Source organism: Cupriavidus sp. H39, assembly GCF_050271075.1.
Classification (GTDB): domain Bacteria; phylum Pseudomonadota; class Gammaproteobacteria; order Burkholderiales; family Burkholderiaceae; genus Cupriavidus; species Cupriavidus necator_B.
In genome coordinates, this window is record NZ_CP189846.1 from 1 (window position 1) to 56,529 (window position 56,529).

49 protein-coding genes and 2 pseudogenes (1 of these 51 only partly in view) are annotated in these 56,529 nt (G+C 64.3%); 15 read left to right on the top strand and 36 right to left on the bottom strand.

Annotated elements, in window-relative coordinates; translation table 11 throughout:
* Positions 1-100: 100 nt before the first annotated feature.
* From ACOCMH_RS00475 to ACOCMH_RS00485, 3 genes are read right to left on the bottom strand one after another with little or no spacing between them, the layout of a single operon-like run.
* On the bottom strand, positions 101-949 hold the full coding sequence (locus ACOCMH_RS00475; protein ID WP_427307244.1) for an SDR family oxidoreductase: 849 nt from the start codon (positions 947-949) through the stop codon (positions 101-103).
* 51 nt (positions 950-1,000) lie between these two features.
* Positions 1,001-1,762 (bottom strand): SDR family NAD(P)-dependent oxidoreductase, encoded by a 762-nt coding sequence (locus ACOCMH_RS00480; protein ID WP_427307245.1) that lies wholly within the window; start codon positions 1,760-1,762, stop codon positions 1,001-1,003.
* A gap of 55 nt (positions 1,763-1,817) precedes the next feature.
* Positions 1,818-2,558 (bottom strand): SDR family oxidoreductase, encoded by a 741-nt coding sequence (locus ACOCMH_RS00485; RefSeq protein WP_427307246.1) that lies wholly within the window; start codon positions 2,556-2,558, stop codon positions 1,818-1,820.
* Between the two features lie 250 nt (positions 2,559-2,808).
* Here ACOCMH_RS00485 and ACOCMH_RS00490 point away from each other — a divergent pair, with 250 nt between their 5' ends.
* Positions 2,809-3,735, top strand: a complete 927-nt coding sequence (locus ACOCMH_RS00490; protein WP_427307247.1) for an AraC family transcriptional regulator — start codon at positions 2,809-2,811, stop codon at positions 3,733-3,735.
* Between the two features lie 8 nt (positions 3,736-3,743).
* Here ACOCMH_RS00490 and ACOCMH_RS00495 read toward each other — a convergent pair whose 3' ends face one another.
* The 3 genes from ACOCMH_RS00495 to ACOCMH_RS00505 are packed head-to-tail and all read right to left on the bottom strand — an operon-like array spanning position 3,744 to position 5,564.
* On the bottom strand, positions 3,744-4,670 hold the full coding sequence (locus tag ACOCMH_RS00495) for an NADP-dependent oxidoreductase (protein ID WP_427307248.1): 927 nt from the start codon (positions 4,668-4,670) through the stop codon (positions 3,744-3,746).
* Positions 4,670-5,098: a nuclear transport factor 2 family protein gene (locus ACOCMH_RS00500; protein WP_427307249.1), complete on the bottom strand. Its 429-nt coding sequence runs from the start codon at positions 5,096-5,098 to the stop codon at positions 4,670-4,672. Before ACOCMH_RS00500 ends, ACOCMH_RS00495 begins: the two co-directional genes overlap by 1 nt.
* Positions 5,099-5,123: 25 nt before the next feature.
* Positions 5,124-5,564, bottom strand: a complete 441-nt coding sequence (locus tag ACOCMH_RS00505; protein ID WP_427307250.1) for a DoxX family protein — start codon at positions 5,562-5,564, stop codon at positions 5,124-5,126.
* 96 nt (positions 5,565-5,660) lie between these two features.
* Here ACOCMH_RS00505 and ACOCMH_RS00510 point away from each other — a divergent pair, with 96 nt between their 5' ends.
* The gene (locus ACOCMH_RS00510; RefSeq protein ID WP_427307251.1) at positions 5,661-6,572 is read left to right on the top strand and encodes a LysR family transcriptional regulator; all 912 of its coding nucleotides are present in this window, start codon (positions 5,661-5,663) and stop codon (positions 6,570-6,572) included.
* A 397-nt stretch (positions 6,573-6,969) separates the two neighbouring features.
* On the opposite strand, the gene ACOCMH_RS00515 is transcribed toward ACOCMH_RS00510, so the two are convergent.
* Positions 6,970-7,311 carry a winged helix-turn-helix transcriptional regulator gene (locus tag ACOCMH_RS00515; RefSeq protein WP_018312229.1) on the bottom strand — a complete coding sequence of 114 codons (342 nt, stop codon included), beginning with the start codon at positions 7,309-7,311 and terminating at the stop codon, positions 6,970-6,972.
* Positions 7,312-7,405: 94 nt separating this feature from the next.
* On the opposite strand from ACOCMH_RS00515, the gene ACOCMH_RS00520 reads away from it, so the two are divergent.
* Positions 7,406-7,732 carry a nuclear transport factor 2 family protein gene (locus ACOCMH_RS00520; protein ID WP_018312230.1) on the top strand — a complete coding sequence of 109 codons (327 nt, stop codon included), beginning with the start codon at positions 7,406-7,408 and terminating at the stop codon, positions 7,730-7,732.
* Positions 7,732-8,511 carry an SDR family oxidoreductase gene (locus tag ACOCMH_RS00525; protein ID WP_427307252.1) on the top strand — a complete coding sequence of 260 codons (780 nt, stop codon included), beginning with the start codon at positions 7,732-7,734 and terminating at the stop codon, positions 8,509-8,511. Before ACOCMH_RS00520 ends, ACOCMH_RS00525 begins: the two co-directional genes overlap by 1 nt.
* 578 nt (positions 8,512-9,089) lie before the next feature.
* Here ACOCMH_RS00525 and ACOCMH_RS00530 read toward each other — a convergent pair.
* The 3 genes and pseudogenes from ACOCMH_RS00530 to ACOCMH_RS00540 form a co-directional block, all read right to left on the bottom strand.
* Positions 9,090-9,410, bottom strand: coding sequence for a high-potential iron-sulfur protein (locus ACOCMH_RS00530; RefSeq protein WP_427307253.1), 321 nt, complete (start codon positions 9,408-9,410; stop codon positions 9,090-9,092).
* Between the two features lie 151 nt (positions 9,411-9,561).
* Positions 9,562-9,702: pseudogene (locus ACOCMH_RS00535) on the bottom strand (alkene reductase); the annotation flags it as partial.
* Positions 9,703-9,779: 77 nt separating this feature from the next.
* Positions 9,780-10,541: an NADPH-dependent F420 reductase gene (locus ACOCMH_RS00540; RefSeq protein WP_427307254.1), complete on the bottom strand. Its 762-nt coding sequence runs from the start codon at positions 10,539-10,541 to the stop codon at positions 9,780-9,782.
* Between the two features lie 214 nt (positions 10,542-10,755).
* Here ACOCMH_RS00540 and ACOCMH_RS00545 point away from each other — a divergent pair, with 214 nt between their 5' ends.
* Together ACOCMH_RS00545 and ACOCMH_RS00550 are read left to right on the top strand one after the other, a co-directional pair.
* Entirely contained in the window at positions 10,756-13,065 is a 2,310-nt protein-coding gene (locus tag ACOCMH_RS00545) for a TonB-dependent receptor (protein WP_427307255.1), read from the top strand.
* A 38-nt stretch (positions 13,066-13,103) separates the two neighbouring features.
* The gene (locus ACOCMH_RS00550; protein ID WP_427307256.1) at positions 13,104-14,165 is read left to right on the top strand and encodes a beta-propeller fold lactonase family protein; all 1,062 of its coding nucleotides are present in this window, start codon (positions 13,104-13,106) and stop codon (positions 14,163-14,165) included.
* Positions 14,166-14,176: 11 nt separating this feature from the next.
* Here the strand turns inward: ACOCMH_RS00550 and ACOCMH_RS00555 are convergent, their stop codons facing one another.
* Positions 14,177-14,857, bottom strand: a complete 681-nt coding sequence (locus tag ACOCMH_RS00555) for an ankyrin repeat domain-containing protein (protein WP_427307257.1) — start codon at positions 14,855-14,857, stop codon at positions 14,177-14,179.
* Positions 14,858-15,209: 352 nt separating this feature from the next.
* Between ACOCMH_RS00555 and ACOCMH_RS00560 the strand changes: the two genes are divergently transcribed.
* From ACOCMH_RS00560 to ACOCMH_RS00570, 3 genes and pseudogenes are all read left to right on the top strand, one after another.
* Positions 15,210-16,940: a pyrroloquinoline quinone-dependent dehydrogenase gene (locus ACOCMH_RS00560; RefSeq protein WP_427307258.1), complete on the top strand. Its 1,731-nt coding sequence runs from the start codon at positions 15,210-15,212 to the stop codon at positions 16,938-16,940.
* A gap of 22 nt (positions 16,941-16,962) precedes the next feature.
* Positions 16,963-17,577, top strand: a complete 615-nt coding sequence (locus tag ACOCMH_RS00565; protein WP_427308451.1) for a c-type cytochrome — start codon at positions 16,963-16,965, stop codon at positions 17,575-17,577.
* A gap of 225 nt (positions 17,578-17,802) precedes the next feature.
* Positions 17,803-18,847, top strand: a pseudogene (locus ACOCMH_RS00570) (virginiamycin B lyase family protein).
* A gap of 607 nt (positions 18,848-19,454) precedes the next feature.
* Here ACOCMH_RS00570 and ACOCMH_RS00575 read toward each other — a convergent pair.
* From ACOCMH_RS00575 to ACOCMH_RS00605, 7 genes are all read right to left on the bottom strand, one after another.
* Positions 19,455-20,603, bottom strand: coding sequence for a branched-chain amino acid ABC transporter substrate-binding protein (locus ACOCMH_RS00575; protein ID WP_427307259.1), 1,149 nt, complete (start codon positions 20,601-20,603; stop codon positions 19,455-19,457).
* Between the two features lie 108 nt (positions 20,604-20,711).
* Positions 20,712-20,906, bottom strand: coding sequence for a hypothetical protein (locus ACOCMH_RS00580; protein WP_427307260.1), 195 nt, complete (start codon positions 20,904-20,906; stop codon positions 20,712-20,714).
* 104 nt (positions 20,907-21,010) lie between these two features.
* Positions 21,011-21,901 (bottom strand): HpcH/HpaI aldolase/citrate lyase family protein, encoded by an 891-nt coding sequence (locus tag ACOCMH_RS00585; RefSeq protein WP_427307261.1) that lies wholly within the window; start codon positions 21,899-21,901, stop codon positions 21,011-21,013.
* Between the two features lie 182 nt (positions 21,902-22,083).
* The gene (gcvT, locus tag ACOCMH_RS00590) at positions 22,084-23,235 is read right to left on the bottom strand and encodes a glycine cleavage system aminomethyltransferase GcvT (RefSeq protein WP_427307262.1); all 1,152 of its coding nucleotides are present in this window, start codon (positions 23,233-23,235) and stop codon (positions 22,084-22,086) included.
* Between the two features lie 110 nt (positions 23,236-23,345).
* Positions 23,346-24,296: a GlxA family transcriptional regulator gene (locus tag ACOCMH_RS00595; RefSeq protein ID WP_427308452.1), complete on the bottom strand. Its 951-nt coding sequence runs from the start codon at positions 24,294-24,296 to the stop codon at positions 23,346-23,348.
* Positions 24,297-24,372: 76 nt separating this feature from the next.
* Complete coding sequence (choW, locus tag ACOCMH_RS00600) at positions 24,373-25,269, bottom strand: choline ABC transporter permease subunit (RefSeq protein WP_427307263.1); 897 nt, start codon at positions 25,267-25,269, stop codon at positions 24,373-24,375.
* Positions 25,262-26,419, bottom strand: coding sequence for a quaternary amine ABC transporter ATP-binding protein (locus tag ACOCMH_RS00605; protein WP_427307264.1), 1,158 nt, complete (start codon positions 26,417-26,419; stop codon positions 25,262-25,264). The genes choW and ACOCMH_RS00605 overlap by 8 nt, the downstream gene beginning before the upstream one ends.
* A 476-nt stretch (positions 26,420-26,895) precedes the next feature.
* Here ACOCMH_RS00605 and purU point away from each other — a divergent pair, with 476 nt between their 5' ends.
* Positions 26,896-27,768: a formyltetrahydrofolate deformylase gene (gene purU / locus ACOCMH_RS00610; RefSeq protein WP_427307265.1), complete on the top strand. Its 873-nt coding sequence runs from the start codon at positions 26,896-26,898 to the stop codon at positions 27,766-27,768.
* Positions 27,769-27,844: 76 nt separating this feature from the next.
* On the opposite strand, the gene ACOCMH_RS00615 is transcribed toward purU, so the two are convergent.
* The 10 genes from ACOCMH_RS00615 to ACOCMH_RS00660 form a co-directional block, all read right to left on the bottom strand.
* Positions 27,845-28,708 (bottom strand): glycine betaine ABC transporter substrate-binding protein, encoded by an 864-nt coding sequence (locus tag ACOCMH_RS00615; RefSeq protein WP_306854120.1) that lies wholly within the window; start codon positions 28,706-28,708, stop codon positions 27,845-27,847.
* A 106-nt stretch (positions 28,709-28,814) separates the two neighbouring features.
* Positions 28,815-29,969, bottom strand: a complete 1,155-nt coding sequence (locus ACOCMH_RS00620) for an FAD-binding oxidoreductase (protein ID WP_427308454.1) — start codon at positions 29,967-29,969, stop codon at positions 28,815-28,817.
* A gap of 27 nt (positions 29,970-29,996) precedes the next feature.
* Positions 29,997-31,238, bottom strand: coding sequence for an aromatic ring-hydroxylating oxygenase subunit alpha (locus tag ACOCMH_RS00625; RefSeq protein ID WP_427307266.1), 1,242 nt, complete (start codon positions 31,236-31,238; stop codon positions 29,997-29,999).
* Positions 31,239-31,291: 53 nt separating this feature from the next.
* Positions 31,292-32,077, bottom strand: coding sequence for an electron transfer flavoprotein subunit beta/FixA family protein (locus ACOCMH_RS00630; RefSeq protein ID WP_427307267.1), 786 nt, complete (start codon positions 32,075-32,077; stop codon positions 31,292-31,294).
* Positions 32,074-33,243 carry an electron transfer flavoprotein subunit alpha/FixB family protein gene (locus ACOCMH_RS00635; protein ID WP_427307268.1) on the bottom strand — a complete coding sequence of 390 codons (1,170 nt, stop codon included), beginning with the start codon at positions 33,241-33,243 and terminating at the stop codon, positions 32,074-32,076. Before ACOCMH_RS00635 ends, ACOCMH_RS00630 begins: the two co-directional genes overlap by 4 nt.
* A gap of 4 nt (positions 33,244-33,247) precedes the next feature.
* Entirely contained in the window at positions 33,248-35,173 is a 1,926-nt protein-coding gene (locus ACOCMH_RS00640) for a (Fe-S)-binding protein (protein WP_427307269.1), read from the bottom strand.
* A gap of 2 nt (positions 35,174-35,175) precedes the next feature.
* Positions 35,176-37,239, bottom strand: a complete 2,064-nt coding sequence (locus ACOCMH_RS00645; protein WP_427307270.1) for an FAD-dependent oxidoreductase — start codon at positions 37,237-37,239, stop codon at positions 35,176-35,178.
* 61 nt (positions 37,240-37,300) lie between these two features.
* A complete protein-coding gene (locus tag ACOCMH_RS00650) occupies positions 37,301-37,840 on the bottom strand; it encodes a DUF5943 domain-containing protein (protein ID WP_427307271.1) in 540 nt (179 codons plus the stop codon).
* 129 nt (positions 37,841-37,969) lie between these two features.
* A complete protein-coding gene (locus tag ACOCMH_RS00655) occupies positions 37,970-38,941 on the bottom strand; it encodes a dipeptidase (protein WP_171515056.1) in 972 nt (323 codons plus the stop codon).
* A gap of 28 nt (positions 38,942-38,969) precedes the next feature.
* Entirely contained in the window at positions 38,970-40,244 is a 1,275-nt protein-coding gene (locus ACOCMH_RS00660; protein WP_427307272.1) for a serine hydroxymethyltransferase, read from the bottom strand.
* Positions 40,245-40,654: 410 nt separating this feature from the next.
* On the opposite strand from ACOCMH_RS00660, the gene ACOCMH_RS00665 reads away from it, so the two are divergent.
* Positions 40,655-41,671, top strand: a complete 1,017-nt coding sequence (locus ACOCMH_RS00665; protein ID WP_171515054.1) for a GlxA family transcriptional regulator — start codon at positions 40,655-40,657, stop codon at positions 41,669-41,671.
* 84 nt (positions 41,672-41,755) lie between these two features.
* On the opposite strand, the gene fdhA is transcribed toward ACOCMH_RS00665, so the two are convergent.
* Positions 41,756-42,952: a formaldehyde dehydrogenase, glutathione-independent gene (gene fdhA, locus ACOCMH_RS00670; RefSeq protein WP_427307273.1), complete on the bottom strand. Its 1,197-nt coding sequence runs from the start codon at positions 42,950-42,952 to the stop codon at positions 41,756-41,758.
* A gap of 348 nt (positions 42,953-43,300) precedes the next feature.
* Between fdhA and ACOCMH_RS00675 the strand changes: the two genes are divergently transcribed.
* Positions 43,301-44,731, top strand: a complete 1,431-nt coding sequence (locus ACOCMH_RS00675; RefSeq protein ID WP_427307274.1) for an MFS transporter — start codon at positions 43,301-43,303, stop codon at positions 44,729-44,731.
* A 93-nt stretch (positions 44,732-44,824) separates the two neighbouring features.
* On the opposite strand, the gene ACOCMH_RS00680 is transcribed toward ACOCMH_RS00675, so the two are convergent.
* From ACOCMH_RS00680 to ACOCMH_RS00710, 7 genes are all read right to left on the bottom strand, one after another.
* A complete protein-coding gene (locus tag ACOCMH_RS00680; RefSeq protein WP_427307275.1) occupies positions 44,825-45,976 on the bottom strand; it encodes a porin in 1,152 nt (383 codons plus the stop codon).
* Positions 45,977-46,131: 155 nt separating this feature from the next.
* Positions 46,132-46,578, bottom strand: a complete 447-nt coding sequence (locus tag ACOCMH_RS00685; protein ID WP_427307276.1) for a dihydroneopterin aldolase — start codon at positions 46,576-46,578, stop codon at positions 46,132-46,134.
* Positions 46,575-47,228, bottom strand: a complete 654-nt coding sequence (locus ACOCMH_RS00690; protein WP_427307277.1) for a sarcosine oxidase subunit gamma — start codon at positions 47,226-47,228, stop codon at positions 46,575-46,577. The genes ACOCMH_RS00685 and ACOCMH_RS00690 overlap by 4 nt, the downstream gene beginning before the upstream one ends.
* On the bottom strand, positions 47,218-50,229 hold the full coding sequence (locus tag ACOCMH_RS00695; RefSeq protein WP_427307278.1) for a sarcosine oxidase subunit alpha family protein: 3,012 nt from the start codon (positions 50,227-50,229) through the stop codon (positions 47,218-47,220). The genes ACOCMH_RS00690 and ACOCMH_RS00695 overlap by 11 nt, the downstream gene beginning before the upstream one ends.
* Positions 50,226-50,522 (bottom strand): sarcosine oxidase subunit delta, encoded by a 297-nt coding sequence (locus tag ACOCMH_RS00700; RefSeq protein ID WP_427307279.1) that lies wholly within the window; start codon positions 50,520-50,522, stop codon positions 50,226-50,228. The genes ACOCMH_RS00695 and ACOCMH_RS00700 overlap by 4 nt, the downstream gene beginning before the upstream one ends.
* Before the next feature lie 19 nt (positions 50,523-50,541).
* Complete coding sequence (locus ACOCMH_RS00705) at positions 50,542-51,786, bottom strand: sarcosine oxidase subunit beta family protein (RefSeq protein ID WP_427307280.1); 1,245 nt, start codon at positions 51,784-51,786, stop codon at positions 50,542-50,544.
* 14 nt (positions 51,787-51,800) lie between these two features.
* Complete coding sequence (locus ACOCMH_RS00710; RefSeq protein ID WP_427307281.1) at positions 51,801-53,189, bottom strand: L-serine ammonia-lyase; 1,389 nt, start codon at positions 53,187-53,189, stop codon at positions 51,801-51,803.
* 339 nt (positions 53,190-53,528) lie between these two features.
* Between ACOCMH_RS00710 and ACOCMH_RS00715 the strand changes: the two genes are divergently transcribed.
* From ACOCMH_RS00715 to ACOCMH_RS00725, 3 genes are all read left to right on the top strand, one after another.
* The gene (locus tag ACOCMH_RS00715) at positions 53,529-54,614 is read left to right on the top strand and encodes a GlxA family transcriptional regulator (protein WP_427307282.1); all 1,086 of its coding nucleotides are present in this window, start codon (positions 53,529-53,531) and stop codon (positions 54,612-54,614) included.
* Positions 54,615-54,790: 176 nt separating this feature from the next.
* Positions 54,791-55,897 (top strand): S-(hydroxymethyl)glutathione dehydrogenase/class III alcohol dehydrogenase, encoded by a 1,107-nt coding sequence (locus tag ACOCMH_RS00720; RefSeq protein ID WP_427307283.1) that lies wholly within the window; start codon positions 54,791-54,793, stop codon positions 55,895-55,897.
* A 342-nt stretch (positions 55,898-56,239) separates the two neighbouring features.
* A protein-coding gene (locus ACOCMH_RS00725) for an AAA family ATPase (protein ID WP_427307284.1) crosses the window boundary here: on the top strand, positions 56,240-56,529 show its 5' end (the start). Its footprint extends 3,163 nt past the window's final position; the window shows 290 of its 3,453 coding nt (coding positions 1-290); its start codon is at positions 56,240-56,242; its stop codon lies off the right edge, out of view.

Here is a 56,529-nt window from a genome sequence, read left to right on the forward strand (position 1 = left end):
GCCCTTCGTTCGTATGGCCCATCTCGGTGATAGCGGACATGTGACGGACCCAAGCCACGGAGAATGTCCCGGCCAAGCCGGGACATGCATTGGCCTTCGATCAGTCCACGAAATCGGTGGCTTCGGACGCGCCCCGCCAGGCATCGAGATCCTTTGCGACAGCGCTTGCCTTGGCGGCCGCGAGTTCATTGGCGATCTTGCCTGCAAACAGATGCAGCGGGGCCGATTCAACAGTCGCGGCCTGGATGATCAGCAGTGCGAGCTTGTCCGGGTCCCCAGCCTGGTGGCCATGCAGGGTGTCGAGATGCAGGTCCAGCGAAGCCTTGGCCTCGGAGTAGTCGTCGATCTGCCGTCTGGCCACCGCCAGCGCACCATTCGACAGGAAATCGGTGCGCACCGGTCCGGGATAGACCACTGTCGCGCGAATGCCCAGTTCGGCGACTTCCGCCGCAAGGGATTCCGTCAGGCCAGACAGCGCGAACTTGCTCGCCACATAGCTGCCCCATCCCGGATAGCCCCCCTGGTAGCCGACGATGGACGAGATATTGAAGACGTGTCCGCTGCGCTGGCGGCGAAGCTGCGGCAGCGCATGACGCAGGACAGCCATCGGCGCAAAGAAGTTGACCTCGAAATTCCGACGAAGCTCGTCGTCCGACAATGCCTCGACGGTCCCTTGCTGGGCGTAGCCGGCGTTGTTCACGACCACGTCGAGAACGCCGAACCATTGCACGGTCTTCTCGATGGCCTCGTGGACGCTGCGGTCACTGGTCAGGTCGACCCCGAGCGGTAGAAATCGCTCGGAGGCCGCACCGAATTCCTCCGTTAACGAGGCGGCTGTGCGGGAGGTGGCCGCCACCCGGTGGCCTTGCTCCAGCAGGTGTGTCACGAGTTTTTGGCCGACGCCCTTCGATGCGCCGGTGATGAACCAGGTACGGGATGCTTGCTTCACGGTAAGAACTCCTTGAGTGATGAAACGTTTGGCTTCGGACAGTATGTTTCTTCAGGGCAAGGCCACGCTCATGCCCCCGTCGGCCATGACCACGGCTCCGACGATGAAGCTGGCCTTCTCCGATGCGAGGAAGGCGATCACCTCGGCTATTTCCTTCGGCTGGGCTGCGCGGCGAATGGGTGCCTTCTTGCCATGCTCGGCAAGAAATGCCTGGCCATCGGCATGGATGTGATTGGTGATGTTGGTAATGACATCGCCAGAGCCCACCGCATTGACGCGAATGCCATGTTCGATGGCTTCCAGCGACAGCGCGCGAGTCAACTGCGCAAGCGCACCCTTCGACGCCGCATAGGCCGCGATCAGCGGAAATGCCTGATAGCAGGCGTAGGAACCCACGTTGACGATGGCGCCGGTCTTTGCCGGCATCATCGCGCGCATGGCTTCCCGGGAAAACAGGAACGCGCCCGTGGCATTGACGGCCTGGATGCCGTTCCAGTCATCGAGCGACATTTCCACCAGGGGCTTGTTGATGATGATCGCTGCGTTGTTGACCAGGATGTCGAGCTTGCCGAACCGGTCGATCGCGGTGGCCACCGCCTGCACCGCGCTTTCCTCGCGCGCCACATCGGCGACGATGGGAACGATGCCGGGACGCGCAAGGGCTTCCACGTTGCTGCTGCGCCCGACGGCAATGACGTTCGCGCCTTGAGCATGGAGCAGTTCCGTCGTGGCCAGGCCGATGCCACTGGCTGCACCGGTAACGATGGCGACCTTGCCTGCAAAGGCGCCGCCCGCTGTGTGAGTGGATGTCATGGTGTTCTCCTTGATTCGCTTGGGTAATGCGTCGTGCGTAGTGCGTACCGGTTCGTCAGAACGGGCTGGCGGTGGGGCGCACGACGATCTCGCTCACGTCGACGTCGGCAGGCTGCTCCACTGCGTAGGCAATGGCACGCGCGATGGCGTCGGGCGTGATGGCGATGCGGCGGAATTCCTTCATGGCCGTCCGCGCGGTGTCGTCAGAGATCGAGTCGGCGAGCTCGGATTCCACGACGCCGGGGCAGATCACCGTCACACGGACGTTGTCGGTTTCCTGGCGCAGTCCGTCAGAAATCGCGCGCACGGCGAACTTGGTGGCGCAGTAGACGGCGGCAGTCGGCGACACGGATAGTCCGCCGATCGAGGAAATATTGATGACCTGACCGTGTCCCTGCGCTTCCATCGTTGGCAACACCGCGGCAATGCCGTGCAGTACGCCACGGATGTTCACGTCGATCATCCGGTTCCACTCGCCTACCTTCAGGGCATTGAGCGGCGAAAGCGGCATCACGCCTGCGTTGTTGATCAGCACGTCGATGCGGCCGAAGGCGTCGAGCGCGAAGCGGGCAAATGACGCCACGTCGTCTGCGGAGGTCACGTCGAGTTCGCGATAACGAACGATGCCGCCGGACGCTTCGATCGATTGCGTCAGTTCCGCGAGCCGGTCGGTACGGCGCGCGCCAATCACAAGGCGGTGGCCTTGCGCGGCGAGCAAACGGGCCGCACCCTCGCCGATGCCGCTGCTGGCGCCGGTGATCAGAATGACTTTCGACTGTTCGGTTGTGTTTGCCATATTGCATACTCCTATCGTTGGTTCGGGTCTGGCCGGTAAACTCCGCGCTTGACGTGGTACGTTTTCGGCAGGTTGTCTGCCATCAATGAAGCGATATGGTTCGTCAGCCGGTGAGTGAATGTTAGGGATGGCCGGCCTTCCGGCGAATACACGGACCGATGCCGTCATTGCCTATTCCTATCAAGTACGCTAGAGCCGGGCGCGAGGGGAGACTAGAATGGCGCCTATAGCGAACACACAGGAGAACGTGATGTCGAAGGTCCGCTCCCCCGCTTCCGTCAAGATGGTCAGCCTTATCGAGAAATTGGCGCCTAACGAGGGCTACACGCAGTCGACGCTCGATAGCGTTCGGCTGATGCGTTCAGATCGGCCCCTTGGGCGCACGCCAGTGCTGTACGAGCCGAGCATCGTGATCGTCTGCCAGGGCTGCAAGCTGGGCTTTCTGGGTAATGAGGTCTATGTCTACGACGCGCAGCACTATCTCGTGCTGTCTGTGCCGCTGCCGTTTTCGACGGAAACCCAGGCGTCGCCGGAGGAGCCGATGCTTGCGGTCTCCATCCGCCTGGACCTCCTCGAACTCAGCGACCTGATCACGCAGATCGGTGCGGCGGGAGATCTTTCCGACGGGCCGCCGAATGGCATGGTGTCTACACGGCTTGACGAGACTCTGGCCGGCGCAACAGTCCGGCTGCTGGAGGCATTGACGGTGCCAATGGATGCGCAAATCCTGGGACCGAGCCTTGTGCGGGAGATCTGCTATCGGGTACTGACGGGCGCGCAGGGCGGCGCGATGCGTGCCGCACTAGTCCACCACGGACGGTTTGGCCGCGTCGCGAAAGCGCTGAAGCGCATCCACGCCGACTATGCAGCGCCGCTCAATGTGACGCGTCTTGCCGAGGAAGCGGGCATGAGCGTGCCGGCATTTCACGCGAACTTCCGCACGGTGACGCAGACTTCGCCAATCCAGTACATCAAATCGACCCGTCTCCACCAGGCGCGCCTGATGATGATCCGCGACGGCGTCACTGCCGCGGCGGCAGCAGGACGCGTCGGCTACGAAAGCCCCTCACAGTTCAGCCGGGAGTTCAAGCGCCTTTTTGGAAGAACGCCGGTTGAGGAGGCACGCGACATGCGCGAGTCTTTCACCCTTTCGCCGGCGGTCCGCTTTGGTGCCTAGGGCAAGGTCTACTTGATCACGTCTAGAACAACCTTGCCTCTCACGTGGCCGCTCATGCTGTGGCCAAGGGCATGGCCCGCGTCTGACAGAGGAAAGACCGAATCGATGTGGGTGCGCAGGTCGCCCGCTGCATGGAGCGCAGCCAATTTCTCAAGCAGCGGGCCATCGCTACGGGTCGCAAAATGTCTGCCGTTGGCCTGCGCGCCTTGGGCGCGTGCGGAATCAGGTCTGGCAACGGTCGAGACCAGCGTGCCACCGGATTTGAGCACAGACCATGACCGGTCCTGGGTTTCTCCGCCGATCAGGTCCAAAACCAGGTCGACACGTGAAACACGCTTGGAGAAATCCTCGGCACGGTAGTCAATGAAGGCGTCGGCGCCAAGGCTCTGGACATAGTCCCGATTTCTCGCCGAGCCGGTGCCGATCACGCGCGCACCGGCCAGCTTGGCGAGCTGCACGGCCGCACTGCCTACACCGCCTGCCGCACCGTGAATCAGGACGGCTTGGCCGGCTCGCAATGCCCCATGTTCCTGTAACGCCTGCCAGGCCGTCAGCGACGCCGCGGGAATCGCGGCGGCCTCGGCAAAACTTACGGACTCTGGCTTGCGTGCCAGCCGGGACGCTTCCACCACAGCGCGGGTGGCAAAGGCCCCGACGATGCCAATGAAGCCCATCACTTTGTCCCCCGGCTCAAGCGTAGTGACATGGCGTCCTACGGCGATGACGGTGCCAGCAGCATCCACGCCTGGCGTAAATGGCAGTGGCAGTGGAATGAATGCCTGCATGGCGCCACTGACAATTTTCCAGTCGATGGGATTCACTGACGCCGCGGCAACATCGATCAGTACTTCGTTGTCGCCAGGCACGGGGTCGTCCACCTCGGCGACAGTCAGACCGTCAGGGCTGCCATAGGCAGCGACTCGGATCGCTTTCATTAGATGCTCCTGGAAGAGACGCCCACCACGGGGGCATCGAGGGCGAGGGCGGCCTGGACCGGATCAAAATACTCCCGCAGATGCACGATGCGGTCGTCATGGGCGGTCAGGAACACGACGTACTCCTGGCGATAGATGCGGCCGGTCGCAGCAATGAGGCCCTCGGCGTGTACCCGTGCGATCGCATGCCGGGGGTCATCCGTCGCTGTCACGACGGCATCGAAAAAGCGGAAGTTCTTCACGGCTGCCGCGAACCAGCTCGCGTGCCGCAGCACGGATTCGCGACCTTCGAGTTTCAGCGGATGGCCCAGACTGGGGGCGTATGGCAATTCCCAAACGATGTTCTCGGCAATCAGTCCCTGCCATTGCTGGGGCTCGTCCACCAGCCATTGGAGGTGTTGCTGCATGAGCGTTGTTGCGATGGTCATGATGTGGTCTCCAGTCATCCAATCATCAGGCGACGACGCGGGCGGCTGCTGCGCGACGGTTGTCAATGCTGAAGGCGCCCGGTCCAAAAGCCACTACCTGCAAGAGGCCACCGGCCATTGCCAGGTTCTTAAGGAAATGGAACATCTGGTTCTGGTCAGCGAGTGCGTGATGGAAGATCAGTGCGGTCACGACAGCGTAGGCAGCAAGCAGTAGCGCTGCCAGACGCGTCTTGTAGCCAACGGCCAGGAGCGTGGCGCCCGCCAGTTCCAGCACCAATGCGCCAGTCAGTCCGAGCGCAGGCGCCGGTAGACCGAGCGATGCGATATAGGACATCGTTGCGCCGGGGGCCAGAAGCTTGCCAATACCGCTGATGAAGAAGATGGCTGCAATGAGCGTGCGGCCAGCGGCCGGAACTACCGGGTTTGCAGCGAGCGAGACATTGAGGTTCGAGTTCATGGTGATCATCCTTTCAAGTGAGAGTGGGTAGACCGAAGAGTAGAGACTTGACACATATCCAGGAAGCCTATATTTCTAGATGTAATCCATCTAAACCATAGATACATGCTCGACGCCGTCTCGCTGGACCAGCTTCGCACCTTCATCGCCGCTGCCGACGAGGGCAGTTTCTCCGCAGCAGGCCGTAAGCTGCGCCGCGCGCAGTCCGTGATCAGCCATACGCTGGCCAATCTGGAGGGCCAGATTGGCGTACAGCTCTTTGATCGCGTGGGACGTTATCCGCGGCTGACGGATGAAGGGACGGCCTTGCTTGCGCAGGCGCGCCTCGTGGTAAGCGGCATGGACGGCTTCAAGGCAAAGGCCCGCGCCATATCCGACGGACTTGAACCCGAGCTGTCCGTCGTGGTGGACGTGATGTATCCAATGGCGTCATTGACCGACGCCGTGGGCGCGTTCCGGGAAGCGTTTCCGCACACACCATTGAGGCTTTACGTCGAGGCGCTTGGCGCCGTCATGCAGCCTGTACTCGCGCAGGCATGCCGGATCGGCATCAGCGGCTCGATGCCATCGGTCCCGGAGCTTCTCGATGCCGAGAAGCTGCTGGATGTTTCCATGATCACGGTCACCGCGCCGTCACACCCGCTGGCATCAAAGAAGGGGGTCATCCGGCCGGCCGAGCTCAAGGCGCATGTGCAATTGGTGCTGACCGACCGCACAACCCTCACGGAGGGCAAGACTTTCGGCGTCTTCTCCCCACAGATATGGCGGCTTGCCGATCTCGGCGCCAAACATGCATTCCTACGCGCCGGATTCGGATGGGGCCATATGCCGGTAGCGATGGTGCAGGATGACTTGGATGCCGAGAAGCTGGTGCCCTTGCGGCTTGAAGCCTTCCAGCCGTACACGCCTCCAATCGCCATGTTCGCGGTTTATCGAAAGGACACGCCGCCGGGACCCGCCGGTCGCTGGTTTCTCAAACGGCTTAAGGGCGCCCGTGATATCGAATCGATGGGGTAACGGAGGTAAGCGTCTCAATATCATCCATGTTCGGTCAGAGACAATAGCGAGTCGATAGACCGATATGGGTCGGAAGCGGAAATCCGTGGTCGCTGCAGGGCTGGCGACCGACGATCGCCCGCCTTCGGCCAATTGCGGTCATTGATCGTGTCGTGTTCCAGGACTCTTTTGACTCCATCAACAGACGCTCAAAGCGGTCGAAGGGCCGTTGGCCCGCGCAATAGCTATAGTGCGATAGCTCACGCGGGGCTCTTCCTTAGGCACACGGCTGTAGTTGGGCAGACTCGCATGGTCGCCGTGTTCGAGAGATGAAGCCATTGTTGCGACCGCGGAGAGTCTGATCCGGCCGGCTTGCTCGGCCAATCAACGGAGATTACCTAGGGCAATCTACTCGGCATCAGACAGCTTTTAGCAACTCGTTGCGCTGCTCCGCCCATTTGAGAAGAGCGTCCAAAGCGGGACAGAGTGCTTGTCCCCAATCAGTCAACCGGTATTCCACCTTGGGCGGCACCTGGGCATAGAGCTTTCTTGCCACGATCCCGTCCGCCTCCAACTGGCGTAGCTGCTGCGCGAGCATCTTTTGCGAAATACCAGGGATGAGCTTCTCCAGATCAGAGAAACGCTGCACCTTGCCATCGAAAAGGTGGAACAGGATGACCAGCTTCCAGCGCCCTTCCAGCAATTTAAGCACTGCTTCGACACCAACTGCGGCCGTGTCGGGGGTGTATTCCTTTCCCATAGGTAGGTAACTTACTTTTCCGTGCGTTCTTGTTCAATAGTAAGTTTATAGCGAAAATTCCTGTATCGACACTTTGCCATCAGAGGCTCCTTGCATGGACATTTCACTACCCGATGCGGTCTCCACTTTTTTTCAGGTGAGCAATGGTGCCGCGCCTTCATCGCTGCGACGTGCTTTTTCCGAAAAGGCCGTTGTCCACGATGAAGGCCAGACGTATCAGGGACACGAAGCAATCGAAACCTGGCTGGCGGAAGCGCAGCGTAAGTATGCCTATAGCGTAGAGCCGTTGACGTTCGTGCAAGACGACGCCCGCGTCACTGTCGTGGCTCAATATGCTGGCAACTTCCCCGGAGGTCTCGCCGACCTGAAACATGTATTCCGGCTCACGGACCACAAGATTGAATTTCTAGAGATTCACTGATGACCACGAACCGCGAACTCACGGGCAAGCGTGTGCTGGTCACGGCTGGCACGAAGGGCGTTGGCCGCGCCGTCGTCGAACGGCTCGGCGAACTCGGCGCGCGCATTCTGACGACGGCTCGTGCCAAGCCGGACTTCATTCCCGACGCCATGTTCGTCGAAGCCGACCTCACTACGCCGGAGGGTTGCGCCACCGTAGCACAGGCCGTCGAAAACCGGCTGGGTGGCGTGGACGCCATCATCCATGTCCTGGGCGGATCGTCAGCCCCGGCAGGCGGTTTTGCCGCGCTGGATGAAACCGAATGGCAGAAAGAGCTGAACCTCAATCTGTTTCCGGCCGTACGACTGGATCGGGCGTTGTTGCCGAAGATGATTGAGCAACGTGCAGGCGTCATCATCCACGTCACGTCCATCCAGAATCGTTTTCCCTTGCCGGAATCGACCACGGCTTATGCTGCCGCCAAGGCTGCACTGTCCACGTACAGCAAGAGTCTGTCGAAGGAAATCACGCCTAAGGGCGTGCGCGTCGTGCGCGTGTCGCCGGGCTGGGTGGAAACCGAAGCGGCAGTTGCGCTGGCAGAACGGCTTGCCAGCCAGGCCGGTACGGATTACGAAGGCGGCAAGCAGATCATCATGGATGCGCTGGGTGGCATCCCGCTCGGGCGGCCGTGCAAGCCGGCGGAAGTCGCCGACCTGATCGCCTTTTTGATCTCGCCGCGTGCGGCGGCGATCAGCGGGGCAGAGTACGTGATCGACGGTGGAACCATTCCCACCGCGTAAGACTGATCCATCTGGACACCGACACGATTCTGCAGTACTCATCGCCCGGGCACCCTGTGCGTCCTGGTGTACCGCCGCTGGGTTGGGGCGTGCGCCCCGCGCCGCGGGAGCCGCTGCCATCCGGCTTTGACCCCTGACGCCTTTGGCCCGCGCGGGCCTGCGCGCTCCGCTTGCCGATGATGAAGCTGCGAGGGCGAGTCGTAAGGCTGTCGGTTTCCATCGCCGTTTTAAGGCGGTGATGGCGTCGAGCCCGTTGCAATATAAGAAGCGAATCCGATTGTTGCACGCGATCGCTGCTGGTTCGTAGTCACGACGGTGCGACGTCGATTGTCTTCAGCGACCCAGTTCAGCATAGATTAGGCTCGCCTGTTCGGTCTGCCATCCTCAAGTGACCTTGCGAAGGCCATCCAAAAACTTCGGGGCGCATACTCACCGCACAAACCAATGCCGCGGGACGGTCTGTGCCATAGCATCGAGGGTTCACAATTTCGGGAGAAGGAAGGCTGTTGACAGGCGCCGAAAAATCTCCCTCACGTATCGCTTTCCGTTTTGTAGCCGATCCAGTGCAGCGCGCGATGTCAGCCCTGCTCCCAGGCGCTGCACCACCCCTTCGCCGCGACATCCTTGCCGCCGAACAGTGCGCAACCGCCGGCGGCGCTGCCCTCGTCACCCTGGTAAAGCTGGCAGTTGGCGCAGGTCTGCGATGGCTTGTGGGCCGGGTATTTCCGCGGATCGACCCTGGATGAGTCGGCCATGTAGCCGACCTTGAGCGCCTGCGGCTCCTGCTCGCCCAGCATGGCGGCGGCGCGGGCCGGCCGGCTGCCGAGGGTCGCTGCGGCAGCGATGCTGCCAGTCAGCGCAAGCGGGAGATAGCCAAGGAACTGTCGTCTGCAAGGCATGGCTGGTGCTCCTCTGTTGGGGGACGGTGCGCGGCTTATGCCTGCCGCAGGAGACAGAGCTTACTGCGGGTCGTCCGCAAGAGGCAATGACGGCGCCGGAAGGACGGCGCGCAAGCATTGGTGGCGCTGGTGCGCGGGCCACAACCGCTGCTCAGGCGAGCGTGGGGTAATCGATATAACCTTCGGCGCCGGGAAGGTAGAAGGTTGCCGGCTGCGACGCGTTGAGCGGCGCATCCGGTTGCAGGCGGCGCGGCAGGTCCGGGTTGCCGATGAAGAGCTGGCCGAAGGCCACTAACTTTCCGCTTTGCTGGAGTGCGCGAAGCGGCACTAGTCTGCCCAAGTGAGGAGCAGTCTTATCGGTTTGCCGCGCTATTGCCGACTCATCTTGCTGCGGAATTCCTCGGCAGTGCCAATCTGCCGGAACAGCGGCCCGCCCGGCGCGAACTTGTCCGCGCTGGCCAGCGGCCCCACAACCACCGGCTCAAACCCCGCATCGCGCACCAGTTGCGCCGCCACCTGCAGCGCCGCCTGGTCGTCGCCGGCGATCGGCACGGCAATCAGGCCGCCCGGCCGGTGATGCTGACTGGCAAAGTTGGTCGCTCCCATGAAGTTGAACGCGCGCACCACGCGCGCGCCGGGCAGGTATTTCGCCGTGGTGATGCCAATGCCGTTGCGCTGGGCTTCATCGGCAATCGCGCCGTCGCGCTGGGCAATGGCATTGGTGGCATCCAGCACGATCTTGCCTGACCACGCCCCGGCATTCTCCTGGCCGAGTTGCGGCAATGCGCCATAAGGGGTGGCGAGGAACAGCACATCGGCAAAGGAGATTGCCTGCGCGACCGTGCCAGCCTGCGCCAGCGGGCCGAGGCCGTCGACCAGCGGCTTGAGCGCTTCAGGATGCCGCGAAGAGAACAGGACCGGGTGCCCGGCCTTGACCCAAAGCCCGCCGACGGTCCCGCCAATGCGTCCGGAGCCGATCACGCCAATGCGCGCCGGGCCCGCGTTCCCGCCAGCGGCCGTTCCCTGAGCGCACGCGGTCAACGGCGGAAGGCTCAGCGTCAGGATGGCTAGTGTCCCTGCTCTCAGCATGCGGCGGCGTTCGGGATCCATGACAACTGCCGGCTTTTGCATCGCGCGCTCCCAGGAAGACTGCTTGACCCCGCGGCCGGTGCGCAAGGACGCCTGCTGCACACGGGCCGCCAAGAAACTCTAGGCGAAAAAATGGCTTGCCGGGCAATCGCGCTTGGCACCGCCTGCGCGCTGGATTAGATTAGGTAGCATTGGCGCCACTCCAGGAAGTCTCCATCACAGCCGCCCTGTGCGAGGCGGCGCCAGAGGGGAAGCCATGGCCGATGCCCGACGCCGCACCTGCCCGTCCCTGCCTGCGCCGGGCATGGTCGCCGTTACCCTGGCGGCGGCCACGCCTGTCGCAGCGCAGCAGGCGAGCCCCGATCCGGGTATCCAGGCCGACCAGGTCCACAACCTCCAAGAGGTCACCGTCGTGGCCCCGACGCCCTTGCCCGGCTTCACCATCGAGCGCCAGGCTTTCCCCGCCAATGTCCAGACTGCCACCGATGGCGACCTGGAACGTGCGAAGTCCACCAACCTGCCGTCCTTCCTGGCGGAGCACATGAACGGGATCGTGGTCAATGACGCGCAGGGCAATCCGTTCGCGCAGGACATCCTTTACCGCGGCTACCGGCTCTCACCCACGCTCGGTTCCACACAGGGGCTGTCACTGTACCTTGACGGCGTGCGCCAGAACGCGGCGCTGGGCGATATCATCAACTGGGCCGGCATTCCTGAGGCCGCTCTCAGCACGGTGACGCTGGTGCCCGGCAGCAACCCGCTCTACGGGCTCAACACGCTGGGCGGCGCACTAGCGCTTGTCACCAAGTCCGGCGAAACGCATCCGGGCGTGGAGGCCGACCTCAGCATCGGCAGCTACGGCCGGGCGCGGCTCGATGTCAGCGCGGGCAAGTCGCTCGGCGATGGCTGGCACGCCTACTTTGCCGGCACCGGCTGGCGCGAGGACGGCTGGCGCGACCGCTCCGGCAGCGATCTCGGCAACCTGTTCTTCAAGCTGGGCCGCTCGACCAGCGCCACCCAATGGAGCATGAGCCTGCTCGGCAGCAACAGCCGGCTGTCAGGCAACGGCCTGACGCCAGACAGCATCTACGGCAGCGACCGCCGCGCGATTTACACCGCGCCCGATGTCACGCGCGTGAAATCGCTGCAGCTGACGCTCAACGGTGCGCATCAGTTCAATGCTCAGAACCAGCTGCAGCTCACGGCCTACGTGCGCCGCACGCGCTTGCACGCCAACAGCGGCGATATCAACGATGACTACCTCGACACCCTGCTCGGCTGCCAAGGCGCCGAAGGCTGCCAAGGGGACGAAGTGCCCCCCAGTGCCATACTCAATACTTCCACGGTAAGCGAGACCAGCTACGGGCTGTCGGCGCAGTGGTCGCTCGATGGCGAGACCCACCGCTTCGCACTAGGTGCCGCGCTGGACCTGAACCGGTCGCGCTACACGCAGGCCACGCAGCTGGCCAGCTTCGACGCTGCGCGCACGGCACAGGGTGATCCCAATGCGCCGGTGGTCACCAATGCCTTGCTGGACGGCCACGACAGCACTGTGGGGCTGTACGCGACCGACACCATCCGACTGCTGCCGCACAGCTTCCTGACGCTGGCCGCCCGCTGGAACGACGGCCGCCGGCATACAGTGCTGGGCGCGCCCACGCCGTCGGACGAGCGCTTCACCTTCTCGCGCCTCAATCCCTCGGTGGGGGTATCGCACCTGCTGTCCGACAGCGTGACGGTCTTCGGCTCCGCCTCGCAGGGCACACGCATGCCCACGGCGATCGAGCTGGGCTGCGCTGACCCGGCCAACGCCTGCCAGCTACCGACCGGCCTGCAGGCCGACCCCTTCTTGCGCCAGGTGGTCACGCGCACCGTCGAGCTGGGCGGACGCTGGCAGCCGGCTGACACCACTGAAATGACCCTGGCGCTATACCGCAGCCACAACACCGACGACATCATCTTCCAGCGCTCGCCGTTCAGTCCGCTGGGGTATTTCTCGAACTTCCCGAAGACACGCAACCAGGGCCTCGAGCTCGGCTTGCGCCAGCGGCTGGGCCGGCTCACGCTGCGCGCCGGCTACAGCTATACGCAAGCGACCTACCGGGCGGACGGCCAGTTGCAGACCCCCTTCGCCGCGCCGGTGATGGTGCATCCGGGCACACGCATGGCAGGGATCCCCCTGCACAGTTTCAGGCTTGGGGCAGACTGGCGCGCGACCACCTCCGTCAGCGTGGGCGGCGACGTGATCGTGTCGTCCTCGCGTCCGGTCGCGGGCAACGAGGATGGCGCGCTCAGCGCGCAAGACCCGGGCCTCGCCCGCACCGCTGGCTTCCTGCTGCTGAACCTGCGCGCCAGCTGGCAGTTCTCGCCCCGCTGGCAGGTCTATGGGCGCATCGACAACCTGTTCGACCGCCGCTACCAGACCTACGGACAGGTGGGCTACAACCTGTTCCCGGACGGCACGCTGCTGCTGCCGGGCGCGGCCGTACCCGTCGGGCGTTTTGTGGCGCCGGGCGCGGCCCGGCTGTTTCTGGTCGGCGTGCGCTATGAATGGGACGGGCGCTGAGCGGGCAACAATATCCTGCCTGACTACGAGGAGACACCATGCCTTCACATCCGTGCCGTACCTGGCACCTTCTCGCCTCCGCCGTGCTCGCGCTGGCCTGTCCCGCTGCGGCCAACGCGGCGCGGGCCTACGTGTCCACCGAAGGCGGTGGCATTGCCGTCATCGACCTGGACCGGCTCGAAGCCGTGGCCAGCCTCCCGACCGGGGGCAAGGGGCCGCGCGGACTGAGCGTGACCGCCGATGGCAAATACCTGCTGACGGCCAACAAGGACACGGGCGACCTGGCGGTGATCGACATTGCCACGGGCCAGCTGGTCCGGCGCGTGCCGATCGGCCAGAACCCGGAATTCATACGCGTGGCGGGGGACCAGGCCTTCGTCACTTACGAACCGGGCGAGCGCTCCGGCCCGCCCGGCGCTGCGCCGCCACCCTCCGCCAAGGGCAATGGCCATGATCACAAGCCCCTGCCGGCGGAAATTGCCGTGATCGACTTGAAGGACTGGCGCGTGAGCCGGACCATCCGCAGCGGGCTGGAAACCGAAGGCATCGAGTTCTCGCGCGATGGCAAGCTGATGCTGGTCACCAACGAAGGCGACGACACCGTCACGGTCTATGAGAAAGCCAGCGGCAGGCAAGTGAAGCTGCTGCCGATGCCGGCTGGCTCGCGCCCGCGCGGGATCAAGGCAAGTCCGGACGGCAGGCGCTATGTGGTGACGCTGGAATCGGCCAATGCCTTCGTCGTGCTGGACGCCGCGGACTTCCGCGTGCAGCGCACCGTGCCGACGCGTACCGGTCCCTACGGGGTGGCGTTCGATCGCGCCGGCGCGCGGCTGTTCGTCGCCGCATCGCGCGCCGATACAGTGCAGGTATTCGATGCGCAGACCTTCGCCTTGCTGGCCGAGATCGCGGTAGGCAAGCGCTGCTGGCATTTCAGCTTCACGCCGGACGATGCGCGACTGCTGGTGGCCTGCGGGCGCTCCAATGCGGTCTATGTCTTCGACGCGCGCACCTACCAGCCGGTGCGGCAGCTCGACGGGCTGCCGCTAAGCTGGGGCATCGTGACCTATCCGAGGAGCGTGGGTTCGATCGATTCGCCGTGACCGCAGCGGCACTACCTCACCGGCCCCGCCGCGGTCTGGCTGCCCGACAGGTTGGTTAACGCGTTCTTCGCACCGGCCTGCTCGGCAATCTCGCGCGCAGTCAGCCCGCGATCATCTCGCAACGCGGCATCCGCGCCACGCGAGAGCAGCAGTTGCACGACCTCGCCCCGATCGTAGCCGGCCGCCCACATCAGCGCAGTCAGGCCATGTGCATAGCGCGCGTTGATATCGACGCCGGCATCGAGCAACTGCTTCACCACCACCGTGTGTCCCTCCCCCGCTGCGTAGATCATGGCGGTCTTGCTGACGCGGTCGGTGGCGTTCAGCTCGGCATGACGCGCCAGCAGCAGCGCGGTGATCTCCTGGTAGCCACCAAACGCAGCCGCCATCAGCGGCGTCACGCCTTGCACGTTCGCCTGGCTGACATTGGCCCCGTGTTCGACCAGCGCGCGCGCCATGCCGGTCAGGCCGCGCTTGGCGGCAGTCAGCAGCGGCGTGTCGCCGATACGGTTGCGCGAGTTCACCGCGGCGCCCTGTTCCAGCGCACCGCGCACGCCGGCCTCGTCCCCGGCGCGCGCCGAAGCCAGCAACCGCGCGTTCACGCTGATGTCGCCTTCCGCAAGTGCCTTGCCTGCGAGCAGGCCTAGCGCGCACAGGCACGCCACTGAAACCTTTCGCGGACCACGCTTCATTTCCGGCTCCTCGGATAACAACCGGCGCGACGCGTTGCGCAAGACCGGTACCGCAGTTCAAGGCCATTCGCTGGCTCATTCGCTCACCCGCCCGCTAAGTCTGGTGCGTGCGAAGCACAAATTCAAGTCGCCTGCGGGTGCCCGAATGCAAAGACTCAGCGGATCCCTTGCGGCGTGTCAGCCGCGCCTTGTGAGTTGGTTGTTTTGCGGGGGTTCTTGCCTATACTGCACTTTACCTCGGGCCACTTCGACGCATGGCAAGACCTGCTTTGCGTCGGCACGGTACGCAGCGACTTATGCGTTTCCCACAACCAAGCGGCCAGGTCGACAAGAATCGAATAAGGAGCACCCCATGCTCTCATTTCCTCGCCTCGTTGGGCATGCCCTCCCCTTGCTGTTTGTTGCCTTCCATGCGTCCGCCGCGCTGGCCGCCGAGGAAGTCCAGGGCAGCGCGACCACGCCAGCCGCGCCAATGTCCAGTGCGCTGCGCCCGGTCACCCAGGCTCAACTCGATGCCGCGGGCACCAACAGCAACGACTGGCTGCACTCCAACGGCTCGTACGTGCAGACGCGCTACTACCCCGCGGCGCAGATCAACACCAAGAACGTCGCCAGGCTGCGGCCCGCCTTCATCTTCCAGACGGCCGTGATGGAGTCAATGGAGACTGCGCCGATCGTCGTCAACGGCGTCATGTTCCTCACGACTTCCTACAACCACGTCTATGCCATCGACGCGGTGACGGGCAAGGAGTTCTGGCACTACAAGCACAAGATGGGACCGATCACCACGTTCTGCTGCGGGCCAAACAACCGTGGCGTGGCGATCAGCGGCGATCGTCTCTACATGGGCACGCTTGACGCCAAGCTGGTCGCTCTCGATGCCAAGACCGGCAAGCTGCTGTGGGAAACACAGATCGCGGATCCGGAGCTTGGATACTCGGAAACCATGGCGCCGGTGGTCATCGACGACAAGATCCTGATCGGCACCAATGGCGGCGAGTACGGCATCCGCGGCTTCGTCAAGGCGTTCAGCGCCACCGATGGCAAGCTGCTGTGGACCTTCTACACCATCCCCGAGAAGGGCCACGAGGGTGTCTGGGCTACCAAGGACGCTACCGGGCGCGACATGAAGCGCGACATCGCCGCAGAGAAAAAGATGCTGGCCGACAAGGGCGGCGACTTCTACAAGACACTTGGTGGCGGCGTGTGGATGGCTCCGGCAGTGGACCGCGCCAACAAGCTGGCGATCTTCGTGGTGGGCAATCCGTCGCCGGACCTGTATGGCGCGATCCGTCCCGGAGACAACCTGTACACCGATTCGCTGGTCGCGGTCGACCTGGACACCGGCGCCTACAAATGGCATTCGCAATATATCGCCCATGACGTGTGGGACCTGGACGCAGCCAGCCCGCCGATCCTGGTCGATGTGCGCGATGAAAAAGGCCAGATGATTCCGGGCGTCATCCACGGCGGCAAGTCCGGACACGTCTACGTGCATGACCGCCGCGACGGCCGCCTGATCCGCTATTCCCAGGCGATGATCCCGCAGGAGAACATGTGGACCTTGCCCACCGCGCAAGGCGCGCGCATGCTACCGGGCGCAAACGGCGGTGTGGAATGGTCGCCGATGGCGTTCAACCCCAAAACGCGGCTTGCCTATGCCGCCAACCTGCATCAGCCGATGACCTACCAGGTGGAAGACGTGCCTTATCCGGGCGGCAAGCTTTGGCTGGGCGGCGCATTCAAGGTCATCTCGAGCGAACAGCAGTGGGGCAAGCTTTCGGCGGTCAATATCGATAGCGGCAAGGTGGCATGGGACTACAAGACCGAGCAGCCGCTGATCGGCGGCGTGCTGGCTACCGCCGGCGGACTCGTCTTCACTGGCGAGGGCAACGGCCTGTTCAAGGCGTTTGATGCGACCAACGGCAAGATGCTGTGGCAGTTCCAGTGCGGGGCCGGCGTCAATTCACCGCCGGTGTCCTATACCGTCGGCGGCAAACAGTACATTGCCGTGGCAGCCGGCGGCAACACCCAGTTGGACTTCAAGCGCGGCAACAGCATCCTGGTGTTCGCGGTGCAATAGGTCCGTGGCAATCGATCCGGAAATGCGGGCTCCCCCGATCCGTCCGCGCCGCCATCCCGCGGCGCGGCGCGTCGTGATGTCTGCCCTGCTCGCACTGTTCGCAGCAAGCGGCAATGCCCGTGCCGATGCGGCGGCCGGACAGGCCAAGGCACAGGCATGCGTTGCGTGTCACGGTCCCCAGGGCAATTCCACCAATCCCGCCTATCCGCAACTGGCGGGACAGACGGCGCGCTACCTCTACCTGCAGTTGCGTGATTTCAAGGAAGCACGGCGGAGCGACCCTGTCATGTCGCCGATGGCCACGCCGTTGTCAAAGGAGGACATGCTGGACCTGTCCGACTACTTTGCCGCGCAGAAGCCGATGGCATCGACCTACAAGGTCGATGCAGCGCGGGTCGCGGCCGGACGCAGCAAGTCGGAGGAAGTGCTGTGCACGATGTGCCACCTCGGCGGCTTCGCCGGGCAGAACGAAATACCGCGGGTAGCCGGGCAGCAGTACGCGTATATCGTCAAGCAACTGGAGGATTTCCGGGCCAGGCGGCGCACGAATGACGCGGGGAATATGACGAGCGTATCGCGCAACCTGAGTGATGACGATATCAAGAATCTCGCCAACTACATTACCGGCCTGAATTGATCCGGCGACGGGACCAGCAAGGCGTAAGGCCCCTGCGGCGTGGCGCGCGACCTCGTTTCGACGTGCGGAAATCGTGTACTACATTGCGCTTCGAAGTTCTCCCCATCATTTCGTCTTGACTATGGCCACAATATGGCACGAGAGTTTTGCTGCCCCCGGCCGGTTTGCACTGTCGCGGCAGGCGGTTTCCTCACTTTTCGACGCATACTCGGTCAGGAGGCGGACATGCTGGAAGTCGGGAAGGGAAGAGCTGTGACAGCGGTGAGCAGGATTCTTGAATCCGTGTTGGTTCCCTTATGTGCATCGGCCTTCCTGAGCGTCCTGCTCGCGATGACTTCGGCACGAGCGCAGGCTGCCTTGTTCGAGACGTTTGCCGTCCCCCCAGGCAGCGCACCGCACGATGTTGCACCAGTCCCCGACGGGACCGTGTGGTACACCGCGCAGGCGCAGGGCGCGGTGGGACGCCTGGACCCGCGCACCGGCACCGTCGACACGGTGTCTCTCGGCGCAGGCTCGGCGCCACACGGCGTGATCGTCGGACCCGATGGGGCGGCATGGATCACGGACGGCGGCCAGAATGCGATCGTACGCGTCGACCCGAAGACACGTGCCGTTCACGCGTTTCCCGCTACCGAAGGACCGGCCGAATGGCAATCTGAATACCGCGGTGTTCGACAAGCGAGGGCATCTGTGGTTCACGGGACAAAGCGGCATTTACGGCGAACTCGACCCAGCGAGCGCCAGCATGCGCGTTTTCGATGCGCCGCGCGGGCCCGGTCCGTACGGCATTTGCGTGAGCCCTGACGGCAGCCTGTACTTCGCGTCACTGGCCGGTAGCTATCTCGGCCGCATCGATCCCGCGAGCGGCGCGGCGCAGGTCATTGAGCCGCCGACGCCGAATCAGGGTGCGCGACGCGTATGGGCCGATTCGAAAGGGCGTACTTGGATCAGCGAGTGGAGCGCCGGGAAAGTCGGCGTGTTCGATCCGGCAATGCACCAATGGCGCGAATGGCGGCTGCCCGGCCACGACCCCCATGCCTACGCGATATTTGTCGACGATCGCGACATCGTTTGGCTTAGCGAATGGAGCGCCAACGCGTTGGTTCGCTTCGACGCGCGTGCCGAGCGATTCGAAGTGATCACGCTTCCGCGTCCGCACGCGAACGTACGCCAGATAATGGGCCGCCCCGGGGAAGTCTGGCTGCCCGCATCCGGCACCGACCATCTGCTGCGCTACCGGCCTGGTGCGGCCGATGCCAAACGCAATTGATGCCGCTCTGCGGCGGGGACATAGCGTGCATCTGCGCGGGGTTGCTGGGAAGCGTCGAATGCGTGATCATGGGCATCGCCGGCACGGCGCCTGCCTAGAGCATCGAGATCACGATTATCGGGACGGCCGGCACACTGTCGGCGGCGCGCATCCTGGTGTGCGGGTTTTGGAGACAGCAATGAAGAATTTGGCTTGCGTCATTGTGCTTTCGCTAACGGTTGTTGCGGCTTGGGCCCAAGGCGGTCGCTACGGTTCACCTCCAACACCAGGAACGGATACTGGCAGGCGCCCGGAGCTGTCTGAGCAGGCCGCTAGCGGTGCCGCGGGCAAGCGTGCCAAAAGTGACCAGAGCGAAGCGCATGGCAAGGTTGACCGCAGTATGGGGCCTACCGGCGCCCGGGGCGCTTCCGGCGCGGCAACGCATAGCCGTCCTGCCTCGGAGCCAAAGAGCCGGCCCTGAGTTGGTTCTGCTCGCCCACGCACCGCGCACAACGGCGTGCGAATTGCTTCCTTGCGTCGCACCGCACTCTGGTGGAACGTTGCGTCACTCCAAAGCACGTTAGCTCGGGTTCGTTCGGACGGATGCTCCGTCGAAGTCTCAATAACGTCATTCAACTCCGATCGTCGTGACCGGAACCCAACGGCCACCTTTTACCTGATAGAGCGTCGACGTCGGGTTCTTCAAGTCGCCGTTCGGATCAAAGGCAATCTTCCCGGTGATACCCTCGTATTGCGTTGCGCGCAGCGCCGCGAGGAACTCGGCCGACGTCGCAGAGTTCGCCTGCCTGATCGCGTGTATCGCCACCCACGTGGCGTCATACGCGAAGGGCGCATAGCTGAGACTGTCGGTGCCGAAGCGCTTCCTGAATTTCTGCATGAAGGCCTTGCCTTGCGGCAGCGTTTCGACAGGACGCCCGTACTCCCAGGCCATCGCGCCATCCGCGGCGGGACCGGCAATGTTCAGGAAGATACTGTCCGCGATGCCACCGCTTCCGACGAACTGGGTGCGCATGCCGAGTTCCCTCATCCGCTTCGTGATGAGCGCCCCTTGGCTGTCCAGGCCGCCGAAGAACAGGATGTCGGCATTGGCGGCCCGGATGCTCGTGAGCTGCGCGCTGAACTCGACCGCCCTGTCGCTGGTGTATTCAGCGATCGCGATTCTTCCGCCGGCACGGGTGACGGCCTTCTTGAACTCGTCCACTGCCCCCTGGCCGAACGCGGTCCGGTCGTCCATCACGGCAATGCGCTGCCCCTTCATGACGTTGACCGCGTACTTGCCAGCGGTACCGGAGTTTTGCCTATCGGTCGCAATGATGCGGAAGACCGTCTTCAGACCTTGATGCGTGATAGCCGGATTGGTTGCCGCCGGATGGATGACCGGGATGCCTGCGCGGGCGAAAATCAGCGAGGACGGAAGCGCTACGCCAGAGTTGTAATACCCGACAACGACAGCCACCCCGTCATCGACCAGCTTCTGGGCCACCTGAACGCCGATGCGCGGGTCACTTTGGTCGTCCACCGAATCAAGCTCGAAGCGGGCGTCCTGGCCATCCAGTCTGATGCGCTGCGCGTTGGCTTCTTCAACAGCGAGACGAACACCGTTCTCAATGTCCTTCCCGTTGGCGGCATTGATCCCTGTCAGCGGAACGGAAACACCGATCTTGACAACCAGTTGCCCATACGACTGGTTGCAAGCGAAGGACAGCAACAGGGCGCTCAGACTCGTAACGAGCAGCCGTCGAGGAAAATGGATCATTGGCCGACTCCGGCGACTAAGGGACGGTGCTATCAGCGGCAGATACCGACCCCGCACCGATTCTGATAGCGCCCTGAATGGCGACTTCTATTTTGCCATGGTGCCTGCTCAGGTGCGCCCGCGATTCTGAACCGACGGTGGAACGGCGCATCCCGGATCAGCCTGTTTCGCTTCCAGGCACGCATGGACGACAGCCATGACGGATGCAAACAGAATCATCGGAACCGATATCGGGCCGGGCAAGAAATAGGCGACGGCAACGCATGCCGTGAGGAGGGTGCCCACCATCTCCTTTGTCATCATCGACTTTTATCCTTTTCTACGGCGAAGCTTGATACCGCGACATGGCGCGCCAACCTCAAGACGCGAAGCATCATCGCGTCGACACCCTTGACCAATCGCTGATCTCAGCTCTCGTCGATATGACACAAGATACGATGTGCGAGGCGAAGGTGTGGGCGATCTATCATTGCGTTTCCCAATCTGGCAACACCAGAGGCGCCGACCCGCGAAAACGCCTCGACCACCTCACTAGCCCAGCGTATTTCCGCTTGCTGCGGTATGAAAGCCTGGTTGATAGCGTCGATCTGAGAAGGATGTGCCGCGGCTTTGGCCGAGAATCCGTCTCGCTTTGCCTGCGCAGCTTCTTCCCCGATCCTCGCCGGATCGATCAGGCTCGTGCTGACCGCATCGATGGCGTCGATACCCGCCTGGGCGGCCGCCAGCAGGCACATGGTACGAGCCACCGAAAACGGCGTGGTCAGCTCCTTGCCGGTATGCGACGAGAATGCGCCAAGGTCGGCCGCAAGATCGTCCACGCCCCACATCAGCGCCCGCAGCCGCATCGGCGCGTTGCGATACGACGATAATCCAAAGACACCTTCGGAGGATTCGGTCGCCATCGCGATGATGGAGACTTCCCACCTATCCTCCAAAAGCGCGCATTCAAAGGCCGCGAGGAAGTCACAAAGGCGATGCACATCATCGACACTACGGCACTTTGGCAGCACGATCGCGTTGGGCCGGTGCGGGATCACGGCCGCCAGGTCGCGCAGAATGTGGCCGGATGCCAGCCCGTTGACACGCACCAGCAAGGCCTGATGCATCGAGGCACGATGCTGTTCGAGAAAGCCAACCAGCTTGCGCCGTGCGTCCTCCTTCCCTGGCTCGGGGATGGCATCTTCCAGATCGAACACTAGTCCATCCGCTGCTGACTTCAGCGAGGACGCGAGCTTCCGGTCACTGTCAGCGGGGACGAAAAGGAGTGAGCGCAAGCGCTGTGGCAAGTTGTCGTGCATAAGCGTTCGTAACGTGATTCTCGGGCGGTCAGGTCTGTGGCTGCTTTAGCCGTACTCCAGACAAAGCGATGCTTCCGGTGGTCCGGCAACCCGGACTGTCCGAAGGCAGGTTCCTTCCGCGACAAATGGCCTGGTGGAATGCGTCGGCACGATCTCTGGCAGAGATGTTGCACAAAGCCGTCCTATTGTTCCCGCACTGGGCTCCCGTCCCGTACGAAAGGTGGACGAACGACTTTCGCGGAGATTCTCTTGTTGTAGACCTCAACACTCACATACGACCCGACCTTGACCTCTGGGGTAACCAGAGCCAAAGCGATGGCGATTCGAAGCGTCGGACTATAGGTTCCGCTGGTGACCTTGCCAATCTTCTCCCCTTCGATGCTCATCACCGGGCTCTGCGTGCGGGCGACCGCGGCGCTTCCTTCGAAAGCCAGCCCGACGAACTGCCAATCCTGGCGGCGGGCACGTAGCGCTGCTTTGCCGACAAAGTCCCGCTCCAGCTCCAGATCCACACTCCAGCCCAGGCCGACGTCGAAGGGCGAGGTCTGCGGGTTCATGTCCAACCCATTCAGGTGCATGCCTGCTTCGAGCCGAAGGGTCTCCCACGCGTCGAGGCCTGCTGCAGAGATGCCGGCCGACCTCAGCATGTCCCATACCTGACCGGCATGCTTTGCCAGCACGATCATTTCGAAGCCGTCCTCGCCGGTCTTCCCCGTCCGCGCCAGCATCAATTCGCCCACTGCGGAGTCGTGCACGATGATGGAGTTGAACGGCTTCACCCTGTCAGCGGCGCGTGTTGACGGGATGGCTCGAAATACCTTTTCCCGAGCATTGGGACCCTGCACGGCGATCATTGCCAGCGCCTCAACGTCGCCGCTAACCATATCCTCGCGCCGCGCGACCAGGGTCACCGAGCTTCTGGTCTCAACGATCTGTGACCGGATCCATTCAATGTCGCGGCTGGCAGCGTGCGCGTTCAAGACCATACGGAAGCATTCATCGTCCAGGTAGTAAACGACAACGTCATCGATCACTCCGCCTTCCCTGTTAAGCATGCATGAATAGAGCGCTTTTCCAGGCGATCGCAGCTTGCCGATGTCGTTGGCAAGCAGTTGGCGGAGAAACATTCGAGCGTCCGCCCCGTGTATGTCGATCACGCACATGTGCGAGAAGTCAAACATGGCGGCATCCGCCCGCACGGTGTGGTGCTCCTCGATCTGGGATCCATAGGCAACCGGCATACTCCAGTCACCAACATCTGCCATGCGGGCGCGGATGAAACGGTGACGCTCATACAGCGGGGTGCGCAATGGGTGCAGGATCGTCTGGGTCATGGGAGGTCAAGGTCAGTAGTCAAGCTGGCGCAATATCGCGCACTCCGTTGCGCGTCTGAAGGCCGGGTATCCGCGGCCCTGGCGAGCGCTTCGTGCCCCGCCAGCAGCGATCATCGGGTCGGTCGGCGTTCATGGCTGGGCGCATGACCGAACTGGGCGCGGTACGCCTTGCTGAAGTGGCACGGCGAATGGAATCCGCAGACGGCCGTGACACGGGCAATTGACGCATTGGTCGTGCGCAGCAGCTCGCGCGCGCGCTTCAGGCGCAGGGTCAAGTAGTGGTGGGTCGGCGACACATTCAGATAGAACTTGAAGATCCGCTGCAGATGCCGTTGCGACAGCTGAACCAGCCGGGCCAGCTCGTCCAGCGACAGCGGCTCCTCGATATTCGCCTCCATCAGCCGCACCACCTCGACCAGCTCCGCCCGCGAGAGGCCAACCCGTGCATCGACCGGGATCGGCTGTGGATCGGTCGCGCCACGGATCCGCTCGAGAATGAACTGTTCGGAGACCTGCGCGGCCATTTGCTGGCCAAAACGCAGGCCGACGAGGTTCAGCATCATGTCGATCGGTGCGGTACCACCCGTACACGTAAGCCGGTCCCGGTCGATGACGAACAGTTCGTCGGCGAATTGCACCAGCGGAAACTCGTGGTGCAGCGCGGATCGGTTCTCCCAATGCACGGCGCAGCGGTAACCGTCGAGCAGACTGCTCGACATCAGCGCGTAGGCACCCGTGCAGATGCCGCCGAGCGGCATATTCTGCCCGGCGAGTCGCGCAAGCATCATGCGCGTGCCATCGTCAACGGCATCGCGGATGCGGATGCCGCCGCAGACGATCATCACGTCCGGCAATTCCGAGGCATCGAGCGCGCGCGTCGGCCGTACCGCGATACCATTGCTCGCCCGCACCGGCGCGCCCTCGGACGAATAAATCGACCACGTGTAATGTTCGGCACGCCCGACATAGTTCGCCATCCGCAGCACTTCGACCGCGCTCGAGAATGCGATCATCGAGAAATCGGGCAACGTCAGGAAGCCGAAATGCGCGAGCGTCGACATCGGCGGTGGAGCGCTGTGAGCCAGCGCGGCGGCAACGGACCTCACATCGCTCTCCTGGCGAACGGATCAGCCGGAATCAGGCGTGGGCCGTCGCCGTCTTGGCACTGAACAGCTGCCTGAGCCCCGAGAACAGCGGCGCCTTCGCAGTGCCCGGTGCGCGCCCAAAGCTCTCCGTAATGCGGTCAAGGACAATCGCCAGCAGCACCACCGACAGGCCGCTTTCGAAGCCCAGGCCGATATCGAGCCGCTGGATGCTCGCTAGCACCTCGTTGCCGAGGCCGCCCGCGCCTACCATCGATGCAATGATCACCATCGACAGCGCCATCATGATGGTCTGGTTGACGCCTTGCATGATCGACGGCAGCGCGTTGGGGAACTGCACCTTGTACAGCAACTGCCACGGCGTGCAGCCGAACGCATAGCCGGCTTCAACGATCTCCATGTTCACCTGGCGGATCCCAAGGCTGGTCAGGCGCACCGCGGGCGGCATCGCAAATATCACGGTCGACAGGATACCCGGCACGCGACCCAGTCCGAACAGCATCGCGGCAGGAATCAGATAGACAAAGGCCGGCATCGTCTGCATGAGGTCAAGGATCGGGCGCACGATGGCCGCAACCACCCGGCTCTTCGCCGCCCAGATGCCGAGCGGAACGCCAAGAATCAGACTGATGATCGTCGACGACAGCGTGAGGCCCAGCGTAATCACGGTCTGATCCCAGAATCCCGTGGCGAAGATCACGAACAGCGACGCGGCCGTGAAGATCGCAAAGCGCCAGCCGACGCGCCAGAGTCCAATGCCAATGAAGAACGCCATCATCAGCCACATCGGCACCGCCTGCAGGCTCCGCTCGATCATTGCGGCGAGCCCCTCGATCGCTCGCCCGACCGCGTCGAACGTCGCCGCGTCGTGATCGAGAAGGTAATGGACGGACTTGTCGACCCAGTGGCCGAGCGGAAGGATTTCAGACATGGTGACCTCGCAGGTGCGTGATGGCTTTCAGGATGACGGCACGGTCGACCGAGCCGCAGTAGCAACCGTTGTCGTCGACGACTGGCAGCGCGTTCGGGCTCGCCACGACGCGCTCGACAACGTGTTCAAGCGACGCATCGCGCCGGATGCTTTCGATGGGCCGCACGCTCGCCGCCGCATCGCGCATGACGCAGCCTCGAAGCTTGCGTTGGGCATCGAGCACAAAAGCACATCCGGCCTGGCCGTTCAGCATCGCGTCGAGATTTGGCGTATCGAGCTTTGACACGACCGGCACGGCGTCCGTCTGCATCAGGTCGCCGGCAGTCAGGTAGCGGCTGGTGTCGATGCCGTCGAAGAACGTGCGGACGTAGTCGTCGGCTGGCTTCGCAATGATTTCCTGCGGCGTCCCGACCTGGACCAGGCGGCCACCTTCCATGATCGCGATCCGGCTGCCGATGCGCAACGCTTCCTCCAGATCGTGCGACACGAACATGATCGTTCGGCGAGACTCCTTCTGCAGCTGCAGCAGCACGTTCTGCATTTCCTTGCGCTTGAGCGGATCGAGCGCGGAGAACGCTTCGTCCATGATCATCAGCGACGGGTTGACCGCAAGGGCCCGCGCAAGGCCGACGCGCTGCTGCATGCCCCCGGACAACTCGCGCGGCAGCTTCTGCGCAAACGTCGAGAGCCCGACCTGCTCCAGCACATCCATCGCCCTGCGCTCACGCTCGGTCCGGCCGACGCCGGCGACCTCGAGCCCGAACGCGGCGTTCGACAGCACGGTGCGCTGCGGCATCAGCGCGAACGACTGGAACACCATGCTCATGTCCTTGCGACGAAGCGCGATCAGTTCCGAGCGGCTTACGGCGGCCACATCGCGGCCACCGATCAGCACCTTCCCGGCTGTCGGCTCGACGAGCCGGTTGACGAGACGGATCAACGTCGACTTGCCGGAGCCGGACAGGCCCATCAGCACGAAAATCTCGCCCTCGTTAACGTCGAACGACACGTTATGCACGCCGACGACCTGGCCGGTCCGCCTGAACACTTCGTCCTTCGTCGAACCGGCGGCGAGCATGTCGAGCGCCTGCTGCGGATTGCTTCCAAATACCTTGCACAGACCTTCGACCACGACCTTGGGACTATCCATCGAAACCTTCTCCTGGTCCTGCGGGGACTCATACGTCATATGGCATGCCCGCGACTTCCTAGTATCCGAAAGGCGCTGGCGGTGCATTGCTACGTCTTCCCTGGAATGCTTTGGCAAATTCGGTTCGTCGCATCACAAACAGAAACGGTGCGATCACCTACATAGTTGCCAGAAAAGGCCCTCTCCTGCCGATGAATTCCGACAAGGGCTTGCACAAATGCGACACCGCCAATCGTGGCAACCGATGGTCCGGCCCGGCTTGTGCGCAAGCGACGCCGAATGGATCGATTGCGACCCGCCCGCGCGAGCTTGCTGAAGACACCGGCATCGGGTAGCACCGTGCGTTGGCGCGCCGATACCAGCCACGCGGCGCTTCGGTTCTATCCGGCCTGCCATGCAGCCTGCTCTACTTCGCGCATGGCCCGCGCAGGCGCTCGACGCGTCCGCCCGCCACACCACCCCAATAAAGGAATCCCATGGACGCCATGCCCCGCTCACAACCATTCGTTCTCACGCTGGCGTGCCCCAGCGCGCCTGGCCAGGTGGCCGCGGTCGTCGGCTTGCTCGAGCGGCACCGCTGCTACATCGACGAGCTGACCGTTTTCGATGACGACCTGAGCAATCGCTTCTTCTTGCGCTGTGTATTTCATCCAACGCATTCAGAAGCGCTTGTCATCGACGTACTGCGGCAGGAATTCACGCCGATCGCGGATCGCTTCGGCATGCAATGGGCGATCCATGACGCCCTCGCGCGTCCGAAGGTTCTGATCATGGTGTCGAAGCTCGAACATTGCCTCGCGGACCTGTTGTTCCGCTGGCGAATGGGCGAGTTAAAGATGGACATCGTCGGGATCGCCTCGAACCATCCCGACCTGGAACCGCTCGCCCGGCAGCATGATCTCCCGTTCCGGCATTTCCCCATCACGCCAGAGACCAAGGCACAACAGGAAGCGCAGTGGCTCGACCTGTTCGAGTCGAGCGGCGCGGAACTGGTGATCCTCGCCCGCTACATGCAGGTGCTGTCTCCCGCGACCAGCGGCAGGCTCGCCCATCGCGCGATCAACATTCACCACTCTTTCCTGCCTGGCTTCAAGGGTGCGAAGCCGTACCACCAGGCGCATGCGCGCGGCGTCAAGCTGATCGGCGCGACCGCGCATTTCGTCACCGACGATCTCGACGAAGGCCCGATCATCGAGCAGGCCGTCGAGCGCGTTGATCATTCGTACCGTCCGGAGCAACTGCTTGCTGTCGGACGCGACGTCGAGTGCATCACGCTCGCGCGCGCCGTCAAGGCCTTCATCGAGCGACGGGTGTTCCTGAATGGAGACCGGACGGTCGTGTTTCAGTAAGCCCTAATGCACACCGGCCACGCGCGCAATGCGATCGTGGCCGGTGCCTGGTGATTCTCCTGTATCGCTTGACGAATTAACGCTCGCCCTCGATCCACGCATTGACGCGCTCCGCGTTCGCGGAGATCCACGCATCGGCGGCCGCGTCGGGTTTCGTGCCGCCCTGGATCGCCAGCATCACGCTGTCGATCTCGCCTGGCTTCCATTGGAATTTCTTCAGGAACCCGACGACCGGCTTCGCCTTTGCCTCAAGCCCCGGATTCACGATGTTGTCGACGTGCTCGGCATCGCCGAACACCTTCTTCGGATCGTCGAGGAAACGCAGCTTCCATTTGGCGAACATCCAGTGCGGCGCCCAGCCGGTCACGATCACCGGCTTGTTCGCGTTCATCGCGCGCGCCAGTTCCGCTGTCATCGCACTGCCCGAACTCGGCATCAGCGAATAACTGAGGCCATAGCTCTTGATCGCCTCGGAGGCCTTGCGCATCACGCCGGCGCCAGCATCTATGCCGACGATGCGGCCTTCGAACTTCCCCTTCTGCGCGTTCAGGTCGTCGATGCTCTTCGCGCTCACGGATTCCGGAACGATCAGGCCAATTCTTGCCTCGGTGAAGTTGGGGCCGAGATTGACCACCTTGGTCTTGAACTGGTCCCAGTACGCGCCCTGCGTAACCGGCAACCAGGCGGATAGCGTCGCATCGAGATCGCCGCGCGCGACACCCTGCCACATCACGCCCGCCGCGAGTGGCACCAGTTGCACCGGGTATCCCAGCTTCTTCTCGATGATCCGCGCAGCGACGTTGGTCGTCGCGACGCTGTCGTCCCAACCCTCGACGTAGCCTATTTTCAAGGTCGGTTTGGCATCCCCTAGCGCGAACGCGCTCCATGTCATCATCACCGACGCCGCGCCGGTAAAAAACAGCTTCGCAAGCAGCTTCATGGCATACCTCCATTGGCCGGGGCGGAAACGCCCCGTGTACTTAGAATCGTCGAGAGAGCGGCCCGACGGTCCTCATCGACCGTCATCCGCGTGGCAGGCGCCTGCCCTACTTATCGATGATGAGATCCGACAGAGGCTTGCTGCAGCACAAGAGCACCATCCCCTGGTCGATCTCGCGCTGGCGGATGCCGCCGTTGTGCTTCATTTCGACCTGGCCGGACACGAGCTTGACCTTGCAGGTGCCACACATGCCCTGGGTGCACGACGCCGGCAGCCGCACGCCCGATTGCCGCGCCGCGTCGAGTACATGCTGTCCCGAACTGCAGAGGATTTCGCGGTGGCTCTTGGCGAAGCTGACGCTGAACTGCGCCGTGCCGGCATCGCCGTTGGTCGCCGGTGCGGTGTCGGCAGCCGGCACGTCGACTGCGGCCTCGGCCTCGGCGATCAGCGTCTCGAACGAGAAGCTCTCCTCGTGGTAGCGCCTGCGATCAAAGCCGGCCTCGTCGAGCAGGTTGCGCACCGCCTTCATGTATGGCGCCGGCCCACACGTAAAGACCTCGCGTTCCATGAAGTCCGGCGCGATCAGCTTCAGCAGCGGCAGCGACAGGAAGCCCGTCATGCCCGCCCAGTTGGTACGCGCGCCGACCCGCTCGCATACAAAAGAAGTGCGGAAGTTGGCGTGGTTTGACGCGATCAGGTCCAGCTCGCGAGCGAAGATGATGTCGTCTGGCGTGCGCGCACTGTGCACGAACACGATGTCGCGATCCTCGCCAAGATCGTGGTGTGCACGGCTCATCGACATCAGCGGCGTGATACCCGAGCCCGCGGACAGGAACAGATACTTGCGCGCCGGATGCCGCGCGCAGGTGAACTCGCCGGCCGGGCCGAGCACCCGGATCGGCGCGCCCGGCCGCAAGTTGTCGTGCAGCCAGTTTGACACCTTGCCGCCCGGCACCCGCTTGACCGTGATGGCGAGCGTATGCGGCCGCGCGGGCGACGACGAGATCGTGTAGCACCGGTTGATCGTCTCGCCCTCGATCTCGAGCTCCAGCGTGATGAACTGCCCCGGCTCAAACACGAACGCGCGGCCCTCCGGCGAATGGAAGAAGAAGCTCTTCACATCGTGCGTTTCCTGCCGCACGTGGCAGCACACAAGCGTCTCCTCGATGTCGCTCGTCCAGCGTTCAGGGAGCGCACTCCAGAACGCCACGCGCGTCACCCGGCTGTCGGCGGGCTCGAATTGGACCGCATCGCGCATCATCTCCATCTCCCCTTTCTTCGCTTTTGCCTAGTCACCCATCTGCTCGGCGAGCCGGCGGATATACCAAGCTGAGAATTTCTCGACGAGACCTTCGGTGAACGGCGAGTACGGGCCGGGCTCGTACGCGCTGCTTGCCGCGCCGCGCTGCGAATACTCGACCAGCACGCGGTCCTGGTCGTTGGTCGCGTTCCACACCGCCGTCAGGTTCTCCACGTCGTAGTCGACACCTTCCTGCGCATCCTTGTGGACGAGCCACTTCGTGCGCACCAGGGTTTCGCCGGCAGACAGCGGAATCACCGAGAACGTGACGATGTGGTCGCTCATGAAGTGATGCCATGCGTTCGGCTGCGTCCAGAACGAAAGCCCGCCCAGGTCGGCCTGCGCGAAGTTGCCGAGCAGCTTCTTCGAGGCGACCTTCGCATCGAGCGTCTGCGATTCGCCGCTGCGGTCGAGCGGCAGGCGCTGCGTACGGAAGCCGGTGGTGTCGAGCAGGCGCTCGATTTCGGACGACGGCAGGTTCAGCGCTTCCCACTGCGCCGCGCGCTCGATGCAGGTTCTCTCGAACGCTGCCATGCCCTCGGCGTTGGCCGGCGAGTGCTGATAGCCGAATCCGTACTCGTATAGCGAGACGGTCAGCTCGGGATGGTTCGCCACGCAGTGATAGCACTCGCGGTTGTTTTCCATCGTGAGCTTCCAGTTGCCCTTTTCGATGATGTCGACCTGCGCGGCGATCTTCGTGTTCGGCAGGTCGTGGGGGAGCAGGTACGGCTCCATCGCGGCGCGCATCGCCGCGAAGTCGGCTGGCGGCTCGTCCGCCAGGCAGACGAAGATCAGCCCCGCCAGGTTCTGCACATGGACAGACTTGAGGCTGTGCTTGCAGCGGTCGAACTTCTCGCCCATGTGCTCGGCGAACATCAGGTCGCCGTTCAGGTTGTAGGTCCAGCTGTGATATGGGCAGACGATATTGCCGACCGTGCCCTTGTCCTCGTTGCACAGGCGCGCCCCGCGATGGCGGCACACGTTATGGAAAGCGCGCACCTGCATGTCGTCGTCGCGCACGACCAGGATCGAGTCGGGGCCCAGCTCTACCGTCACGTAGTCGCCCGGCTCGGGCACGTCCGGCTCGACCGCCACGTGGATCCAGTGCTTGCGGAAGATCGCTTCCATATCGAGCGCGAAAATCTCTTCACTCTGATAGAAAGGCGCCTCGAGGCTGTAGCCTTGCTTGCGCCGGTCCACCAGCGCACGAATGTCTGCCGATACTTTCATCGTTTGGCTCCGGATTCCTTGTTTTCTGTTTGTTTGCCGACCGATCGGCAACATCAGTAGTCGATGAGTTGATGCTCGCGTAAGTACGCGAGGATGGCTTGTGCTTTTTCGACCGAAGTCCCTCCGTTTACGACGTTTCCGCCGCGGCTCTCGGTCGTCGTCGCCGACAGCATCCGGGCGTGTCCGGAGCGCTTCTCGGCGGCGGCCAGCCTGACTGGCTTGCGCTCGGGAGCGCCGAGCGTCCATGCGGCGGCGCTGGCGTCTTCGAATCGCGCCGCGGGCGCGGTCCGGATCGCGCCCGCACGCAGCCGTGCGTACGCATAGCGCGGCTGCGCGTTCGCGAGTGGATGGACGGCCACCACGGCCGGCAATACCGCGTCGACGCGCCGGCGCAGTCCCTTCGGCAGGAACTGCCGCACGGTGGCGCGGCCGTCGGCGATGCCGACATCGACGGCCGCGGCGAGCAGCGGGCGGCCGAGCGCCGCGGCGACCTGGTAGGGCAGCATCCCGGTGTCGTACGCGCCTTCCGCGCGGGTACCGGTCAGCACGAGGTCGTAGTCCTTGACGCGCGCGGCCAATGTGCGCCCGGGGTCATCCGCAGCCCCGCATGCGAGCACCTCGACTTCACGTGCGCCAAGCGCCAGGTACTCGGCGAGCGCCGGCTCCGCGGCGTCGCCCGCATGCAGCACCGCCAGTTGCGCGCGATGCTTGTCCGCGAGCGCCAGGCCGATTTCGAGCGCTGCCGCGTCGTTGCGGCTGTAGCGCCGCGCGCCGCTGAGCGGATGACGGCCGACCGACACCAGCACCGCGATGCGTCGGATTTGCTGGGGGGCATTCATGCTGCGGCTCCTAAGGGTTCGCGGACGCTGGCCGCGGCCGGCGCCTTTCCGTTCGCGCGGCGCGCGGCCTGCACCGCTTCGATCAGCGCCGCGATCGTCTCGTTGGCGTCGCCGACGATGGTCAGGTTCGCACGCTTGGCAATGGGTGCGCTGCCGTCCAGGTTGACGGCGATCACGTGACGGCAGTCCTTGATGCCCTGCAGGTGCTGCACGGCGCCCGAGATGCCGAACGCGATATAGACGCTCGCTTCGACCGTCTTGCCGGTCGCCCCCACCTGCTTGTCGCGCGTGAAATGGCCGTTGTCGACCGCGACACGGCTCGCGGCGATCGCCGCGCCGAACACGCCGGCGAGCTGCTCGAACGCACCGATATCGGCCACGCCGTTGCCGGCCGACACGATGAAGTCCGCTTCCTCGAGCGCGACCTGTGCGGCATCGATCTCCTCCAGGCCCAGGTCGCGGTACGGCTGCGAGCTATCGCCGATCCCGAGCAGGAAATCGCCGGACAGGGCCTGTCCCGCGCCAGTGAACGGCAGCTTCGTGTCCACCGCGCCGGGAGCGAGCAGGATCACGTCGGGCAGCGAGCGGGTCGCAAACGCGCGTTTCGCCTGGGCATAGGTGCCGACGTGGCGCGCGTCGATCTCGTTTACGTGCGTCGCGACGCTCGCGCCGGTCGCCGCCACGTAGCGGCGGCCAAGATCGCCGTCGCCGGTGGCGTTATCAGGCAGGAAGAGATGCTTCGGCGACAGCGCGGCCGCGCAGGCCAGCAGCGCCCGCAGCTCGGCATCGGGCGCAAACGCGCGGCGATCGAATGCGGGCAGCGCGATGACCTTGTCGGCGCCGAGCGCCGCCGCGTCGTCCTTCAGCTCGCCGAACACCAGCAGCGCGACCTCAGTCCGCGCATCGGCTAGCAGCGCGGCCGCGGCGAGCGCCTGGCATGCATGATCGTCGAGCGCTCCGCGCTCGCTGTGCGCGGCGACGAGCAGTACCTGCCGCGGATCGCTGACCGCCCGGCGCGGCCTCGCCGCCGTCGCGCCGTGGCCCTGCCCGGTCCAGTGCGCGGCGTTCGGATCCGCGCTGCCGGTTTCGCCGAGCGTGATCCTTCTCAGGCCCGCCGCCGTGATCACGAACGGCCGGCGCGGATCGATACGTGGGATCTTGTTCATCGAATCACTCCAGCGAGGCCGCAACAAGTTCGGCCACATCGAGCACGTCCGGGCGCGGGCCGACCACGCCTTCGAGCATTGCCGTGCAGTTCGGGCACCCGACCGCGACCACTTCCGCGCCCACGGCCTGCGCATCGGCGATGCGGATATCCGGGATGCGCTGCTTGCCCGGGATATCGGTCAACGGCGCGCCGCCCCCGCCGCCGCAACAGCGGCCACGCATGCCATGGCGCTCCATCTCGACCACCTTGATGCCGATCGTCTTCAGCAGCTTGCGCGGCGCCTCGGTCTCGCCGTTGTAGCGGCCGAGATAGCAGGGGTCGTGATAGGTGGTGACCTTCTCGCGCAGCGCTTCAACCGCCTTCGGCGCAATGCGGCCGCTGTCGGCCAGTTCGGCGAGGTAGCTCGTGTGATGCTTGACCGTGACGCGCAAGCCCAGGGCGCGATACTCGTTGCGCAGGCTGTGCATCACGTGCGGATCCGCCGTCACGATCTGCCTGAACGACAACGTACCGAGCGTGCCGATCAGGCGCTTCGCCATCTGCTGGAACGTCGCCTCGTCGCCGAGACGGCGGGCCACATCGCCCGTGTCCGTTTCCACGCTACCGAGCACCGCGTAATCGACGCCCGCCTTGTTCAGCACCTTCACGAAAGCCCGCAGCGTGCGCTGATAGCGCATGTCGAAGGCGCCCTCGCCGGCAACGATCAGCACGTCCACCGCCTTGCCCTGCTGCGCGACCGGCGCATTGAGGTCAACCGACCAGTCATAGCGCGCCGCGGTGTCGTAGCCGCCCATCGTGCCGGTCTCGCGCAGGTTCGCGAGCACTTCGGCGCCTTTGCCCGGCACGGTGCCGTGCACTAGCGTCTGGTTGCGGCGCATGTCGACGATCGCATCGACGTGCTCGATCAGCATCGGGCACTCCTGCACGCAGGCTCGGCAGGTCGTGCACGACCACAGCGTCTGCGCATCGATCAGGCCGGACACGATCGGGCCATTCGGCTCGCCGCGATGGCGGCCGACCGGAATGCCCGGCGTCGGGCTGCCGGCGTACGCGGCATCGGTGCCGCCCGCCATGCCGACAACGAGATCCTGGATCAGTTTCTTCGGATTGAGCGGCTGGCCCGAGGCGAACGCGGGACACGCGGCCTCGCACTTGCCGCACTGCACGCAGGCGTCAAAGCTCAGCAGCTGGTTCCAGCGGAACTCAACGGGCCGGGCCACCCCGTACTCCTGCTTTTCGATCTCGGGCAGCTTGAGCGCGGTCGGCGGCGTGGCGGTGCCGTTGCCGGTGTACGCGTCAGGCTTGCCGGCAAACCGCTCCTGGCGCGGATGAAACGCCAGATGCATGAGGCCCGCGATCGCATGCTTCATCGGCCCGCCTTTTGCCGCGCCGAACGTCATCGCGAAAGCGCCGGCACCGATCAGCAGCGCGCAGACCACCGCGAACGCACCGGACATGACGCCAGCCGGCACGACCACGAACAGCACGAGGCCGAGCGCGAACGAACCGAGCAGCCATGGCAGCGTGTTCCATGGTCCCTTTGACAGGCGCGCGGGCACGTCCTTGGCGCCCCGCCGGCGCCAGACGAACACCGCGCCAATCAGCATCGCGACCGCCGCGGCGAAGATTGCCCGGTCGAGCCATGGCGAGTAGATGGCGAGACCGTAGTTGACGAACACGAGCGCCAGCGCGGCAATCGCGCCACCGGCCGTGGCGACGTGCGTCCTGGCGATGTACGGATCGCGGGCGACGACGTGGTGCAGGTCGACGAAATAGCGCTTCGGGATGGCCAGCAGGTTTGCGATGCCGAACGACCCGGGCGCGGTCGCCCGGCCGAGCCGCCAGTACGACGCGCGCTTCACGACCGCGAACGCGAGCCCCGCCACCGACAGCCAGAGCAGAACGGTAATCAGGAGGGACGGATTCATCGTCAGAAATCCTTCACGAGCCGCAGCGCGTCATAGATGGCGCCGTGGATGTTGTGCATCGAGATGCAGTCGCCGACGCGGAACAACAGGAAGCGGCCGTTGCCGAGCGTTTCCGACAGGCACGGTTGCGGCTCCGAAGCAAACAGCTTGTGTACGTCGACCTGGCCGCGATTGAGCGATTCCGGCTTGAGCTTCCAGTACAGCGCGTCATTCGGGGTCGATCCGTTCTCGATCACGACCTGGTCGACCGCGCGCTCCTCGAGCTCTTCCGTGTACTCGTTGCGCAGCACCGCGATCTTCTTGCCGCCTTCCTCGTAGACGCGATCGAGCCAGTAGTTCGGCGTATGGATCACGCCCTGTGCGTACAGGCGGCGATAGAAGATCGGGAAGGTGGTGCCGCCGCAGTCGTCGGCCACCTTGACGTCTGGCGTCACGATCTCGACCTTCGCACCGCGGCTCGCCAGGTAGTCGGCAACACCCGCACCGGCGTGCGTGCTGACGCCGTCGTAGACGAGCACGTTCTCCTTCGCCTCGACACGGCCGGCGAGCACGTCCCACGAACTGTCCGCGAGCCCCTCGGCGACGGCCCAGCCGGGCACCTGATCGGAAAATGCCCGGCCACCCGTCGCGAGCACGATGATGTCCGGCTTCTCCGCCATGATCATCTTCGCGTCCGCCTCGACGCCCAGCCTCCGGTCGACGCCGAGGCGCTTGGTCTCCATGTCGAACCAGCGCACGATGCCCTGCATCTGCTCGCGCTGCGGCGCCTTGGCGGCGAGCAGGATCTGCCCGCCCACTTCGGTGTTCTTCTCGAACAGCACGACGTCATGGCCGCGTGAACGCGCGACGCGCGCCGCTTCCAGGCCGGCAGGGCCCGCACCCACCACGACGACCTTGCGCTTCGGGCCACGCGACTTCTCGATGATGTGCGGCATCGTCGCCTCGCGCGAGGTCGCGGCGTTCTGCACGCACAGCACGTCGAGGCCGTTGTACTGGCGGTCGATGCAGTAGTTCGCGCCGACGCATTGCTTGATCTCGTCCTCGCGGCCGTCGCGAATCTTGATGACCATGTGCGGATCGGCGATCTGGGCGCGCGTCATGCCGACCAGGTCGACCATGCCGTTGGCGAGCAGGCGCTCGGCCTGGCCCGCGTCGCGGATGCTCTGCGCGTGCATCAACGGTACCTTGATCACCGACTTGATGCCCGCCGCGAGATGCACGAACGGCTCGGGCGGCAGCGCCATCGGCGGCATGCAGTTTGCGAGCGTGTTGTGCGTATCGGCGCCGGAGCCGACCACGCCGATATAGTCGACAAGCCCCGACTCGGACATCGCCTGGGCGATCTCCTTCAGTTGCTCGTGATCGAGACCGTCTTCATGGAACTCGTCGCCGCACATGCGCAGGCCGACGCAGAAGTCCTTGCCGACCACCTCTCGCACCGCTTTGAGCACCTCCACGCCGAAGCGCATCCGGTTCTCAACGCTACCGCCCCACTCGTCGGTGCGGAAGTTCGTGCGCGGGCTCCAGAACTGGTCAATCAGGTGCTGGTGAGCGGCCGAGATCTCGATGCCGTCCATGCCGGCGTCCTTCACGCGCTTCGCGGCTGCGGCGAAGTCGGCGATGATGCGGCGGATCTCCTCGACCTCGATGATCTTGGCGTTGCCACGGTGCACGGGCTCGCGCACGCCGGACGGCGTCATCAGGTGCGGCCAGTGCTCGCCATGGAACGCCGAGCGGCGTCCCATGTGGGTGGCCTGGATCATGATCTTGGCGCCGTGCCGGTGCATCGTTTCGGCGAGCCGGGACAGCGGATCGATGATCTTGTCGGTCGAGAGATTCACTGACTTCCACCAGCCCTGGGGACTGTCGATCGACACGGGGCTCGAGCCGCCGCAAATCGCCAGGCCGACGCCGCCCTTTGCCTTCTCTTCGTAATAGCGAATGTAGCGGTCGCCGGGCAGGCCGCCCGGCTCGGCATACACTTCCGCGTGCGCCGTGCTCACGATCCGGTTGCGGAGCGTCAGCTGATTGAGCTGCAAAGGTTTGAACAAGTGGGGATAACGCATCGCGGACGACCTCTGGCGTTGGTGTGTCTCGTATTTGTCGTAGTGCGGAAGGGCCTCGGTGTCAGCGTGCGATCGGCGACACTTGGAACACGCAGTGATCGTGCCCCTCGGCTGCGCACTGCACTTCCTTCGACTGCGCGCGCGGGGCGCCCTTGCCCTTGCCCGCGGGCGTGGTGTCGTTGACCCAGTCCATTGCGCCGGCGAACCAGCCGGCGAACATGTAGCAAAGCTTGCCGCTTTTTTCCGGCTGCTGTAGCACGAATGATGAGTGGCGCAGCGCGATGCGCGCGCTCGCCGTCGCCGGATCGGCTTCCAGGATCGAAAACAGCCCCCAGCCGCGCTGCGACAGCCGCTTCAGGTAATGCTCGAACACGGCCATCCCGCTGATGTCATGCAACTGCGCCTCCTTGTCGCACCAGTGGTAGGCGGACTTGTAGCCGGCCTTGTAGAGGATCTCTTCGTACGCCTCGCGTCCGAGCGCCTCTTCGACCGCGACATGGTTGTTCGTGAAGAAGTGGCGCGGCACGTAAAGCATCGGCAGCGCGTCGGTGGTCCAGACACCGGTTTCGGGATCAACGTCGATTGGCAGTTGCGGTTGCATCGTGATAACTCCGTGAGGAAAGGAAAGCCGCTGGTAGCGTTGCGTAGACGCGGCGTCGCCCGCGAGCGCGCGCTATCGCGCGCGCCCGTCCGTTTGTGGTGATTTGATGAAAGTTGGCGCTGTCGGGGATCAGGCGCCCCACACTTCCTTGAAGACGCGCACCCAGTTCTCGCCCATGATCTTGCGGATGCGAGAGGCCTTCCAGCCGGCTCGCTCCATTGCCGCAGTCAGGTTCGGAAACTCGCCGATGGTCCGGATCCCTTCGGGGTTGATCACCTTCCCGAAATTGGTCAGGCGCCGGTAGCGGCCCTTGTCGTGCGTCAGCATGTCGAAGAACTCGGTGCTGTAGCCCTGCGTGAAGTCGGTGCCGATGCCGACCGCGTCCTCGCCGATCAGGTTGACCACGTAGTCGATCGCTTCGATGTAGTCGTCGACCGTCGCCTCGATCCCGCGCTTGAGGAACGGCGCGAACATCGTCACGCCGACGAAGCCGCCCGCATCGGCGATCTCCTTCAGCTGCGCGTCGCTCTTGTTGCGCGGATGTTCCTTGAGGCCGGACGGCAGGCAGTGCGAGTAGCAGACCGGCTTCTTCGAGAACGCAATCGCCTCGGACGAGGTGTTGCCCCCAACGTGCGACAGATCGACCATGATTCCGACGCGGTTCATCTCGGTGATCACTTCACGGCCGAAGTCCGACAGCCCGCCGTCGCGCTCGTAGCATCCGGTGCCCACCAGGTTCTGCGTGTTGTAGCAGAGCTGCACGACGCGCACGCCCATGTCGGCGAACGCTTCGACATAGCCGAGGTTGTCCTCGAACGCGTGGGCGTTCTGGAAGCCGAGGATCACGCCGGTCTTTCCCTCATGCTTTGCGCGGCGGATGTCGTCAGTGGTGCGCACGAGCGTCAGCAGTTCGCTGTTGTCGCGAATCGCCTTCTTCATCAGCGCAATGTTGTCGACGGTCTTGGTGAAATTGTCCCAGACCGAGACCGTACAGTTCGCGGCCGTGACGCCGCCCTTCTTCATGTCTTCGAACACCGACCGCTCGAACTTCGAGATGTTCAGGCCGTCGATAATGATGCTGTCCTGGTGCAGCGGGCTCATGGGGGCTCCAGTCTTTTCGTTCGTCGGGTCAGTAGATCGGGAAGCGATCGCACAGCGCGAAGATCTGGTGGCGCACGCGTTGCTCGGTGGCGGCGTCGCCCTCCGGATTTGCGCGCAGCGCTTCGAACACCTCGAGGATCAGGCGCCCGATCTCGCGGAACTCCGCAACGCCGAAGCCGCGCGTCGTGGCCGCCGGCGCGCCGAGCCGGATGCCGGACGTGATGGTCGGCTTCTCCGTGTCGAACGGGATGCCGTTCTTGTTGCAGGTGATGCCGGCACGTTCGAGCGCCTGCTCGACCTGCGTGCCCTTGAGCCCCTTCGGGCGCAGATCGACCAGCAGCAGGTGATTGTCGGTGCCGCCGGTGACGAGGTCGACACCGCCTTCCTTCAACACTTCGCCGAGCGCCTTCGCGTTCGCGAGCACGTTGTCGATATAGGTCCTGAAGTCCGACGACAGCGCCTCGCCAAACGCCACTGCCTTGGCTGCGATCACGTGCATCAACGGGCCGCCCTGCAGACCGGGGAACACGGCCGAGTTGATCTTCTTGGCGATCTCTTCATCGTTGGTCAGCACGAAGCCGCCGCGCGGGCCGCGCAGGGTCTTGTGCGTAGTCGAGGTGACGACGTGCGCATGCTCGACCGGGTTCGAATGGCGGCCCGCGGCGATCACGCCGGCGATGTGCGCCATGTCGACCATCAGCTTCGCCCCGACGCCGTCGGCGATTGCGCGGAAGCGGGCGAAATCGAGCTGGCGCGGATACGCGGAGAAGCCGGCGATGATCAAGCTCGGCTTGTGCTCTTTCGCGAGCGCTTCGACCTGATCGTAGTCGATCAGCATCGATTCGCGGTTCACGCCATACTGCACGGCGTTGAACCACTTGCCCGACAGCGCCGGCTTGGCGCCATGGGTCAGGTGACCGCCCGCGTCGAGCGACATGCCGAGCACGGTGTCGCCCGGCTTGGTCAGCGCGAGCATCACCGAGCCGTTCGCCTGGGCGCCCGAGTGGGGCTGCACGTTGGCAAAGCCGGCGTTGAAGAGTTGCTTCACGCGCTCGATCGCGAGCGATTCGACTTCGTCCGCAAATTCGCAGCCACCGTAGTAGCGCTTGCCGGGGTAGCCTTCGGCGTACTTGTTGGTCAGTACCGAACCTTGCGCCTCAAGCACCGCACGCGACACGATGTTTTCCGAGGCGATCAGCTCGACTTGCGATTGCTGACGCTCGAGTTCCTTCGAAAGGGCGCCGCGAACCAGCGCATCGCGCTCGGCCAGAGGCTGCGAGAAGAAAGACTGGGTGTTCGACATAGAGGTCCGTGTGGGATGAAATGGCTGACTGGGGCGAGAGGCCCGCCGCGCCAGGCTTGTTCGCCTGATAGGCGCAGCGTTGCCAACGGCTCTATTCTTGTCGTTCGTGTTTTTGGCCGATTGATGAATTCAGACGCGTTCTTTCCCATTTCCGCCATTCGCGTCCGATTTGCACAAGTGGCCCCGGGCGGGCACTGCGGCGGTGCCTGACGCGCATTGCGGGTGCGGAGCGTCACGATTGCAGTGCAACAAGGAGGCGTCCACCCAGTCTCCAGCGGGACACCCCACTAAAGAGCTAGGGTTTCGCCGTATGGCATGCTTGTTGCGGCTGACTTAACAATAAGTAAAAAGCATCCGGACCCTTCCCCCAAGGGCTGGAAAAGCACCTTAAAAATCTGAAGGACGCCCCCATGTCGACCGACCGCACCGCGTCGTTATCTCACTTCGCGTTCCTGCCGCTGCCCAACTTCACCATGATCGCGTTCACCAATGCGATCGAAGTGCTGCGCATGGCCAATTACCTGAGCGGCCAGGAACTGTACCGCTGGAGCATCATCAGCCCGGAAGGCGGACTGGTGACGGCGAGCAACGGCTTGGCGCTCGACACCGAGCGGGCCGACAGCATCGGGCGTCCTGACATCGTGTTCGTTTGCGGCGGCATCGACGTGCAGCGTTCGACGACAGCGGAGCACCTCTCCACGCTGCGCCGCGCGGCGCGCGAGGGCACGATGCTGGGGAGCCTTTGCACCGGCACGTACGCACTCGCGAGATCCGGCCTGCTGGCCGGCTATGCCTGCGCGATCCACTGGGAAAACATGTCCGCGCTCAAGGAGGAGTTTCCCGATACGCGCTTCCTGAAGGAACTGTTCGTGATCGACCGCGACCGGGTCACTTGCACGGGCGGCGTCGCGCCGCTGGACATGATGCTGAACCTGATCACCCGTCGCGTCGGAACCGCGCGCGTCACGCAGATCGCCGAACAGTTCATTGTCGAGCACGTGCGCGACACCAGCGCGCAGCAGAAAATCCCGTTGGTCGCGCGACTGGGCTCGGCGAAGAAGTCTCTGTTCGAGGTGGTCTCGCTGATGGAGAACAATATCGAGGAGCCACTGTCGCGCGAAGAGCTGGCGCGGCTTGCAAACTTGTCTCAGCGGCAGCTGCAGCGCCTGTTCCGCGACCATCTCGGCATGACGCCCACGCATTACTACCTGACGTTGCGCCTGCGCCGTGCGCGCGAGCTGCTCCTGCAGACGGATATGTCGATCATGCACATCACGATGGCATGCGGCTTCCAGTCCGCGTGCCATTTCAGCAAGAGCTACCGTGACGAGTTCGGCGTCGCGCCTACGCGCGAGCGCAGGGCGCAGAGCGCGCCGCTGGCGAAGTCGTCAGGGCACAAATCCTCTTCCGTGATGCTGCACGCGTGAGCGTCGGCGGCAGTGAACCACACTGCCCCAACTGCAAAACGGGCGGCCGCTAATCGGCCGCCCGTTTTTTTTCTGCGCGGGTGGTCAGGCCGCCAACAGCCCGTGCGGATCAATGACGAATTTGCGTGGCGCGCCGCCATCGAACTGCTTGTAACCTTCCGGCGCCTGATCAAGCGGGATGACCGTCACATTGACAATCTCTGCAATCGGCAAGCGATTGTGGAGAATCGCCTGCATCAGGTTGCGGTTGTACTTAACGACCGGCGTCTGCCCCGTATGGAACGAGTGCGACTTCGCCCAGCCGAGGCCGAAGCGGATGCTGAGGCTGCCGCGCTGGGCCGCGGCATCCTTGGCGCCCGGATCATCGGTCACGTACAGACCCGGAATGCCGATCGCACCGGCTGGCCGCGTGATTTCCATCAGGGAGTTGAGCACTGTGGCGGGCGCCTCCTCCACATAGCCCGACGAGCCGTGACCATGCGCCTCGAAGCCGACGCAGTCCACCGCGCAGTCGATCTCGGGCGTGCCGAGAATCTCGGCGATCTGCTCGCCGAGCGTTGCGTCCTTCGACAGATCCACGACCTCAAAGCCCATCGCCTTCGCATGCGCGAGACGCGCCGGGTTCATGTCGCCGACGATCGTGCAGGCCGCGCCGAGCAGGCGCGCCGAAGCGGCAGCCGCCATGCCGACCGGGCCCGCGCCGGCGATGTAGACCGTCGAACCCGGCTTCACGCCCGCGGTCACGGCGCCGTGATAGCCCGTTGGCAGGATGTCCGACAGGCAGGTGAGATCGCGGATCTTTGCCATCGCCTGGTCGCGGTCGGGGAACCTCAGCAGGTTGAAGTCGGCATACGGCACCATCACGTACTCGGACTGCCCGCCGATCCAGCCGCCCATGTCGACATAGCCGTACGCCCCACCCGCGCGCGACGGGTTGACGCTCAGGCAAACGCCGGTGTGCTGCTCCTTGCACATCGCGCAGCGGCCGCACGCGACGTTGAACGGCACCGACACCAGATCACCGATCGTCAATGTCTCGACGTCGCGGCCGATTTCGATGACCTCGCCGGTGATCTCGTGACCGAGCACCAGGCCGGTCGGTGCGGTGGTGCGGCCGCGCACCATGTGCTGGTCCGAGCCGCAGATGTTCGTGCTGACGACCTTGAGGATCACGCCGTGGCCAATTGCCCGGCCGCTGGGATCGACCATTTTCGGATAATCGATCTTCTGCACCTCGACCTGGCCCGGCCCAAGATATACGACACCTCGGTTGCTGCTCATCGCATTGTCTCCATGTCTCGTTGAATCGTGCCGCAGCCACGCCGATCGGCGCGGCATGCGCGGCAGCGTCTTCGAGCGTATTCCGGGACACCAGGCGGCTATGTTCAAAACCCGACAGGCGCTTGCCCAGCGCCGACATCGGCGAGCGTCGGCTCCGCCCTCGGCATTGCGTACGCCGCGCGCGCCCACCGAGCGAGGCGGGCGGTACCGCCCCACACTGGTCTGCCGATGTCGGATTTGCACAGACCGGCGACGGGTATACCCCAGAGCGTGCGGCGATAACCGCGTCTACTGAAGATTGGGGCCTGAAAGCAACCCGCTAAGAGGTCCTCATTTCTCAAGGACGCCATGCCAACTCCCGCCACCTCACCCACGCGCTCGAACGCCGCCGCCCGGCTCGAGCGTCTGCCGTTTTCCGGCTACCACAAGCTGATCTTCGTCATCATCGCGATCGCCTTCTTCTTCGACTCGGTCGATCTCGCCACCATGACGTTCATACTGGGCTCGATCAAGCAGGAGTTCGGGCTGTCAACCGCAATGACAGGCGTCGTCGCCAGCGCAAGCTTCTTCGGGATGGTGGTGGGCGCGGCGCTCGCCGGCCTGCTCGCTGACCGCTTCGGACGCCGGCCTGTGTTCCAGTGGAGCATGGTGCTGTGGGGCATAGCGTCGTATCTTTGCTCCACTGCGCAAAGCGTCGACGCGCTCATCGCGTGGCGCGTATTGCTCGGGATCGGCATGGGCATGGAGTTTCCGGTCGCGCAGACGCTGTTGTCCGAATTCGTCCCCACCGCGAATCGCGGCCGCCTGATCGCACTGATGGACGGCTTCTGGCCGCTCGGCTTTATCACCGCCGGGATTGTCTCTTACTTCGTGCTGCCGCAGTTTGGCTGGCGCACCGTGTTCGCGCTGCTTGCGATCCCGGCCGTATTCGTGCTGATCGTGCGCCGCATCGTGCCCGAGTCGCCGCGCTGGCTCGAGCATGCGGGCCGGCACGCCGAGGCCGACGCGGTGATGCGTGGCATCGAGGCCAGGGTGATGCGTTCGGCCGGCGTCGCGATGCTGCCGCGACCGTCGCAGCAGCCAATGGCCGAGCCAGTGCGCGGGCGCGGCGCGCTGCGCGAGATCTGGAGCGGCGCCTACCGCCGTCGCACGACGATGGTCTGGCTGCTTTGGTTCTTCGCGCTGCTCGGCTTCTACGGACTGACCTCCTGGCTTGGCGCGCTACTGCAGCAGGCCGGCTTTGCGGTCACGCAATCGGTGTACTACACGGTGCTGATTTCGCTCGGCGGCGTGCCGGGCTTCCTGTGCGCAGCGTGGCTCGTCGAGCGATGGGGGCGCAAGCCAACCTGCATCGCGTCGCTGCTCGGCGGCGGCATGATGGCGTACCTGTATGGCCAGAGTGCGCTGTACGGCGGTAGTGTCACGCTGCTCGTGGGCACCGGCCTGGCGATGCAGTTCTTCCTGTTCGGCATGTGGGCGGTGCTGTACACCTACACGCCGGAACAGTATGGCACCGGCTCGCGTGCGACGGGGTCGGGTTTCGCCTCGGCGGTCGGGCGGATCGGGTCGCTGATCGGGCCCTACGTGGTTGGCGTGGTGTTACCGGTGTTCGGACAGGGGGGCGTGTTCACGCTCGGCGCGCTGTCGTTCGCGGTGGCGGCACTCGCTGTGTGGGTGCTGGGGATCGAGACCCGTGGCGTCGCACTGGAAGCGCTGGCGTCTGGGGACGAAACAGGGGAGAGCGCGCTTTATCCCGCTGTAGCGGACAAGTCCTCCTGACGCGCACGCCCGGTTCCCGCGAGAGGTTCCTGTCCGGGCGCTCTGCCACGAGTCGCTGTCGCGACTCGTGGCGACCGCCGGGAGGGAACAGGTTTAGAACTTGTGGCGAATCGCGGCACGGACCTGGAACTGATTCGACGTCGATGAAGCGTTCGATGCCCCGGGCAAGTCAGCCATGTCCAATGCGGTGCCGGTCTTGCCGCCGGCGACATGCTGGTAGGCACCCTGGATATAGACGTCCGTGCGCTTCGAGAAGCTGTAGTCCGCCATCAGGCCGACGGAATGAACTTTCGGCTTCGCGTCGCCCGACGACGCGTTGAAGTTTTCCAGGGTGAGCGTATACGCCCCACCGGCGTAGAAAGCGGGCGTGAACTGATACTTGAAATTCACCTCCAGGTTCTGGAACCGGAGCGAGTTCAACGTGCCGCTGGCCGGCAGGATCGAGCCAGAGATGTACGAAGTGGACAGCGGTTCGGTCAGATTCGAGTTGGAGTAAGCGAAGCCTGCCGTTGCGGCGCCGAACGTGTAGTTGATGCCGGCACCGAAGATGCGCAAACGCCTGGCAAGGAAGTTCTGGTCGCCGCCGTTATTGATGGCGCCCCCCGCCGTCGCCGACGGGTTGTCCGCCTGGAGATAGGCTGCAGCCAGCAACAAGCCTCCGTTCGCGTACTGCATCCCCGCACCATACTGGCGGTTGTTGGCAAAGTTGGTGTCGTTGCTGAAACTGTAGGTGCCGCCGAACTGGAACCCGCCAAGCGAGGGACTGGTGTACTTGACGGTGTTGTTGACGCGGAACGAGTAGATCAGGTTGTCGTTATCGTAGGGGTGGCCGAACATGGTCCCCCCCCAATTGCCGGCAACGGTCGTCGGCGCGAGATAGTCGATCACCGAATCATACTGGCGCCCGAGCGTGACGCTCCCCCATTGATTGTCGGAAAGCCCGACGTAGGCTTGCCGACCGAACATCAGCCCGCCCTGTGCCGCTTTGCCGTTGCTTGCATTGAAACCGTTCTCGAGCTGAAACAACGCCTTGAGGCCGCCGCCCAGATCCTCCGTCCCCTTCAGGCCCCAACGGCTGCCTTGCGCAAAGCCGCTTGCCAGCTCGGTCAGGCTATGTCCGCCGACGTTATTCGTGTAGTTGATGCCTTCGTCGATCACACCGTACAGCGTGACGCCGCTTTGGGCAAAGGCGGACGCGGAAAACATCAGCGCCAGAGCCGGGCCCGCAGTCGCTCCCATTTTCATTGGATTCTCTCCTTGTATTATCGTGACTCGCGCCGCTGCCGCGCCGGTCGGCGCAGCATGTGCGGCAGCGTCTTCGAGAGTAGTCCGCGAGAAGGGGAAGCCTATGTCCAATACCGACACGCGTTTGACCAACGCCGACACGGCTCGGGAAACGACTATCCCGGCTTCCCGCTGCGCCTCAGGTAATCGGCGCGTGTCCACTCAAGTGCGACACCGACGCGTTGCGTGCCAGGCCGGATCTTCGGCTTGTGCACGGCGATTGTCAGCGTGTCGAGCGCCGGCCATTCGCGAAACGATAGCTCAGCGATTTCGGCCACCAGCGTCTCGAGCAGCCGCGTATGCGGCTTGTGCCCGAGAAACGCGGCGAGGCGAGCACAATAGCCCTCGTAATCGATCCACTCGCCTTCCTCGCGCGGCTCGCAACGATAGCCGAGTCGTGCATCGATGACAATCGGCTGCGGTGCGTCGTGCTCATGCGGATGGATGCCGATCCGCACCGGCACCTTCAACGCATCGATAAACACGCTCCATCCCGTGCCGGGCAGGAGTGGCGCGTCGAGTGCAGCGAGTGGACCGTTGAACGCGTTATCGACGAGCTTCATGATGTCAGCGGCTGCGCCGCGTCGAGCATGATGCGGCAGAAGTAGTCGGCAAAGCTGCGGCGCACCACGATCTCGAAGCTGTCGACGCCGGTCGGCACGAGCACGATCGAGGCCTTGAAGTAGTGGCTCTGCAAACACTGCCCCGGCTTGAGCACGCGCGGATGCAGATCGAGCGGGCAGCCGCGCGCCAGCACGTCGCGCACGCGGCTCCCACTGATCTCGACAACCGTATAGCCGCTGCCGACGTCGACCGCCGCCGCGTAAGCCCCGGCGATCGCCTGGGCGATCTTCGGCTCGAGTACGCCCGCCGGCACGGGGCCGCTCGACCGCACGAGCCACTCGTCGGGGCCGAGCCACAGCACGTCATAGTTGGCACTGCGGGCGACTGTGTTAGGGGCGGCTGGCGGACAGCATCCGACCACGCCCTCGAACGCGTCGACGAATATCGGATCGGACAGGTCGCCGCGCACGTTGACGAGATCAAGGAAGGCGCGCTCGCGCAGAACGAAGTGCTTCGATGCGCGCGCCTGCTGCGCGTTCAGAAGATCGGTCGCGCCGATGAACGGCGACTCGAGTCGGACGCCGCGCTGGCGCGCGTCCGTTGCCGGCATATCTGCAACCGGCGTAGCATTACCCGTTTCATTCCACATTCTGGCGCACTCCTTCGGTATCGTAGAAAACGGGGCTGGAGATCTTCGCCATCACGCGCCGGCCATTGGCCAGCGGGATCGCAACGCTCTGGCCCATCTTGCCCAGGCCGCCCTTTACCACGGCGAGCGCGATCGAACGCTTCAGGATCGGACTGTAGTAGCTCGACGTCACATGGCCGATCATCGGCGTTGGCTCGGCCGTCGACACGCGCGTGCCCGGCGCGAGGATCTGAGCGCCCTCGGGCAGGACGAACTCCGCGTCGTCGGTCAGCAGGCCGACGAACTGCTTGCGGCCTTCCTTGGCGGTATCCGAGCGCGTCAGCGAGCGCTTGCCGAGGAAGTCCTTCGACTTCGCGACGACGCCTCCCATCCCGAGGTCATACGGCGTGACCGAACCGTCTGTGTCCTGGCCGACGATGATGTAGCCCTTCTCCGCGCGCAGCACGTGCATCGTTTCCGTGCCGTACGGCGTGATGTCGAACTCGGCGCCAGCGGCCATCAGCGCTTCCCACACGGCACGGCCGGCGTTCGCAGGCACGTTCACCTCGTACGCCAGCTCGCCCGAGAAGCTGATCCGCATCACGCGCGCCTTTGCGCCGGCGACGGTGCCGTTGCGATAGCTCATGAACGGGAACGCGTCGTTGGCGAAGTCGATGTCATCGCAGACCTTGCGCAGCACCCTGCGGCTGTTCGGCCCGACCACCGCGAACGTCGCCCAGTGATCGGTCACCGATGAAAGCCGGACCTTCAGGTGCGGCCATTCGGTCTGCAGCCAGCGCTCCATCCAGGTCAGCACGCGCGCGGCGCCGCCCGTCGTCGTCGTCATCATGAAATGCTGCTCGCCGAGCCGCACCGTCACGCCGTCGTCGAAGACCATGCCGTTCTCGTCAAGCATCAGGCCATAACGGCACTTGCCGACTTCAAGCTTGTTCCACGGGTTGGTGTACATCCAGTTCAGCAGCGTTACCGCGTCCGGGCCCTGGATGTCGATCTTGCCGAGCGTCGACGCATCGAGGATGCCGACGCTGTTGCGCACCGCGAGGCACTCGCGCTTTACCGCCGCGTGCAGGTTCTCGCCCTTCTTCGGGAAGTACCACGGCCGCTTCCAGTTGCCGACGTCTTCGAACAGCGCGCCATGCTCGACGTGCCATTCGTGGATGCAGGTCTTGCGGACCGGGTCAAGGAAGTCGCCGACTTCGCGCCCGGCGAACGTGCCGAACGTGACCGGCGTGTAGTTGGGGCGGAAGGTGGTCGTGCCGGTATCGGGAATCGACTTGCCGAGCGCCTGCGCCAGGATCGCCATCCCGTTGATGTTGCCGAGCTTGCCCTGGTCGGTACCGAAGCCCATCGCGGTGTAGCGCTTGACATGTTCGACTGACTCGAAGCCTTCGCGCGCGGCGAGCAGGATGTCTGACGCGGCGACGTCGTTCTGGAAGTCGACGAACTGCTTCGGCCCGCGTGCGGCGGCCGCGTGGCTGCCGACGAGCCACAGCGGCAGCAGCGCGCCCTCGGCGACGGGCGTGACCTTGGGCGCGGCCGACACCTTTGCGGTACCAAAGCCGGCGGCCTTCGCCGCATCGACCCCCGCTTCCAGCGCGAGGGGCAGCGCCAGCGCCAGATTGAACTCTCCTGCCGCCGCGCCGACGCTCGCCTCGGCCTGCAGCGACTTGCCCGGGACGAAGCACACCTTCTCATCGTTCCACTGTGCCTTGCCGCCCGACTGTGCAAACAGGTGAAGCACAGGGCTCAGTCCACCCGACATGGCGACGAGGTCGCAAGGAAGCTTCGACACCTTGCCGCCTGCCTGGCCGTTCGCATAGGAAGCCACCTTGACAGACGTGACCTGTCGCTTGCCGGACGCGGCTGTCACGACCACGCCGTTCAGGACGGTCACGCCCTGCCGCTTCGCCAGGGCCGGCAGCGCGCCGCTGGTCGAGGTGCGCGGATCGACCACCGTCACCTTCGCGCCGGCCGCCTTCAGGTCGAGCGCTGCCTGATAGCCGCGATCGTTGTTCGTAAAGACCACCGCCTCGCGCCCCGGCAGCACGCCGTAGCGATGAATGTAGGTCGATACCGCTGACGCCATCATCACACCCGGCAGGTCGTTGTTGCCGAACACGATCGGACGCTCGTGCGCGCCGGTCGCGAGGATCACCCGCTTTGCGCGGATCTTCCACAGCAGTTCGCGCGAGCCATGGCGCATCGATACCGGCAGGTGGTCAGTGAGGCGTTGCGTGACAGTGACGAGATTGTGGTCCTGGTAGCCGAACGCGTTGCTGCGCGACAGGATCGTCACGTCGGGCAGCTTGCGCAGCTTGCTCTCGATCTCGCCGACCCACTGCAGTGCGGGCTTGCCGTTGATCTCGGTCCGCCCGGAAAGCAGGCTGCCGCCGAGCTCACGCTGGTCATCGACGAGGATCACGCGCGCGCCTGTCTCTGCCGCCGCAAGCGCGGCGATGAGGCCCGCCGGCCCGCCGCCAACCACCAGGACATCGCAGTGCGCGTAGCATTTGTCATAGCGATCCGCATCCAGCGTCGTGGGCGCCTTGCCCAGGCCCGCCGCCTCGCGGATCTTCTCCTCATACTTCGGCCACATCTTGCGTGGCCACATGAAGGTCTTGTAGTAGAAGCCCGCCGGCATGAAGCGCGCAAACTTCTGGTTAACCGCCAGGCGGTCGCGCTCCAGGTCCGGCTCCGCGTTCACGCTTGTCGCGACGAGCCCCTCATACAGCTCGATCTCCGTTGCGCGCGCATTCGGCACGGTGTACGCGCCGCGTTCCAGTTGCACCACGGCATTTGGCTCGGCGACGTCGGCGGTCATGATGCCGCGCGGGCGATGGTACTTGAAGCTGCGCGCGAGGAAACGCACGCCGTTGGCCAGCAGCGCCGAAGCCAGCGTATCGCCGTGGTAGCCACGGTACGCGCGTCCGTTGAACGTGAAGGCCAGCGGCTGGCCGCGATTGATACGGCCGCCCGTGCCGAGACGGTCTTTCTGGCTCATTGCTTGCCCCCTTTCCGCGGTGCGTTGGGAGTGGGCTGGACGAAGGTCTCGTAGCCCTTGATGTCGTAGGTGACGGTGTCGCGCTCGACCTTGAACCACCGGCGGCAGCCTTGGGCGTGGATCCATTGCTCGCGATGCATGCCGCGGGTATTGGTGCGCATGAACAGGTAGTCTCCCCATTCGCGGTCAGACAGCTTGTCGGTTTCGAGCGGGCGTGCGATGTCGGCCTCGCCGCCACACGAGAATTCGGATTCGGCGCGCGGGCCGCACCACGGGCATTCGATCAGCAACATTTCTTTCTCCTCGGGGCGTTCAGTGCGCGACGGCGGCAGCGCCGTGCTCATCGATCAGGTGGCCGGTATAGAAGCGATCCAGTGCAAATGGCGCGTTCAGCGGATGCGGCTCGTCGCGCGCGATCGTGTGCGCGAATACCCAGCCCGATCCCGGCGTCGCCTTGAAGCCGCCCGTGCCCCAGCCGCAGTTGAAATAGAGGCCCTTCACGTCGGTCTTGCTAATGATCGGGCAGGCATCCGGCGACACGTCTACGATGCCGCCCCACTGACGGTTCATCCGCACACGCGAGAACACCGGGAACATCTCGACGATTGCCTGCAAAGTCCCCTCGATGATGTGGAAGCTGCCACGTTGGCCAAAGCCGGTGTACTGGTCGATGCCCGCGCCGATCACCAGGTCCCCCTTGTCGGACTGGCTGATGTACGCGTGCACCGCGTTCGACATGATCACCGAATTGACGACCGGCTTGATCGGCTCCGACACCAGCGCCTGCAGCGGATGGCTCTCGATCGGCAGGCGCACGCCGGCCATGTCCGCGAGGGTCGAGGTGTTGCCGGCCGCGACCACAGCGACCTTCTTCGCCTTGATGAAGCCCTTCACCGTCTCGACGCCGACGACCGCGCCACGGTCGCGGCGGATGCCGGTCACCTGGCAATTCTGGATGATGTCGACGCCGGCGCGATCCGCCCCTCGCGCGAAGCCCCACGCGACCGCGTCATGCCGGGCCACGCCGGCACGGCGCTGGATCGACGCGCCAAGCACGGGATAGCGGCTGTCCAGGTTGATCGTCGGTTCGATCTCCTTGATCTGCTGCGGCGTCAGGAACTCGGCGTCGACGCCGTTCAGGCGGTTCGCGTTCACCCTGCGCTCGGTATCGCGCACGTCCTGCAGCGTGTGGGCGAGGTTCATCACGCCGCGCTGGCTGAACATCACGTTGTAGTTCAGGTCCTGCGACAACCCCTCCCACAGTTTCATTGCCTTTTCATAGAGCGCCGCGGACTCATCCCACAGATAGTTCGAGCGGACGATTGTGGTGTTGCGCGCGGTATTGCCGCCGCCGATCCAGCCCTTCTCGAGTACCGCCACGTTCGTGATGCCATGTTCCTTCGCGAGGTAGTATGCGGTCGCGAGACCGTGCCCACCACCGCCGACGATCACCACGTCATACTCGCGCTTTGGCTCCGGGCTCTTCCATTGCTTCTCCCAGTTCTCGTGATAGGACAGGCCGTTGCGGAACAGACTGAATATCGAATAGCGGCTCATTTCATGGACCCTCGTTAGCATTCAATGACGTTTACGGCCAGGCCGCCGCGCGACGTCTCCTTGTACTTCGTCTTCATGTCGGCGCCGGTCTCGCGCATGGTCTTGATCACCGAGTCGAGCGACACGTAGTGCTGGCCGTCGCCCTTCAGCGCCATGCGGGATGCGTTGAGCGCCTTGATCGCGCCCATCGCATTGCGCTCGATACAGGGAATCTGCACCAGTCCGCCGACCGGATCGCAGGTCATCCCGAGGTTGTGCTCCATGCCGATTTCGGCGGCATTCTCGACCTGGCCGGGCGTGCCACCCATCACGGCGGCGAGCGCCGCCGCGGCCATCGAGCACGCAACGCCAACCTCGCCCTGGCAACCGACCTCCGCGCCCGAGATGGAAGCCGTCTCCTTGTAGATCATCCCGATCGCGGCCGCCGTCAGCAGGAAGTCGACGATGCCGTCGTCATTCGACCCTGGCACGAACTTCACGTAGTAGTGGAGCACCGCCGGGATCACGCCAGCCGCGCCGTTCGTCGGCGCGGTGACGACGCGGCCGCCGGCCGCGTTCTCTTCGTTGACAGCCATCGCATACAGGTTGACCCAGTCAAGCATCGACAGCGGGTCACGCAGTGACTCCTCGGAACGTGTGCGCAAGCGGTGGTTGAGCTCGGCCGCGCGGCGTTTCACGCGCATCGGGCCGGGCAGCTCGCCCTCCACCTTGCAGCCACGCTCGACGCAGGCGGCCATCGTCTGCCAGATCGCCAGCAGCCCGGCGCGCACGTCTTCGGCTGGGCGCAGCGCGCATTCATTGCGAAAGATCAGCTCCGCGATCGACAGCCCGCTGTCGGCGCAAGCTTGCATCAGGTCCGCGCCGGTGCGGAACGGATACGGTACGTCGGCCGCCGCGCGCACGCCGTTCACGCGGTCACCGTCGCGATTGACCACGAAGCCGCCGCCGATCGAGTAATACTCCTTTTCGACGAGCAACTGCCCCTGCTCGTCGAACGCCTGGAAACGCATGCCGTTCGGATGCACGACGTTGCCCGTGCCGCTCATCAGACGGCGAAAGAAGCCGATATGCTCCTTTTCGTCGAAAGCGATCTCATGCTTGCCAAGCAGCATCAGGCGTTTGTCCTTGCGGATCTGCGCGAGGCGCGGCTCGATCCCGTCCGGCTCGATCCGGTCGGGCAGGCTTCCCTCCAGGCCGAGCAGCACCGCCTTGTCGCTGCCGTGGCCCTTGCCGGTCGCGCCGAGCGAACCGTACAATTCGGCCCGCACGCGGCGCACGAAGCCGAGCAGGTTGGCGTCTTCAAGGTGCGATACGAACCGGCATGCGGCGATCATCGGGCCGACCGTATGCGAACTCGATGGGCCGATGCCGATCTTGAACAAGTCGAAAACGCTGACATTCATCTGGCTGCCTCTCTGCGCTTGGCTGGTAAGTGTCGTTGGACGCCAGTACATCAAAGCGCAGGATTTGCTGATAGAACAAAAGCGGCATCAACGTGGGACGCCGCCGCCAGGCGCGAGTCCAGACGGGCCGGAAGTTCGCTTTGGCGATGATTCGCGTCGGAAATGTGCAAGTCCGCGGCAGGCTGATCGGCGACGCTGTCGGTGACGGAGCCGCGTCGAGCGGATAGGGGGCGAGCGCAGCATGGATGCCGTACGCATCACCGGCATCGATGCTGAAGCGCCACCGCCCCGCAACCCAGATCCGCCCACTTGCGCGGGCCTGTCAAGATGGATGCCGCCATGACACCCGACGTTCCCATTTCCCCTGTCGCCGAGCCGGCGCCACGGCGCGTCCGCTTCGGCATCGTGCTGCTGCCGAACTTCACGCTGACCGCGTTTTCGGGTTTCGTCGACATGCTGCGGCTGTCGGCGGACGATGGCGACTACAGCAAGCCGGTGCGGTGCGTCTGGAGTGTGATCGGAAACACACTCGCGCCGGTACGCGCAAGTTGCGGGATCCAGGTTGCGCCATGGGAGACTTTCGACGCGGCGGAGCCGTTCGACTACGTGGTCGTGGTCGGCGGGCTACTGCATTCGGGACCACAGGCCGGACCTGAGACGCTTGACTTCATCCGTCGCGCGGCGCGCGGCGGCGCGACCATCGTCGGCATCTGCACCGGCGTATTCACGCTGATGCGCGCCGGCGTGCTCGAGGGGCACCGCGCCTGCGTCAGCTGGTTCCATTACTGGGATTTCACGGAGCGCTTCCCGTCGGTGGCCCCGGAACTGCTGATTGCCGACCGGCTGTTCGTGATTGACCGCCGGCGCATCACCTGCTCAGGCGGGCGCGCGTCGATCGACGTCGCAGCCGCCATTCTGCTGCGCCACTTCGATCACGCGACCGTACAGAAGGCGCTACGGATCCTGCTCGTCGGCGAGATGCAGAAGGGCAATGCGCCGCAGCCGCATCCGCCCGGCCTCGAGCCCGCGACGCACCCAAAGGTCAAGCGCGCGATTCTGCTGATGGAGCAGCACGTCGGCCGGGCGCTCCCGCTTGAAGCGCTCGCCTGCAAGCTCGACCTGTCGCCACGCCAGCTCGAGCGCCTGTTCAAGGCGGAGACCGGCAAGAGCCCGCAGGCATTCGCCAAGCATGTGCGGCTGCGGACCGCCGCGTGGTTGTTGACCAGCTCGGACCGCACGGTCGCCGACATCGCGTTGAGCTGCGGTTTTGCCGACGCATCGCACCTGGGCCGAGAATTTCGCAAACAGTTTGGAGTACCGCCTGCGACCTACCGCGACAAGGGCGCAGATCCGGCCGAGTCAATGCTGCGCGATGGCGATGCCGGCGATGGGTTGGCGCTCACTGAAAGTGAAAGCGAGGATTGAACTTGTAGTTTCATGATGACGAAACGACATGTCTCGGCATTCGGGTCACCTGATCGCCATGACGGTCGTCGGCCAACTTACCTCTGTCTTCGGACAAGTGCACGGCCAACGGACCATGACCAACGTCGGTCCGCCTATAGTTTCGCGCCAAAAACTTATATCTGAGAGAAGGATCAATGAAAACACGCGCAGCAGTTGCCTGGGGTGCGGCAAAGCCGCTGACCATCGAAGACGTGGACCTGGACGGCCCCCGTGCCGGTGAAGTGCTGGTGGAAATCAAGGCCACCGGCATCTGCCACACCGACTACTACACGCTGTCCGGCGCCGACCCGGAAGGCATCTTCCCGGCGATCCTGGGCCACGAGGGCGCGGGCATCGTCACCGACGTCGGCCCGGGCGTGACCTCGCTCAAGCCGGGCGACCATGTCATCCCCCTGTACACGCCGGAATGCCGCCAGTGCAAGTTCTGCCTGTCGCGCAAGACCAACCTGTGCCAGGCAATCCGTAGCACGCAGGGCAAGGGCCTGATGCCGGACGGCACCTCGCGTTTTTCGATCGACGGCAAGCCCATCTTCCACTACATGGGCACCTCGACCTTCGCCAACCACATCGTGGTGCCGGAGATCGCGCTGGCGAAGATGCGCCCGGATGCGCCGTTCGACAAGGTCTGCTACATCGGCTGCGGCGTCACCACCGGCGTGGGCGCGGTGCTGTTCACCGCCAAGGTCGAGGCCGGCGCCAACGTGGTCGTGTTCGGCCTGGGCGGCATCGGCCTGAACGTGATCCAGGCGGCGAAGATGGTGGGCGCCGACAAGATCATCGGCGTCGACCTGAACCCGGGCCGTGAAGCGATGGCGCGCAAGTTCGGCATGACGCATTTCATCAACCCGAAGGATGTCGACAACGTGGTCGACCACATCATCCAGCTGACCGACGGCGGCGCCGATTATTCGTTCGAATGCATCGGCAACACGCAGGTCATGCGCCAGGCGCTGGAGTGCTGTCACAAGGGCTGGGGCAAGTCGATCATCATCGGCGTGGCCGAGGCCGGCGCCGAGATCTCGACGCGACCGTTCCAGCTGGTGACCGGGCGCGAGTGGAAGGGCTCCGCCTTCGGCGGCGCGCGCGGCCGCACCGACGTGCCGAAGATTGTCGACTGGTACATGGAAGGCAAGCTCAATATCGACGACCTGATCACCCACACGTTGCCGCTGGAGCGCATCAACGACGGCTTCGACCTGATGAAGCGCGGCGAGTCGATCCGCTCGGTGGTGCTGTACTGAGGAGCGGGCCGTGACCCTGGAACTGCTGCCTGGACGTTCTTATCCTGTAAGCACACGTGCGGCACTAAGGGACGGAGCCGCGCGGCGGCCTTCTGGTTGCCAATCCTGACCCACGTGGCGAACTGAGCACCGATGTGGATGGAGTGGACAGGAAGACATAGGCCAGCACTTCGGCCCGCCCCTGGCCTGGCAACCGCCGGTTCGGGGCCCCCACCGCCCGCGCTGCCGGAAGCAGTGAGTGAGCTCCGGCCACCCCGCGCAAGCGCACGGGTTCGACGGGCCCTGCCCGCCTTGATAAGATCTAATCGTTGACTGTCGCTAGCCCCATCAGGGGACAGCCCCATGCGCTGCGCAAGGTGCGGGTTCGAGAATCCGGCAGGTGCCAAGTTCTGTGAGGAATGTGGCGCCAGGCAGGTGCGCGCCTGCCCCGCCTGCGGGCAAGAGACGGCTGCCAGCGCCAAGTTTTGCAGCGAATGCGGCGCGCCGCTGGGCGCTCCTGTAAGTGCCCCCGCTGCCTCAAGCGCGGCCCCCGGTGCCACGGCAACTGCGTCCAGCACCCCCATCGACTACACCCCTCCCTATCTGGCCGAGCGCATCCTCGCGGCGCAGGCAGAAATGGAAGCCCGGGGCCC

What these genes read in the sequence shown, in the direction of transcription:
- ACOCMH_RS00480 (WP_427307245.1), bottom strand. Translation starts at nt 1,762, where the DNA reads ATGACATCCACTCACACAGCGGGCGGCGCCTTTGCAGGCAAGGTCGCC.
- ACOCMH_RS00485 (WP_427307246.1), bottom strand. Translation starts at nt 2,558, where the DNA reads ATGGCAAACACAACCGAACAGTCGAAAGTCATTCTGATCACCGGCGCC.
- ACOCMH_RS00490 (WP_427307247.1), top strand. Translation starts at nt 2,809, where the DNA reads ATGTCGAAGGTCCGCTCCCCCGCTTCCGTCAAGATGGTCAGCCTTATC.
- ACOCMH_RS00495 (WP_427307248.1), bottom strand. Translation starts at nt 4,670, where the DNA reads ATGAAAGCGATCCGAGTCGCTGCCTATGGCAGCCCTGACGGTCTGACT.
- ACOCMH_RS00500 (WP_427307249.1), bottom strand. Translation starts at nt 5,098, where the DNA reads ATGACCATCGCAACAACGCTCATGCAGCAACACCTCCAATGGCTGGTG.
- ACOCMH_RS00505 (WP_427307250.1), bottom strand. Translation starts at nt 5,564, where the DNA reads ATGATCACCATGAACTCGAACCTCAATGTCTCGCTCGCTGCAAACCCG.
- ACOCMH_RS00510 (WP_427307251.1), top strand. Translation starts at nt 5,661, where the DNA reads ATGCTCGACGCCGTCTCGCTGGACCAGCTTCGCACCTTCATCGCCGCT.
- ACOCMH_RS00515 (WP_018312229.1), bottom strand. Translation starts at nt 7,311, where the DNA reads ATGGGAAAGGAATACACCCCCGACACGGCCGCAGTTGGTGTCGAAGCA.
- ACOCMH_RS00520 (WP_018312230.1), top strand. Translation starts at nt 7,406, where the DNA reads ATGGACATTTCACTACCCGATGCGGTCTCCACTTTTTTTCAGGTGAGC.
- ACOCMH_RS00525 (WP_427307252.1), top strand. Translation starts at nt 7,732, where the DNA reads ATGACCACGAACCGCGAACTCACGGGCAAGCGTGTGCTGGTCACGGCT.
- ACOCMH_RS00530 (WP_427307253.1), bottom strand. Translation starts at nt 9,410, where the DNA reads ATGCCTTGCAGACGACAGTTCCTTGGCTATCTCCCGCTTGCGCTGACT.
- ACOCMH_RS00540 (WP_427307254.1), bottom strand. Translation starts at nt 10,541, where the DNA reads ATGCAAAAGCCGGCAGTTGTCATGGATCCCGAACGCCGCCGCATGCTG.
- ACOCMH_RS00545 (WP_427307255.1), top strand. Translation starts at nt 10,756, where the DNA reads ATGGCCGATGCCCGACGCCGCACCTGCCCGTCCCTGCCTGCGCCGGGC.
- ACOCMH_RS00550 (WP_427307256.1), top strand. Translation starts at nt 13,104, where the DNA reads ATGCCTTCACATCCGTGCCGTACCTGGCACCTTCTCGCCTCCGCCGTG.
- ACOCMH_RS00555 (WP_427307257.1), bottom strand. Translation starts at nt 14,857, where the DNA reads ATGAAGCGTGGTCCGCGAAAGGTTTCAGTGGCGTGCCTGTGCGCGCTA.
- ACOCMH_RS00560 (WP_427307258.1), top strand. Translation starts at nt 15,210, where the DNA reads ATGCTCTCATTTCCTCGCCTCGTTGGGCATGCCCTCCCCTTGCTGTTT.
- ACOCMH_RS00565 (WP_427308451.1), top strand. Translation starts at nt 16,963, where the DNA reads ATGCGGGCTCCCCCGATCCGTCCGCGCCGCCATCCCGCGGCGCGGCGC.
- ACOCMH_RS00575 (WP_427307259.1), bottom strand. Translation starts at nt 20,603, where the DNA reads ATGATCCATTTTCCTCGACGGCTGCTCGTTACGAGTCTGAGCGCCCTG.
- ACOCMH_RS00580 (WP_427307260.1), bottom strand. Translation starts at nt 20,906, where the DNA reads ATGATGACAAAGGAGATGGTGGGCACCCTCCTCACGGCATGCGTTGCC.
- ACOCMH_RS00585 (WP_427307261.1), bottom strand. Translation starts at nt 21,901, where the DNA reads ATGCACGACAACTTGCCACAGCGCTTGCGCTCACTCCTTTTCGTCCCC.
- gcvT (WP_427307262.1), bottom strand. Translation starts at nt 23,235, where the DNA reads ATGACCCAGACGATCCTGCACCCATTGCGCACCCCGCTGTATGAGCGT.
- ACOCMH_RS00595 (WP_427308452.1), bottom strand. Translation starts at nt 24,296, where the DNA reads ATGTCGACGCTCGCGCATTTCGGCTTCCTGACGTTGCCCGATTTCTCG.
- choW (WP_427307263.1), bottom strand. Translation starts at nt 25,269, where the DNA reads ATGTCTGAAATCCTTCCGCTCGGCCACTGGGTCGACAAGTCCGTCCAT.
- ACOCMH_RS00605 (WP_427307264.1), bottom strand. Translation starts at nt 26,419, where the DNA reads ATGGATAGTCCCAAGGTCGTGGTCGAAGGTCTGTGCAAGGTATTTGGA.
- purU (WP_427307265.1), top strand. Translation starts at nt 26,896, where the DNA reads ATGGACGCCATGCCCCGCTCACAACCATTCGTTCTCACGCTGGCGTGC.
- ACOCMH_RS00615 (WP_306854120.1), bottom strand. Translation starts at nt 28,708, where the DNA reads ATGAAGCTGCTTGCGAAGCTGTTTTTTACCGGCGCGGCGTCGGTGATG.
- ACOCMH_RS00620 (WP_427308454.1), bottom strand. Translation starts at nt 29,969, where the DNA reads ATGATGCGCGATGCGGTCCAATTCGAGCCCGCCGACAGCCGGGTGACG.
- ACOCMH_RS00625 (WP_427307266.1), bottom strand. Translation starts at nt 31,238, where the DNA reads ATGAAAGTATCGGCAGACATTCGTGCGCTGGTGGACCGGCGCAAGCAA.
- ACOCMH_RS00630 (WP_427307267.1), bottom strand. Translation starts at nt 32,077, where the DNA reads ATGAATGCCCCCCAGCAAATCCGACGCATCGCGGTGCTGGTGTCGGTC.
- ACOCMH_RS00635 (WP_427307268.1), bottom strand. Translation starts at nt 33,243, where the DNA reads ATGAACAAGATCCCACGTATCGATCCGCGCCGGCCGTTCGTGATCACG.
- ACOCMH_RS00640 (WP_427307269.1), bottom strand. Translation starts at nt 35,173, where the DNA reads ATGAATCCGTCCCTCCTGATTACCGTTCTGCTCTGGCTGTCGGTGGCG.
- ACOCMH_RS00645 (WP_427307270.1), bottom strand. Translation starts at nt 37,239, where the DNA reads ATGCGTTATCCCCACTTGTTCAAACCTTTGCAGCTCAATCAGCTGACG.
- ACOCMH_RS00650 (WP_427307271.1), bottom strand. Translation starts at nt 37,840, where the DNA reads ATGCAACCGCAACTGCCAATCGACGTTGATCCCGAAACCGGTGTCTGG.
- ACOCMH_RS00655 (WP_171515056.1), bottom strand. Translation starts at nt 38,941, where the DNA reads ATGAGCCCGCTGCACCAGGACAGCATCATTATCGACGGCCTGAACATC.
- ACOCMH_RS00660 (WP_427307272.1), bottom strand. Translation starts at nt 40,244, where the DNA reads ATGTCGAACACCCAGTCTTTCTTCTCGCAGCCTCTGGCCGAGCGCGAT.
- ACOCMH_RS00665 (WP_171515054.1), top strand. Translation starts at nt 40,655, where the DNA reads ATGTCGACCGACCGCACCGCGTCGTTATCTCACTTCGCGTTCCTGCCG.
- fdhA (WP_427307273.1), bottom strand. Translation starts at nt 42,952, where the DNA reads ATGAGCAGCAACCGAGGTGTCGTATATCTTGGGCCGGGCCAGGTCGAG.
- ACOCMH_RS00675 (WP_427307274.1), top strand. Translation starts at nt 43,301, where the DNA reads ATGCCAACTCCCGCCACCTCACCCACGCGCTCGAACGCCGCCGCCCGG.
- ACOCMH_RS00680 (WP_427307275.1), bottom strand. Translation starts at nt 45,976, where the DNA reads ATGAAAATGGGAGCGACTGCGGGCCCGGCTCTGGCGCTGATGTTTTCC.
- ACOCMH_RS00685 (WP_427307276.1), bottom strand. Translation starts at nt 46,578, where the DNA reads ATGAAGCTCGTCGATAACGCGTTCAACGGTCCACTCGCTGCACTCGAC.
- ACOCMH_RS00690 (WP_427307277.1), bottom strand. Translation starts at nt 47,228, where the DNA reads ATGTGGAATGAAACGGGTAATGCTACGCCGGTTGCAGATATGCCGGCA.
- ACOCMH_RS00695 (WP_427307278.1), bottom strand. Translation starts at nt 50,229, where the DNA reads ATGAGCCAGAAAGACCGTCTCGGCACGGGCGGCCGTATCAATCGCGGC.
- ACOCMH_RS00700 (WP_427307279.1), bottom strand. Translation starts at nt 50,522, where the DNA reads ATGTTGCTGATCGAATGCCCGTGGTGCGGCCCGCGCGCCGAATCCGAA.
- ACOCMH_RS00705 (WP_427307280.1), bottom strand. Translation starts at nt 51,786, where the DNA reads ATGAGCCGCTATTCGATATTCAGTCTGTTCCGCAACGGCCTGTCCTAT.
- ACOCMH_RS00710 (WP_427307281.1), bottom strand. Translation starts at nt 53,189, where the DNA reads ATGAATGTCAGCGTTTTCGACTTGTTCAAGATCGGCATCGGCCCATCG.
- ACOCMH_RS00715 (WP_427307282.1), top strand. Translation starts at nt 53,529, where the DNA reads ATGACACCCGACGTTCCCATTTCCCCTGTCGCCGAGCCGGCGCCACGG.
- ACOCMH_RS00720 (WP_427307283.1), top strand. Translation starts at nt 54,791, where the DNA reads ATGAAAACACGCGCAGCAGTTGCCTGGGGTGCGGCAAAGCCGCTGACC.